44 protein-coding genes and 1 pseudogene (1 of these 45 running past the window's edge) are annotated in these 57,671 nt (G+C 50.9%); 38 read left to right on the top strand and 7 right to left on the bottom strand.

Going from position 1 to position 57,671, the window contains the following annotated elements; translation table 11 throughout:
- On the bottom strand, nucleotides 1–3,386 hold the 5' portion of the coding sequence (gltB, locus tag CSD97_RS07745; RefSeq protein WP_057256481.1) for a glutamate synthase large subunit. 1,165 nt of this gene lie to the left of the window's left edge; only the first 3,386 of its 4,551 coding nucleotides appear in the window; it begins with the start codon at nucleotides 3,384–3,386; its stop codon lies off the left edge, out of view.
- A gap of 368 nt (nucleotides 3,387–3,754) precedes the next feature.
- Between gltB and glmS the strand changes: the two genes are divergently transcribed.
- From glmS to CSD97_RS07720, 5 genes are all read left to right on the top strand, one after another.
- Nucleotides 3,755–5,599 carry a glutamine--fructose-6-phosphate transaminase (isomerizing) gene (glmS, locus tag CSD97_RS07740; RefSeq protein WP_022402368.1) on the top strand — a complete coding sequence of 615 codons (1,845 nt, stop codon included), beginning with the start codon at nucleotides 3,755–3,757 and terminating at the stop codon, nucleotides 5,597–5,599.
- 146 nt (nucleotides 5,600–5,745) lie between these two features.
- Complete coding sequence (locus tag CSD97_RS07735) at nucleotides 5,746–7,629, top strand: amidophosphoribosyltransferase (protein ID WP_005837255.1); 1,884 nt, start codon at nucleotides 5,746–5,748, stop codon at nucleotides 7,627–7,629.
- Nucleotides 7,630–7,637: 8 nt separating this feature from the next.
- The gene (gene carA / locus CSD97_RS07730) at nucleotides 7,638–8,714 is read left to right on the top strand and encodes a glutamine-hydrolyzing carbamoyl-phosphate synthase small subunit (protein WP_055288633.1); all 1,077 of its coding nucleotides are present in this window, start codon (nucleotides 7,638–7,640) and stop codon (nucleotides 8,712–8,714) included.
- Between the two features lie 217 nt (nucleotides 8,715–8,931).
- Nucleotides 8,932–12,168: a carbamoyl-phosphate synthase (glutamine-hydrolyzing) large subunit gene (carB, locus tag CSD97_RS07725; protein WP_098032216.1), complete on the top strand. Its 3,237-nt coding sequence runs from the start codon at nucleotides 8,932–8,934 to the stop codon at nucleotides 12,166–12,168.
- Nucleotides 12,169–12,205: 37 nt separating this feature from the next.
- Entirely contained in the window at nucleotides 12,206–12,754 is a 549-nt protein-coding gene (locus tag CSD97_RS07720; protein ID WP_005827626.1) for a methylated-DNA--[protein]-cysteine S-methyltransferase, read from the top strand.
- A gap of 2 nt (nucleotides 12,755–12,756) precedes the next feature.
- On the opposite strand, the gene CSD97_RS07715 is transcribed toward CSD97_RS07720, so the two are convergent.
- Nucleotides 12,757–13,650 (bottom strand): helix-turn-helix transcriptional regulator, encoded by an 894-nt coding sequence (locus tag CSD97_RS07715; protein ID WP_098032215.1) that lies wholly within the window; start codon nucleotides 13,648–13,650, stop codon nucleotides 12,757–12,759.
- A gap of 363 nt (nucleotides 13,651–14,013) precedes the next feature.
- Here CSD97_RS07715 and CSD97_RS07705 point away from each other — a divergent pair, with 363 nt between their 5' ends.
- Both CSD97_RS07705 and CSD97_RS07700 read left to right on the top strand, forming a co-directional pair.
- Nucleotides 14,014–15,249 carry a site-specific integrase gene (locus CSD97_RS07705; protein WP_004291422.1) on the top strand — a complete coding sequence of 412 codons (1,236 nt, stop codon included), beginning with the start codon at nucleotides 14,014–14,016 and terminating at the stop codon, nucleotides 15,247–15,249.
- A gap of 11 nt (nucleotides 15,250–15,260) precedes the next feature.
- Complete coding sequence (locus CSD97_RS07700; RefSeq protein ID WP_004291423.1) at nucleotides 15,261–15,623, top strand: hypothetical protein; 363 nt, start codon at nucleotides 15,261–15,263, stop codon at nucleotides 15,621–15,623.
- A gap of 77 nt (nucleotides 15,624–15,700) precedes the next feature.
- Here CSD97_RS07700 and CSD97_RS07695 read toward each other — a convergent pair whose 3' ends face one another.
- Together CSD97_RS07695 and CSD97_RS07690 are read right to left on the bottom strand one after the other, a co-directional pair.
- Nucleotides 15,701–16,006, bottom strand: coding sequence for a helix-turn-helix domain-containing protein (locus CSD97_RS07695; protein WP_004291424.1), 306 nt, complete (start codon nucleotides 16,004–16,006; stop codon nucleotides 15,701–15,703).
- Between the two features lie 31 nt (nucleotides 16,007–16,037).
- The gene (locus CSD97_RS07690) at nucleotides 16,038–16,337 is read right to left on the bottom strand and encodes a helix-turn-helix domain-containing protein (RefSeq protein ID WP_004291426.1); all 300 of its coding nucleotides are present in this window, start codon (nucleotides 16,335–16,337) and stop codon (nucleotides 16,038–16,040) included.
- Between the two features lie 201 nt (nucleotides 16,338–16,538).
- On the opposite strand from CSD97_RS07690, the gene CSD97_RS07680 reads away from it, so the two are divergent.
- From CSD97_RS07680 to CSD97_RS07620, 13 genes are all read left to right on the top strand, one after another.
- Entirely contained in the window at nucleotides 16,539–16,901 is a 363-nt protein-coding gene (locus tag CSD97_RS07680; protein ID WP_004304264.1) for a helix-turn-helix domain-containing protein, read from the top strand.
- A 3-nt stretch (nucleotides 16,902–16,904) separates the two neighbouring features.
- Nucleotides 16,905–17,255 (top strand): helix-turn-helix domain-containing protein, encoded by a 351-nt coding sequence (locus CSD97_RS07675; protein ID WP_004291454.1) that lies wholly within the window; start codon nucleotides 16,905–16,907, stop codon nucleotides 17,253–17,255.
- A gap of 20 nt (nucleotides 17,256–17,275) precedes the next feature.
- Nucleotides 17,276–18,847 carry a DUF3945 domain-containing protein gene (locus CSD97_RS07670; RefSeq protein WP_004291455.1) on the top strand — a complete coding sequence of 524 codons (1,572 nt, stop codon included), beginning with the start codon at nucleotides 17,276–17,278 and terminating at the stop codon, nucleotides 18,845–18,847.
- Nucleotides 18,848–18,907: 60 nt separating this feature from the next.
- Complete coding sequence (topB, locus tag CSD97_RS07665; protein ID WP_004291456.1) at nucleotides 18,908–20,995, top strand: type IA DNA topoisomerase; 2,088 nt, start codon at nucleotides 18,908–18,910, stop codon at nucleotides 20,993–20,995.
- A gap of 27 nt (nucleotides 20,996–21,022) precedes the next feature.
- Nucleotides 21,023–21,610 carry a DUF1896 family protein gene (locus tag CSD97_RS07660; RefSeq protein WP_004291461.1) on the top strand — a complete coding sequence of 196 codons (588 nt, stop codon included), beginning with the start codon at nucleotides 21,023–21,025 and terminating at the stop codon, nucleotides 21,608–21,610.
- Nucleotides 21,600–27,416, top strand: coding sequence for an N-6 DNA methylase (locus CSD97_RS07655; RefSeq protein ID WP_004291462.1), 5,817 nt, complete (start codon nucleotides 21,600–21,602; stop codon nucleotides 27,414–27,416). Before CSD97_RS07660 ends, CSD97_RS07655 begins: the two co-directional genes overlap by 11 nt.
- A 657-nt stretch (nucleotides 27,417–28,073) precedes the next feature.
- Nucleotides 28,074–29,999 (top strand): tetracycline resistance ribosomal protection protein Tet(Q), encoded by a 1,926-nt coding sequence (tet(Q), locus tag CSD97_RS07650; RefSeq protein ID WP_004291466.1) that lies wholly within the window; start codon nucleotides 28,074–28,076, stop codon nucleotides 29,997–29,999.
- Nucleotides 29,999–32,317 (top strand): ATP-binding protein, encoded by a 2,319-nt coding sequence (locus CSD97_RS07645; protein ID WP_004291467.1) that lies wholly within the window; start codon nucleotides 29,999–30,001, stop codon nucleotides 32,315–32,317. Before tet(Q) ends, CSD97_RS07645 begins: the two co-directional genes overlap by 1 nt.
- Nucleotides 32,310–33,632, top strand: coding sequence for a sigma-54 dependent transcriptional regulator (locus CSD97_RS07640; RefSeq protein WP_004291471.1), 1,323 nt, complete (start codon nucleotides 32,310–32,312; stop codon nucleotides 33,630–33,632). Before CSD97_RS07645 ends, CSD97_RS07640 begins: the two co-directional genes overlap by 8 nt.
- A 279-nt stretch (nucleotides 33,633–33,911) precedes the next feature.
- Complete coding sequence (locus tag CSD97_RS07635) at nucleotides 33,912–34,334, top strand: dihydrofolate reductase family protein (RefSeq protein WP_004291474.1); 423 nt, start codon at nucleotides 33,912–33,914, stop codon at nucleotides 34,332–34,334.
- A gap of 238 nt (nucleotides 34,335–34,572) precedes the next feature.
- Complete coding sequence (locus tag CSD97_RS07630; RefSeq protein WP_004304269.1) at nucleotides 34,573–35,178, top strand: RteC domain-containing protein; 606 nt, start codon at nucleotides 34,573–34,575, stop codon at nucleotides 35,176–35,178.
- A gap of 301 nt (nucleotides 35,179–35,479) precedes the next feature.
- Nucleotides 35,480–36,610 (top strand): ATP-binding protein, encoded by a 1,131-nt coding sequence (locus CSD97_RS07625; protein WP_004291480.1) that lies wholly within the window; start codon nucleotides 35,480–35,482, stop codon nucleotides 36,608–36,610.
- 16 nt (nucleotides 36,611–36,626) lie between these two features.
- On the top strand, nucleotides 36,627–39,881 hold the full coding sequence (locus CSD97_RS07620; protein WP_004291481.1) for a P-loop NTPase fold protein: 3,255 nt from the start codon (nucleotides 36,627–36,629) through the stop codon (nucleotides 39,879–39,881).
- 131 nt (nucleotides 39,882–40,012) lie between these two features.
- Here CSD97_RS07620 and mobC read toward each other — a convergent pair whose 3' ends face one another.
- From mobC to mobA, 3 genes are read right to left on the bottom strand one after another with little or no spacing between them, the layout of a single operon-like run.
- Nucleotides 40,013–42,031 (bottom strand): conjugal transfer protein MobC, encoded by a 2,019-nt coding sequence (gene mobC, locus CSD97_RS07615; protein ID WP_004291482.1) that lies wholly within the window; start codon nucleotides 42,029–42,031, stop codon nucleotides 40,013–40,015.
- Between the two features lie 30 nt (nucleotides 42,032–42,061).
- Nucleotides 42,062–43,309 carry a conjugal transfer protein MobB gene (mobB, locus tag CSD97_RS07610; protein WP_004291483.1) on the bottom strand — a complete coding sequence of 416 codons (1,248 nt, stop codon included), beginning with the start codon at nucleotides 43,307–43,309 and terminating at the stop codon, nucleotides 42,062–42,064.
- A complete protein-coding gene (gene mobA, locus CSD97_RS07605; protein WP_004291488.1) occupies nucleotides 43,288–43,716 on the bottom strand; it encodes a conjugal transfer protein MobA in 429 nt (142 codons plus the stop codon). The genes mobB and mobA overlap by 22 nt, the downstream gene beginning before the upstream one ends.
- A gap of 421 nt (nucleotides 43,717–44,137) precedes the next feature.
- On the opposite strand from mobA, the gene CSD97_RS07590 reads away from it, so the two are divergent.
- The 18 genes and pseudogenes from CSD97_RS07590 to CSD97_RS07505 form a co-directional block, all read left to right on the top strand.
- The gene (locus tag CSD97_RS07590) at nucleotides 44,138–45,187 is read left to right on the top strand and encodes a ParA family protein (RefSeq protein WP_098032212.1); all 1,050 of its coding nucleotides are present in this window, start codon (nucleotides 44,138–44,140) and stop codon (nucleotides 45,185–45,187) included.
- Between the two features lie 2 nt (nucleotides 45,188–45,189).
- Nucleotides 45,190–45,627, top strand: coding sequence for a DUF3408 domain-containing protein (locus CSD97_RS07585; protein WP_098032211.1), 438 nt, complete (start codon nucleotides 45,190–45,192; stop codon nucleotides 45,625–45,627).
- Nucleotide 45,628: 1 nt separating this feature from the next.
- The gene (locus CSD97_RS07580; protein ID WP_098032210.1) at nucleotides 45,629–45,982 is read left to right on the top strand and encodes a DUF3408 domain-containing protein; all 354 of its coding nucleotides are present in this window, start codon (nucleotides 45,629–45,631) and stop codon (nucleotides 45,980–45,982) included.
- Nucleotides 45,983–45,998: 16 nt separating this feature from the next.
- A complete protein-coding gene (locus CSD97_RS07575; RefSeq protein WP_098032209.1) occupies nucleotides 45,999–46,727 on the top strand; it encodes a conjugal transfer protein TraD in 729 nt (242 codons plus the stop codon).
- 197 nt (nucleotides 46,728–46,924) lie between these two features.
- Nucleotides 46,925–47,242 carry a DUF4134 domain-containing protein gene (locus tag CSD97_RS07570; RefSeq protein ID WP_057317083.1) on the top strand — a complete coding sequence of 106 codons (318 nt, stop codon included), beginning with the start codon at nucleotides 46,925–46,927 and terminating at the stop codon, nucleotides 47,240–47,242.
- A 10-nt stretch (nucleotides 47,243–47,252) separates the two neighbouring features.
- Nucleotides 47,253–47,585, top strand: a complete 333-nt coding sequence (locus CSD97_RS07565; RefSeq protein ID WP_098032208.1) for a DUF4133 domain-containing protein — start codon at nucleotides 47,253–47,255, stop codon at nucleotides 47,583–47,585.
- Nucleotides 47,582–50,086: a TraG family conjugative transposon ATPase gene (locus tag CSD97_RS07560; RefSeq protein ID WP_098032207.1), complete on the top strand. Its 2,505-nt coding sequence runs from the start codon at nucleotides 47,582–47,584 to the stop codon at nucleotides 50,084–50,086. The genes CSD97_RS07565 and CSD97_RS07560 overlap by 4 nt, the downstream gene beginning before the upstream one ends.
- Nucleotides 50,087–50,118: 32 nt before the next feature.
- Nucleotides 50,119–50,499 (top strand): DUF3876 domain-containing protein, encoded by a 381-nt coding sequence (locus CSD97_RS07555; RefSeq protein WP_098032255.1) that lies wholly within the window; start codon nucleotides 50,119–50,121, stop codon nucleotides 50,497–50,499.
- 26 nt (nucleotides 50,500–50,525) lie between these two features.
- Nucleotides 50,526–51,155, top strand: coding sequence for a DUF4141 domain-containing protein (locus CSD97_RS07550; RefSeq protein WP_098032206.1), 630 nt, complete (start codon nucleotides 50,526–50,528; stop codon nucleotides 51,153–51,155).
- Nucleotides 51,156–51,158: 3 nt separating this feature from the next.
- The gene (traJ, locus tag CSD97_RS07545) at nucleotides 51,159–52,163 is read left to right on the top strand and encodes a conjugative transposon protein TraJ (RefSeq protein ID WP_098032205.1); all 1,005 of its coding nucleotides are present in this window, start codon (nucleotides 51,159–51,161) and stop codon (nucleotides 52,161–52,163) included.
- 32 nt (nucleotides 52,164–52,195) lie between these two features.
- A complete protein-coding gene (gene traK, locus CSD97_RS07540) occupies nucleotides 52,196–52,819 on the top strand; it encodes a conjugative transposon protein TraK (RefSeq protein ID WP_098032204.1) in 624 nt (207 codons plus the stop codon).
- Nucleotides 52,820–52,825: 6 nt separating this feature from the next.
- On the top strand, nucleotides 52,826–53,104 hold the full coding sequence (locus CSD97_RS07535) for a TraL conjugative transposon family protein (RefSeq protein WP_098032203.1): 279 nt from the start codon (nucleotides 52,826–52,828) through the stop codon (nucleotides 53,102–53,104).
- Nucleotides 53,085–54,437, top strand: coding sequence for a conjugative transposon protein TraM (traM, locus tag CSD97_RS07530; RefSeq protein WP_098032202.1), 1,353 nt, complete (start codon nucleotides 53,085–53,087; stop codon nucleotides 54,435–54,437). The genes CSD97_RS07535 and traM overlap by 20 nt, the downstream gene beginning before the upstream one ends.
- 46 nt (nucleotides 54,438–54,483) lie before the next feature.
- Entirely contained in the window at nucleotides 54,484–55,473 is a 990-nt protein-coding gene (gene traN, locus CSD97_RS07525; RefSeq protein ID WP_098032201.1) for a conjugative transposon protein TraN, read from the top strand.
- A 2-nt stretch (nucleotides 55,474–55,475) separates the two neighbouring features.
- Nucleotides 55,476–56,051, top strand: a complete 576-nt coding sequence (locus CSD97_RS07520) for a conjugal transfer protein TraO (RefSeq protein WP_098032200.1) — start codon at nucleotides 55,476–55,478, stop codon at nucleotides 56,049–56,051.
- A gap of 4 nt (nucleotides 56,052–56,055) precedes the next feature.
- Nucleotides 56,056–56,475: a hypothetical protein gene (locus CSD97_RS07515; RefSeq protein WP_098032199.1), complete on the top strand. Its 420-nt coding sequence runs from the start codon at nucleotides 56,056–56,058 to the stop codon at nucleotides 56,473–56,475.
- Nucleotides 56,472–57,376, top strand: a pseudogene (locus tag CSD97_RS07510) (toprim domain-containing protein). Before CSD97_RS07515 ends, CSD97_RS07510 begins: the two are co-directional and overlap by 4 nt.
- Nucleotides 57,360–57,671, top strand: a 312-nt coding sequence (locus CSD97_RS07505; RefSeq protein WP_143272415.1) for a TraQ conjugal transfer family protein, incomplete at its 3' end; no start/stop codon positions are given. The pseudogene CSD97_RS07510 and the gene CSD97_RS07505, both read left to right, overlap by 17 nt.

Raw genomic sequence — 57,671 nt, 5'->3', positions numbered from 1 at the left:
ATCAGGGCGCTGGTGGCGAAACCGAATTCTTCGGCTCCGAGCATTGCCATCAGTATGATGTCACGGCCTGTTTTGAGCTGTCCGTCCACTTGCAGCATCACTTGTCCGCGCAGGCCGTTCAGCACCAGTGTCTGCTGCGTTTCGCTCAAACCGAGTTCGGGCGAGATACCTGCATAGCGGATGGATGATGCAGGAGAAGCTCCCGTACCGCCCTCTGCACCCGAGATGACTATCAAATCGGCCTTTGCCTTTGCCACACCGGCGGCAATGGTGCCCACACCGCTTTCTGCCACCAGCTTCACGCTGATTTTTGCCCGTGGGTTCACGTTCTTCAGGTCGAAGATGAGCTGTGCCAGGTCTTCGATGGAGTAAATGTCGTGGTGGGGTGGAGGAGAAATCAGCGAGATGCCCGGAATGGAGTGACGTGTCTTGGCAATCACTTCATCCACTTTGAAGCCCGGCAGCTGCCCGCCTTCGCCCGGCTTGGCGCCTTGGGCAATCTTTATTTGTATTTCGTCCGCATTCACCAGATATTCTGCGGTGACACCGAAACGTCCTGAGGCCACCTGCTTGATGGCGCTGCGCAGACTGGTGCCGTCTTCGCGCGGCATGAAGCGTGCCCGGTCTTCGCCTCCTTCGCCCGTATTGCTCCGGCCATGCAGCTTGTTCATGGCAATAGCCATGGCTTCGTGGGCTTCGCGGCTGATGGAGCCGTAGGACATGGCGCCGGTGACAAAGCGCTGTACGATGTTCTCTACCGGTTCCACCCGGTCTATGCTGATAGGAGCGCGGCGGAAGTCGAGGAAATCGCGCAGGAAGATGGGAGATTCCTTGCTGTCTACCATGGCAGTGAACTCCTTGAATTTCTTATAGCTTCCCAGGCGTGTGGCAAGTTGCAGTGTGCTGATGGTTTCCGGGTTCCAGGCGTGCTTCTCACCATCCTTGCGGAAGGCATACAGTCCGCGGTTCGGCAATAGCTCCGCTTCCCCCTTCTTTTTAAGAACCTCCATCCCTTCCTTGTGGAAGGCGATGGCGTCGCGTGCCACTTCATCCAGGCGTATGCCTCCGATGCGTGAACTCAGTCCGCCAAAGTAGGCATTGCTCAACTCCTCGCTCAGTCCTACGGCCTCGAAAATTTTCGCGCCCCGGTAAGAACGGATGGTGCTGATGCCCATCTTGCTCATAATCTTGAACAAGCCTTTGCAGACGGACTTGATATATTTCTTTTCGGCAGTGGCGTAATCGAGCTGTATTTCCTTTTCGTTCACCAGTTTGTCGATGACGGCAAAAGCCATATACGGATTCAGTGCGCTGGCTCCGAAGCCCAGCAGCAGTGCGGCGTGCATCACTTCGCGGATTTCGCCGCTTTCTACAATCAGTGCCGTCTGCACCCGTTTGCCCACGGAGATAAGATGGTGGTGTACCGCCGACACGGCAAGCAGTGACGGAATGGCGGCATGGGCGGCGTCTACGTCGCGGTCGGAAAGCACGATGTAGTTCACTCCTTCGTTGACGGATTCTTCCGCCTGCTTGCAGAGGGTTGCCAATGCTTGCTGCAATCCCTGGCACCCTTTTGCCACTTCGAAGAGCAGGGGCAGTTTCACGGTCTTGAAGCCTTTGTACCGGATGTTGCAGAGAATATCCAGCTGGGCGTTGTTCAGGATGGGATGGTTCAACCTCACCATCTTGCAATGGTTTTCGCTGGGTGTCAGTATGTTCATGCCTACGGCTCCGATGTATTCGGTCAGCGACATTACCAGTTCTTCGCGTATCGGGTCGATAGGAGGGTTGGTGACTTGGGCAAACTGCTGGCGGAAATAGTTGTACAGTAGTTGCGCCTTGTCCGAGAGTACTGCCAGCGGGGTGTCATTGCCCATGGAGTTGATGGGTTCGGCACCGGTGGTACACATCGGGACAATCAGCCGTTCCACGTCTTCTTTGGAGTAGCCGAAGATGCGCAGCATGCTGTCGTAGTTCTCCACGCTATGGGAGACTTTGCGACCGCTTTTCAGTTCGTCCAGCTCGATGCGGTTGCCGGCCAGCCAAGTGCGGTATGGTTTGGCTTCGGCAAGTTGTTTCTTCAGTTCGCCGTCATAATATATTTCGCCTTTCTCGGTGTCTATAAGCAGTATCTTGCCCGGTTGCAGGCGTCCTTTTTCCTTGATGTCTCCCGGCTCGAAATCCATCACGCCGACTTCGCTGGCCACTACCATCATGCCGCCCTGCGTAATCAGGTAGCGTGCAGGGCGCAGTCCGTTCCTGTCGAGCATGCCGCCTGCATAGCGCCCGTCGCTGAAAAGCAGTGCCGCCGGTCCGTCCCACGGCTCCATCAGGATGGAGTGGTATTCATAGAAAGCTTTCAGGTCTTCGCTGATGGGATTCTTTTCGTTGAAAGATTCCGGCACGAGCATGGCCATGGCGTGCGGCAGGCTCAGGCCCGACATGATGAGAAACTCGAGCACATTGTCCAGCGAGGCACTGTCGCTCATGCCCGGTTGCACGATGGGGCGTATCTCCCGGATGTCTCCCAGGGCGGGAGAGGAGAGTACACTCTCACGGGCTTCCATCCAGCCGCGGTTGCCGCGGATGGTATTGATTTCGCCGTTGTGTGCCAGCAGGCGGAAAGGCTGTGCCAGTCCCCAGGTGGGGAAAGTGTTGGTGCTGAAACGGGAGTGCACCAATGCCAGTCCGCTGGTGAAGTAGCTGTTGGTGAGGTCGGGGAAGTAGTTGCGCAACTGCAAGGAAGAGAGCATGCCCTTGTAGACGATGTTCTTCGTAGAGAGCGAGACGATGTAGAAATCCTCGCGGGTGGGGATGTCCGACTTGCGTATTCTGTTCTCTATCCTTTTCCTTATTATATAGAGTTTGCGGTCGGCGGTTTCGCTTTCCGTAAATCCGGTGATGAAAATTTGCTTGATGTCCGGTTCGTTGGCAAGAGCCGCTTCTCCCAATATTTCGGGGCAAGTGGGCACGTTGCGCAGATGCATCAGGGTCAATCCCTCCTTTTCAATCTCTTCGATAATGACGCTCAAGATGACAGCCTGGTCTTTTCCGTCTTTGGGAAGGAAAAGCAGGCCGGTGCCGTATTTTCCTTTCTCGGGAACGGGAATGCCCTGCAACAGAATGAATTCGTGCGGTATCTGCAGCATGATGCCGGCACCGTCTCCGGTTTTGTTGTCCGCCCCTTCCGCTCCACGGTGGCGCATGTTTTCCAGTACCTTCAATGCCGATTCTACCAGTTCATGTGATTTTCCTCCCTGGATATTGACCAGCATGCCTACTCCGCAGGCATCGTGCTCATGGGATGCCTCATACAAGCCCAACTGTTTGGGCTGTCGCTGGTAATCCTCTGCTTTTGTTTTGTTGTTAAAAAGTTCTTGTTTCATGATTATAAGCTTTCTTTATTGCTGTATAATATTGTTTGTGGTTTCAAAATGTTCGGCAAATATATGGTATTAATTGCAAAATGCTAATATGTATTCCTGCCTTCTTTCTTGCAAAATTCCTGCGATAGAAGATGAAGTTATGAATTGATAGAAAACACCCTCTGTTTTCTTTTAATCCTAAATCAAAATCAGACGGTTTGATTTGGATTTATAAATTAAGCCTTTTGCTTTTAAAATAATACTTTCTTTAACTTTTTGATGTAAAAACAACTTTTTTCTATTCTTTTGATAAATAAATAGTGGAAAGATTAACTTTATGTTCTTAAGAATATGTATATTTGCAACGCAAAATCAAATACTGATACATTATGTGTGGAATAGTAGGCTATATAGGTCAAAGGAAAGCCTACCCCATTCTTATCAAGGGTCTGAAGCGGTTGGAGTACCGTGGATATGATAGTGCGGGGGTAGCATTAATCAGTGATAACCGACAGTTGAACGTGTACAAAGCGAAAGGTAAGGTTTCGGAACTTGAAACTTTCGTTGCTCAAAAAGATATTTCCGGTAGCATTGGTATTGCACATACACGTTGGGCCACTCATGGAGAACCTTGTTCCGTCAATGCCCATCCCCATTATTCCTCTTCCGAACGCCTCGCCCTCATCCATAACGGCATTATTGAAAACTACGCCGTCCTTAAAGAAAAACTTCAAGCCAAAGGTTATGTATTTAAAAGCAGCACTGATACCGAGGTGCTGGTACAGCTCATTGAATACATTCAGGTGACAAACCATATTGACCTGCTGACGGCGGTGCAACTTGCCTTGCAGGAAGTGATTGGGGCGTATGCCATTGCGGTGCTCGACAAGGACAATCCGGATGGGATAATCGCTGCACGCAAGAGCAGTCCGCTGGTGGTGGGCATCGGTGAAGGAGAGTTTTTCCTGGCTTCGGATGCCACGCCGATTGTGGAATACACGGATAAGGTGGTGTATCTGGAAGACGAAGAGATTGCCCTCATCCGTCGGGGAGAGAAGCTGAAGGTTGTTAACCTGAAGAATGTGGAATGTCCGCACGAGGTAAAGACGGTAGCGCTCAATCTCGGCCAGCTGGAGAAGGGCGGTTATCCGCACTTCATGCTGAAGGAAATCTTCGAACAGCCCGGCTGCATTCACGACTGCATGCGCGGGCGTATCAATGTGGAGGGTACGAACGTGGTTCTTTCTGCAGTGATTGATTATAAGAAACGTCTGCTGGCGGCCAAACGCTTCGTCATCGTGGCATGCGGTACGTCATGGCATGCCGCCCTCATCGGCAAGCATTTGATTGAAAGCTTCTGCCGTATTCCGGTGGAGGTGGAGTATGCCAGTGAGTTCCGTTACCGCGACCCGGTGATTGACAGCAACGATGTGGTGATTGCCATCTCGCAAAGCGGTGAAACGGCCGATACGCTGGCTGCCGTGGAGCTTGCCAGAAACCGTGGGGCATTTATATACGGCATCTGCAATGCCGTCGGTTCCAGTATTCCCCGTGCCACGCATACGGGTTCCTATATCCACGTGGGACCGGAAATAGGGGTGGCATCCACCAAAGCCTTCACCGGGCAGGTAACGGTGCTTACCATGCTGGCCCTGACACTTGCCAAAGAGAAAAAGACGATGGACGAAGGGCAATACCTGGCAATTGTCAAGGAATTGGGACATATCCCCGACAAGATGAAGGAGGTCTTGAAACTGAACGACCGTATAGCGGAACTTTCCAAGATATTCACCTATGCACACAACTTTATCTATCTGGGACGCGGATACAGTTATCCCGTAGCCTTGGAAGGCGCCTTGAAGTTGAAGGAGATTTCGTATATCCATGCCGAGGGCTATCCTGCCGCCGAAATGAAGCACGGCCCCATTGCCCTGGTGGATGCCGAAATGCCGGTAGTGGTCATTGCCACCCGGAATGGGCTTTATGAAAAGGTGCTGAGCAATATCCAGGAAATAAAGGCGCGTAAAGGCAGGGTTATCGCCATTGTGACAAAGGGAGATACGGTCATCAGTAAAATAGCCGACACTTGCATCGAGCTTCCCGAAACAATGGAGTGCCTTGATCCGTTAATAACTACGGTACCTCTGCAATTACTTGCCTATCACATTGCCGTGTGCAAGGGAATGGATGTGGACCAGCCGAGGAATCTTGCGAAGTCGGTGACTGTAGAATGAGGACATGTACAATTTACCATTTACAATGTACAATGGGGCTGCGCTTGGGAGGGGTAAATGTAAATGGTAATTGTATGCTATAATAAGGAAAAGAAAATTGTACACTTAAAATTGTACATTGTAAATGGTAAATTGTAAATAGATAGATGGAACAACTGAAGCATGAATGCGGCGTCGCCATGATACGCCTGCTGAAACCGCTGGAGTACTATGAAGAGAAGTACGGAACATGGATGTACGGACTCAACAAGCTCTATCTCCTGATGGAGAAACAACACAACCGTGGGCAGGAAGGTGCCGGACTGGCCTGCGTGAAACTGGAAGCCAGTCCCGGCGAGGAATATATGTTCCGTGAGCGTGCTCTCGGCTCGGGCGCCATTACCGAAATTTTCGGTACGGTGCAGGGTCACTTCAAGGACTTGACCAAGGAACAGCTGCATGATGCGGACTATGCCAAGCGTGTGCTGCCCTTTGCAGGGGAGGTCTATATGGGACACCTGCGTTACTCCACTACCGGAAAGTCCGGCATCTCGTACGTGCACCCGTTCCTCCGGAGAAACAACTGGCGTGCCAAGAATCTTGCCCTCTGCGGCAACTTCAACATGACGAATGTGGATGAAATCTTCGCACGCATTACCGCCATCGGCCAGCATCCGCGCAAATATGCCGATACCTACATCATGCTGGAGCAGTTGGGACATCGCCTCGACCGCGAAGTGGAGCGCCTCTTCAACCTTGCCGAAGCGGAAGGGCTGGCAGGCATGGACATCACCCGTTATATAGAAAACCACATCGACCTTGCCAACGTGCTGCGCACTTCGAGCAAGGAGTGGGACGGGGGATACGTGATGTGCGGACTTACCGGCAGCGGAGAGACTTTTGCCGTACGCGACCCATGGGGCATCCGTACAGCCTTCTGGTATCAGGACGACGAGATAGCGGTGCTTGCCAGCGAACGTCCCGTGATACAGACAGCCCTTAATGTTCCTGTCGAATCCATCAAGGAGCTGCAACCCGGACAAGCCATGTTTATCAACAAGGCCGGCAAGGTGCGCACCGTGCAAATCAACAAGCCGCGCGAGGTGAAACCTTGTTCCTTCGAGCGCATCTACTTCAGCCGGGGCAGTGATGTGGACATTTACCGGGAACGTAAACTGCTGGGTGAGAAACTTGTACCCAACATATTGAAAGCCATCGACAACGATGTGGACCATACCGTCTTTTCCTTCATCCCCAATACGGCAGAAGTTGCTTTTTACGGAATGCTGCAAGGATTGGACGACTACCTCAACGAGGAGAAGGTGCAGCAGATTGCCGCCTTGGGGCATAGTCCCAGCCACGACGAACTGGAGCATATCTTGTCGCGGCGCATACGGAGCGAGAAGGTGGCAATCAAGGACATCAAGCTGCGTACCTTCATAGCCGAAGGAAACAGCCGGAACGACCTTGCCGCCCATGTGTACGACATCACTTACGGAAGCCTTGTCCCGGGAGTGGATAATCTGGTCATCATCGACGACTCGATAGTGCGTGGAACCACCCTGAAGCAGAGCATCATCGGCATCCTTGACCGTCTGGAGCCAAAGAAGATAGTCATTGTAAGCTCTTCACCGCAGGTACGCTATCCCGACTACTACGGCATCGATATGGCTAAGATGAGCGAATTCATCGCCTTCAAGGCTGCTGTGGAACTGCTGAAGGAGCGTGAGATGCGCGATGTGATTGCCGCCGCCTACCGCAAGTCCAAGGAGCAGGTAGGCCTGCCCAAAGAACAGATGGTGAATTACGTGAAGGAGATTTATGCTCCTTTCACTGATGAGGAAATCTCTGCCAAGATGGTGGAGCTTCTTACTCCGAAAGGGACGAAAGCCAAAGTGCAGATTGTCTACCAGCCTCTCGAGGGGCTGCATGAAGCCTGCCCCAAGCATCCGGGTGACTGGTACTTCAGCGGCGATTATCCTACGCCGGGCGGTGTGAAGCTGCTGAATAAGGCATTTATTGATTATATAGAACAAGTTTATCAATTTTAATTGAATCAATGAGAAATGTAACTCTAATCCTCGACGACGGGAGCCGCTTCCACGGCAAGTCGTTCGGCTTTGAAAAACCGGTAGCGGGAGAGGTGGTCTTCAACACAGCCATGACGGGTTATCCCGAAAGCCTGACCGACCCTTCGTATGCCGGACAGCTGATGACGCTCACCTATCCGTTGGTGGGCAATTACGGTGTGCCGCCTTTTACTCTCGAACCGAATGGGCTTGCCACTTTTATGGAGAGCGAGCATATCCATGCCGAAGCCATTATTGTAAGCGATTATAGCGAAAATTATAGCCATTGGAATGCGGTGGAAAGCCTCGGTGACTGGCTGAAACGCGAACAGATTCCGGGCATCACGGGCATCGATACCCGCGAACTGACAAAGGTGCTTCGCGAGCATGGGGTGATGATGGGACGTATCGCCTTTGATGATGAATCGGATGAAATGCCTGAGGCCTCTTATGCCGATGTGAATTATGTGGATAAAGTTAGCTGCAAGGAGGTTATCCGTTACAACGAAGGAACCGGTAAGAAGAAAGTGCTCCTTGTGGATTGCGGCGTCAAGCATAACATCATCCGCTGCCTGCTGAAACGTGACGTGGAAGTGATTCGCGTTCCCTGGGACTATGATTATACTGGGATGGAGTTCGACGGGCTGTTCATCTCCAACGGCCCTGGTGACCCCGATACCTGCGATGCTGCCGTGCAGAATATCCGCAAGGCAATGCAGAACGAGAAACTGCCCATCTTCGGCATCTGTATGGGAAACCAGCTGCTTTCCAAGGCTGGGGGCGCCAAGATATACAAATTGAAATACGGTCACCGCAGCCATAACCAACCGGTGCGTATGGTGGGTACGGAACGTTGCTTCATCACCTCACAGAATCATGGGTATGCCGTAGACAACAACACGCTGACAGAAGACTGGGAACCGCTTTTCATCAATATGAACGATGGTTCTAATGAAGGAATCCGCCACAAATGCAATCCCTGGTTCTCCGCACAGTTTCATCCCGAAGCTGCCAGCGGGCCGACGGATACGGAGTTTCTTTTTGATGACTTTGTGAAGTTGCTTTAGTAAGAGAATTTTATCAAGAATGGTTGCGTTCGTAATCTCTTGATAATCAGTATGTAAAAGACGGTATAATGAGTCCCATACTGAATGTCATTCAGTCCCAGAGTGAATACCTTTCAGTCCTATACTGAATGCCATTCAATTAGTGACTGATTGTGTAAGGTAAGAGAAAGATAAGGTTTTATTACTACTATTACATTTTTAATAAACAGATATGCAAATGAAAGAAAACAATATAAAGAAAGTCCTGCTGCTCGGTTCCGGTGCACTGAAAATCGGTGAGGCAGGAGAATTTGACTACTCCGGTTCGCAGGCGCTCAAGGCATTGAAGGAGGAAGGTATCTGCACGGTTCTCATCAATCCGAACATTGCCACGGTACAGACCTCGGAAGGAGTTGCCGACCAGATTTACTTCCTGCCCGTCACGCCCTATTTCGTGGAGAAGGTGATAGAGAAGGAGCGCCCGGACGGCATCATGCTTGCTTTTGGTGGGCAGACGGCACTGAACTGCGGTGTTTCCCTCTATAAAGACAAGATTTTCGAGAAGTACGGTGTGACGGTTCTCGGCACTCCCGTGCAGGCCATCATTGACACGGAGGACCGTGAAATCTTTGTGCAGAAACTGAATGAGATTGATGTAAAGACCATCAAGAGCGAAGCTGTGGAGAATGCGGCAGATGCCCGTCGCGCAGCCCGGGAACTGGGATATCCGGTCATTGTCCGTGCCGCATACGCGCTTGGCGGACTGGGTTCGGGCTTCTGCGACAATGAAGAAGAGCTGAATGTGCTGGTGGAGAAAGCCTTCTCCTTCTCCCCGCAGGTGTTGGTGGAAAAATCGCTGAAGGGATGGAAGGAAGTGGAATACGAGGTGGTGCGCGACCGCTTCGACAACTGCATCACGGTCTGCAACATGGAGAACTTCGACCCCCTGGGCATCCATACGGGTGAGTCCATCGTTATTGCCCCGTCACAGACGTTGAGCAATACGGACTATCATAAATTGCGTGAACTCGCTATCCGCATTATCCGTCACATCGGCATTGTGGGAGAGTGTAACGTGCAGTATGCCTACGACCCGATGAGCGAGGACTACCGGGTAATCGAGGTAAATGCACGCTTGAGCCGTTCGTCTGCACTTGCCTCTAAAGCAACGGGTTATCCGTTGGCGTTTGTAGCGGCAAAACTCGGCTTGGGCTATGGCTTGTTCGACTTGAACAACTCTGTGACAAAGACTACAAGCGCTTTCTTCGAACCCGCCCTGGACTATGTGGTCTGCAAGATACCGCGTTGGGATTTGGGCAAGTTCCACGGGGTGGACAAAGAGCTGGGTTCGAGCATGAAGTCGGTAGGCGAGGTGATGGCTATCGGCCGTACTTTCGAGGAAGCCATCCAGAAGGGGCTTCGCATGATAGGCCAGGGCATGCACGGCTTCGTAGAGAACAAGGAACTGGTGATTGCCGATTTGGACAAGGCTCTGCGCGAACCGACGGACAAGCGTATCTTTGTCATCTCCAAAGCCTTCCGTGCCGGGTATACGGTGGACCAGGTGCACGAATTGACCAAGATAGACCGTTGGTTCCTGGAGAAGTTGATGAACATCATGGATACCAGCAGGGAACTGCACTCTTTTATGGCTGATGGAGAGTTGCCAATGATTCCCGTGGACTTATTGCGTAAAGCCAAAGTACAAGGCTTCTCTGATTTCCAGATAGCCCGTGCCCTCGGCTTGGAACAAGCAATGGACGGCGAAGAAGCCATCCTTGCCGTCCGCAATTTCCGCAAGAGTGCAGGCATTCTGCCCGTAGTGAAGCAGATAGATACCCTTGCCGCCGAATATCCCGCACAGACCAACTATCTCTACCTGACGTATAGCGGCACGGCAAATGATGTCCGTTACCTCGGCGACCGCAAGTCCATTGTCGTATTGGGCTCCGGCGCCTACCGCATCGGTTCTTCCGTAGAGTTCGACTGGTGCGGCGTGCAGGCCCTGAACACCATCCGCCAGGAAGGCTACCGCAGTGTCATGATAAACTACAACCCCGAAACCGTGTCTACGGACTATGACATGTGCGACCGTCTTTACTTCGACGAGCTCACCTTCGAGCGCGTGATGGATATTCTCGAACTGGAGAATCCCCACGGGGTGATTGTCTCTACCGGTGGTCAGATACCGAATAACCTTGCCCTGCGCCTCGATGCGCAGAAGGTACCTATTCTCGGCACAAGCGCCAGGAGCATCGACAATGCCGAGGACCGTGACAAGTTCTCCGCCATGCTCGACCGCATTGGTGTAGACCAACCCGAATGGCGGGCGCTGACCTCCCTGGAGGACATCAACGCCTTTGTGGATAAGGTGGGCTTCCCGGTATTGGTCCGTCCTTCCTACGTATTGTCCGGCGCTGCGATGAACGTCTGTTCCAACCGGGAGGAGCTGGAACGCTTCCTGAAGCTGGCGGCGAATGTCAGCAAGAAACATCCCGTAGTGGTGAGCCAGTTCATTGAGCATGCCAAGGAGGTGGAGATGGATGCTGTGGCGCAAGATGGAGAGATTATCGCATATGCCATCAGCGAGCATATCGAGTTTGCCGGAGTGCATTCCGGTGACGCCACTATCCAGTTCCCGCCACAAAAGTTGTATGTGGAGACGGTGCGCCGCATCAAGCGCATCAGCCGCGAGATTACCCGTGAGCTGAACATCTCCGGTCCGTTCAATATCCAGTATCTGGCACGCGAGAACGACATCAAGGTGATTGAGTGCAACCTCCGTGCCAGCCGTTCGTTCCCGTTTGTCAGCAAGGTGCTGAAGATAAACCTTATTGAACTTGCCACGAAGGTGATGCTCGGCATTCCGGTACAGAAGCCGGACAAGAATCTGTTCGATTTGGATTACGTAGGCATCAAGGCGAGCCAGTTCTCCTTCAACCGTCTGCAGAAGGCCGACCCGGTACTGGGTGTGGATATGGCAAGCACGGGCGAGGTGGGTTGCATCGGCAGCGATACTTCCTGCGCCATTCTCAAGGCGATGCTCTCCGTGGGATATCGTATTCCAGAGAAAAATATCCTGCTTTCTACCGGTACTCCGAAGCAGAAAGTGGACATGCTTTCTGCCGCGCGTATGCTTCAGAAGAAGGGGTATAAGATATTTGCCACGGGTGGTTCCAGCAACTTCCTTACGGAGAACGGTGTGGAGAATACGCGCGTCTACTGGCCCAGCGAACCCGAACGCCAGCCGCAGGCACTCGACATGCTGCACCGCAAGGAGATAGACATGGTGGTCAATATTCCGAAGAACCTCACCGCAGGCGAGTTGGATAACGGCTACAAGATACGCCGTGCCGCCATCGACCTCAATATTCCGTTGATAACGAATGCCCGTCTGGCAAGTGCGTTCATCAATGCATTCTGCACGATGACGCCGGATGATTTGGCTATCAAGTCGTGGGCGGAGTACAAATGATAATTTAATTTGCTATCTTTGCTGAAAACTAAGTTCGATGGAAACAATTTTGACCCAATACTATCAATCTCCTTATGGCGAGTTGCTCCTCGGCTCTTTCGGCGATAAACTCTGCCTATGCGACTGGATGCTGAACGAGAAACGTAGAGTAACCGTTGATAAGCGCATACGGCAGGCGCTGCATGCCGATTATGAGGAAGGCACTTCGGAAGTGATTGCAAGGGCAATCATTCAGTTGGATGAGTATTTTGCCTGTAAGCGGACCATATTCGATGTTCCACTGCTTGCAGTCGGAACAGAATTCCAGCGGACGGTGTGGCAGGAGTTGCAGAACATCCCTTACGGAAAAACAGTGTCCTACGGCGAGCTTTCACGAAAGCTGGGCAATCCGAAAGCCGTACGTGCGGTGGCGGCTGCCAATGGGGCAAATGCCCTCTCCATACTCATCCCCTGCCATCGTGTGGTGGGCAGCAACCATACGCTGATAGGCTATGCCGGTGGACTGGCAGCCAAACAAGGGATGCTGGCATTGGAAGCGGACTCTTGCGACGGACCGTCAGGCTCCCGTATAGGACAGCTGTTTTGAGGTCAGGTTTGTTTCTGGTATTCCGCCGGTGTCATCCCCGTCATACGTTTGAAGAACTTCGAGAAGAACGACGGATTGGGAAAGTTCAGTTCGTCTGATATTTGAAACACCAGTAGATTACTGTGTTTCAGCAATACTTTGGCTTCGAGGATAACTGCTTGATTAATCCATTGCATCACGGTTTGTCCGCTTGTTTCACGTATCACCGAGCTCAGATAGTGCGGTGTCAGGCATAGTTTGTCGGCATAGAAGTTGACGCTGCGTTCGTGCTTGCTGTGTTGGTTCACCAAAGCGATGAAGCGGCGGAATAGCTCTTCCTGGCGTGAAAGGCGTGACGGAGTTGACTTGCATGTGTGCTCGTGGATATACTTAAGGTTATAGAGAAGTGAGACAATCAAGTGCTGTACAGCTCCGCGGCGGTAGGGCAAACAATGTAGTATATTCCACAATAAAGAGAAGAAGCTGCTGATGTGTGCCCATTCCTCGTTGTTGCATGAAAGGCGGATTCCGTTTCGTGTATAAGCTTCCGAAAGAATGGAATTCTGTAGTACGGGCAGAAAATTGGCAGTGGGCATGATGACTTGGAATTCGTAGTCGGGACTGACTTCCGATATTTCTATCAGCGAATTGTCAGGGATGATAATAATATCGTGGGCTGTAGCTTCATATTCGATAAGATTGATGGAGATTCGGCCCTTACCTTGCATGATGCGTACAATCCTTCCTTCTTTGGCACGATAAGGTTGCTGGGTGCGGAATAGCTTGAATCCCATTGCTTGAAAACTGATGACCATTCCCAAATCGTCGTTTATAAATCTGTATTCGGAATGTTCTATAAAATCCGGATTGTTGCGGATGTCCTCGAATGCGACGCTTATCGGTTTGTTCTTTTCCATATCTTTCCCTTTATGAATAATGTATATTTTGTCTGCAAAGTTACTACAAAAAAGTGAAATGCGGAAAGATATAGTGATAGAATTGAGTTACAAGGGTTTTGGTTGAAGTGGCGATAATCCGTGAAGCCATTACAATCCCTGCCGAAGCCAAATCCTGACGCCGCTACGTTACTTGTTCGTAACCATGCCCGAAAATGCGACAAACGGGTACGAATAGCGAAACAAGGCTCTAAGGAATAGTGAGTTATCCATAACTCATGCGAAAAATCAGGTTACGGAAAAAGATTGCGCCGTTCCTCCCCGTTTTGCGTACCAACACCGGACTCTTCACCAACTAATTTTGAAACCCAAAAATTAAGGACAATGAAGAGTACATTTTCAGTAATCTACTACCTCAAGCGTCAGGTAGTGAAAAAGGACGGGACAGTTCCCGTCATGGGACGCATCACGGTGGACGGCAGCCAGACACAGTTCAGCTGCAAACTGACTGTCGATCCGAAACTGTGGGACACCAAAGGTGGACGTGTCACGGGCAGAAGCACGGCGGCACTCGAAACGAACCGTATGCTTGACAAGATGCGGGTACGCATCAACAGGCATTATCAGGAAATCATGGAGCGTGACAACTTCGTCACGGCGGAGAAGGTGAAGAACGCCTTTCTCGGACTGGAACACCGCTACCACACGCTGATGCAGGTGTTCCGCCAGCACAACGAGGACTACGAGAAGCAGGTGGAGGCAGGCATGAAAGCCAAAGGCACGCTGCTGAAGTACCGCACCGTTTACAAGCACATGCAAGAGTTCCTCGACATCCGCTACCATGTGAAGGACATCGCCCTAAAAGAGCTTACCCCGGCTTTCATCTCCGACTTCGAGATGTTCCTGCGCACGGACAAGCACTGCTGCACCAATACCGTGTGGCTGTACGTCTGCCCGTTACGGACGATGGTATTCATCGCCATCAACAACGAGTGGCTGACGCGCGACCCGTTCCGCGAGTATGAAATCAAGAAGGAGGAAACAACACGCAGTTTCCTGACCAAAGATGAGATCCGCCTGCTGATGGAGGGGAAACTGAAAAACGCCAAACAGGAATTGTACCGCGACCTCTACCTGTTCTGCGCCTTCACGGGGCTGTCGTTCGCGGATATGCGCAACCTTACGGAAGAGAATATCCGCACCTACTTCGACGAACACGAGTGGATAAACATCAACCGCCAGAAAACGGGCGTGGTGTCCAACATCCGCCTGCTCGACATCGCCAACCGCATAATCGGCAAATACCGGGGACTGTGCGGGGACGGCAGGATATTTCCCGTTCCGCATTATAACACGTGCCTTGCCGGTATCCGTGCCGTCGCCAAGCGTTGCGGCATCACCAAGCATATCACGTGGCATCAGAGCCGCCACACGGCAGCCACGACGATATTCCTCTCCAACGGTGTTCCCATCGAAACGGTCAGCTCCATGCTCGGACACAAGAGCATAAAGACGACGCAGATTTACGCAAAGATAACCAAAGAGAAGCTCAATCAGGACATGGAGAACCTTGCCGCAAGATTGAACGGCGTCGAGGAATTTGCAGGTTGCACCATCTAAAAAGAAAAGCCATGAAACGTGACACAATCATCATCGAGGACAAGGCAGTCAGCGTAACCGGTAACGACGTGTGGATGACCGCCACCGAAATAGCCGGATTGTTCCATACGACCGTCCCGGCAGTGAACGCCGCCATCAGAGCCGTCCGCAAGTCGGACGTGCTGAACGACTACGAGGTGTGCCGCTACATGCAGCTTGAAAACGGGCTGCACGCGGACGTGTACGCCCTTGAAATCATCATCCCGGTCGCTTTCAGGGTGAATACCTACAACACCCACCTGTTCCGCACATGGCTGGTGGGAAAGGCACTCTCACAAGAGAAACGGCAGACATACGTGATGTTCATACAGAACGGAAAAGCCGGGTATTGCTGATTGCACATACCCCATAAGACAAGTAAACGGGTAGCACCACAAAAGGTGTCACCCGTTTACTTTTTCATGAAACCGCCTCACTCCAGCGGCTTGCGGTAGTTCGCTTCCAGTACCCCGCGCAGCCCCGTTTCCGGGTAAAGCACCTTCCCTCCCAAAAGTATGAAGGGCAACACGCGGTTGTTGCGGTATTCCTGCAAGGTGCGCCGGCTCACACGGAGCAGTTCCGACACCTCGCCGTCCGTCAGGTAACGTTCCCCGTCCAGCGGAGGACGGTAGCTTTCCAGAAATGCGGACAGCCATTTCGAGCCTTTGCGCATATCCTGCACCACAGAGGCTATCGGCTCGTCTTCCATCGTAAAAACATCGTTGTTCTCGTTCATCATAACTTCGGATTCAGTGGGTGAATAAATCAAATCATCTGCCGTGCGGATAGAGCGTGCCGACAAGCGGTATCAGCCGCTTCACCTCCTCTGGCTTGTAATAGAACCTGCGGTTTATCTGCGAGTAGCCGATAAGCCGCCTGTCACGCAGCGTCTGCAACGTGCGCGGGCTTATTCTCAACTGCCCGCAGACCTCCTCGCCCGTGAGCCATCTTTCCATGCGCCCCGTGTCGCTTTTGCGCCTCAGGGCGGCGACCTTCTCCGAGAGTGCGCCGAATGCCGCCACCATCATCTCGAAAGTCTTTTTCTCGATAGATACTATTTCCATATTCATGTCATTTAGAGTTTGCCGCAAAGGTAACGAAACGGCATACAAGACGTATCGTTTTCCGCTGAAAGGCTGCCTGTTGCGCCGTTTGACCGGGTTACGGAGCCATCTTCCGCAAAAATCTTACGTGAGTCACGTAGTGAGTTGTTAAAGCCCCTTTTGTTTATTGCCGAATTTTGTCGCAGAAACAAAAAGAAAGGACTGAACATGAAAGTGATAACAATGGAAAGTTCCGCCTACAAGGAGATGATGGCGCAGATTGCGAACATCGCAGGGTACATCCGCGAGGCAAGGGACGAGAAGAAACGGAAGCGGGAAACCGAAGACAAGCTGCTTGACACGGCACAGGCGGCGAAGATGCTCAACGTGAGCAAGCGCACCATGCAGCGTATGCGCACCGACCACCGTATCGAGTATGTGGTGGTACGCGGAAGCTGCCGCTACCGCCTTTCCGAGATACTGCGGCTATTGGAGGACAACACAGTAAGGAACGAGGAAGGGACAATAGACACCCTGTTCCACAACCACACGCTGCGCACGGGCGGCAAACCAAAAGGAAGGAGGACATAGGTCATGGAACTGCTCACACGAAACAACTTCGAGGGCTGGATGCAGAAGCTGATGGAACGGCTCGACCGTCAGGACGAACTGCTGCTGGCGATGAAGGCTGAGGGGAAACAGCCCACTATCACGGAAAGCATCCGCCTTTTCGACAATCAGGATTTGTGCATGTTGCTCCAGATAAGCAAACGCACCCTCCAACGCTACCGCAGCGTAGGCGCATTGCCCTACAAGACGCTGGGCAAGAAGACCTATTACAGCGAGGAGGACGTGCTGACATTCCTTTCCAACCATATCAAGGACTTCAAAAAGGAAGATATAGCCTTCTACAAGGCTCGTATCCATAATTTCTTTCATAAATAACCCATTAAAACATTTTTCAGATGGCAAAGAAAAAAGACGAAAAGGACGTGCTGGTAGTCCGTGACGAGAAGACAGGCGAGATCAGCGTGGTAGCCGGGCTGAACGCGGACGGCACACCCAAGCGCACCCCCGCAAAAGCGGAGAACGCGCAGAGTTTCCTGCAATTCGACCGACATGGCGACGTGCTGGACAACTTCTTCAAGAACTTCTTCCGGCAGTGCAAGGAACCCAGCCGCTTCGGTTTCTACCGCATTGCGGCAGACCAAGCTGAAAATCTCTTAGAGGTGATGAAGCAACTGCTGAAAGACCCCGAAGCGAACAAGGAGCTGCTCGCCCCTCACAAGGTGGACACCTCCGACTATGAGAAGAAGGTGCAGGAAGAGATGGCAGCACAACAGACAGAGAAACAAGAACCTCAAAAACAGGAGAACATGGAACAACGGAAAGAACAGCAACAGGACAAATCCGAACAGATGCAGGGCAAACGTGGCTACCAGCCCATCGACGAGAGTAAAATCAACTGGCAGGAGCTGGAGGACAGATGGGGCGTAAAGCGGGACAACCTTGAAAAGTCCGGCGACCTTACGAAGATGCTCAACTATGGCAAGTCCGACTTGGTAAAGGTCAAACCGACCTTCGGCGGCGAATCATTCGAGCTGGACGCCCGCCTCTCCTTCAAGAAGGACGGTGAGGGAAACATCAGCCTCGTGCCGCACTTCATCCGCAAGGAGCAGAAGCTGGATGAGTACAAGGAACACAAATTCTCCGACAATGACCGGAAGAACCTCCGCGAAACGGGCAATCTCGGTAGGGTCGTGGACATTGTGGACAGGGAAACGGGCGAGATCATCCCCTCCTACATCAGCATCGACCGCAAGACGAATGAAATCACGGACATTCCAGCAAGCAGGGTGCGCATCCCGGAGCGCATCGGCAAGACGGAAATCACCACGCAGGAGCGGGACATGCTCCGCGCCGGACTGCCCGTACGCGACAAGCTCATCGAGCGCAACGACGGCAGAAAGTTCGTCACCACCCTGCAAGTGAACGTGGAGCAGCGCGGCGTGGAGTTCGTGCCGGGAACCGGCAAGTCGCCCCGTACCGCACAGACACAGGAAACCAAAGGCGACACATCGAAAAGTCAGGCGCAGGGCGGGGAAAATGCCGCACAGACCAAGAAGGAGCAACGCCGCAACACGTGGACGAACGAGGACGGCAGCATCCGCCCCATCAGCAAATGGAGCGGCGTGAGCTTCACCGACCAGCAGAAAGCCGACTATGTGGCGGGTAAAGCCGTGAAGCTGGAGAACGTGACCGACAAGCAGGGCTTCCATGCCACGATGTATATCAAGTTCAACCCGGAGAAGGGACGCCCGTACCGCTACGACACGAACCCTGACAATGCACAGCAGGTTGCTCCGTCCAACGAGAGCCGCACGCAGGTGGCGGTGAACAACGATGGCAAGACCAACGAGGCTACAAAGAATCTGAGAGAGCCGTTGCAGAAAGGTCAGACCAACCCGAAGGACGCCCGCCAGCAACAGCAGCAGGAGAAGCCGCAGAAGAAAACGGGCAAGGGCATGAAAATGTAATCCCGTGTCCGCCACTGAATCCAAAATAAAATCCAAAGTATCAACAAAAAAGAAGAAGACATGAAGACAATCATTGCAGAAAAGCCCTCCGTGGCACGTGAAATCGCCCGCATCGTGGGCGCGACAAAGAGAGAGGAAGGATATTTCGAGGGAGGCGGTTATGCCGTGACATGGGCATTCGGACACCTCGTTCAGCTTGCCATGCCCGACGGCTACGGCGTGCGCGGATTTGTCCGTGACAACCTCCCGATTATTCCCGACACATTCACGCTCGTCCCCCGTCAGGTCAGGACGGAGAAAGGTTACAAGCCCGACAGCGGCGTGGTGTCGCAGATAAAAGTCATCAAAAGACTGTTCGACACAAGCGAACATATCATCGTGGCGACCGATGCCGGACGCGAGGGAGAGCTTATCTTCCGCTACCTCTACCACTATACGGGTTGCACCACTCCTTTCGTGCGCCTGTGGATCAGCTCTCTCACCGACAAAGCTATCCGCGAGGGACTGCGGAAACTCGAAGACGGCAGCAAATACGACAACCTCTACCTCGCCGCCAAAGCGCGGAGCGAATCCGACTGGCTCGTGGGCATCAACGGCACACAGGCGTTATCCATCGCCGCCGGACACGGCACGTATTCCGTGGGGCGGGTGCAGACACCAACGTTGGCTATGGTATGTGAACGCTACTGGGAGAACCGCCGCTTTACGTCCGAAGCATTCTGGCAGCTCCATATCGCAACGGACGGTTGCGACGGCGAAGTCGTGAAATTCTCATCCTCCGAGAAATGGAAAGAGAAAGAACCGGCGATGGAACTATATAATAAGGTAAAGGCGGCAGGTTGCGCCACTGTCACGAAAGCCGAGCGCAAGGAGAAGACGGAGGAAACTCCCTTGCTCTACGACCTGACCACGCTCCAGAAAGAAGCCAACGCCAAGCACGGCTTCACGGCGGAACAGACGCTTGAAATCGCGCAGAAACTCTACGAAAAGAAGTTGATAACCTATCCGAGAACGGGAAGCCGCTACATCCCCGAAGACGTGTTTGCCGAAATTCCCAAACTGCTCGCTTTCATCGGCACACAGCCCGAATGGAAAGACAAGGTGCGGGCAAAAGCCGCCCCGACACGCCGCAGCGTGGACGACGGCAAGGTGACAGACCACCATGCCCTGCTCGTCACGGGTGAGAAACCGCTCTTCCTCTCCAAAGAGGACAATACCATCTATCAGATGATTGCCGGGCGCATGGTCGAGGCATTCTCTGAGAAATGCGTCAAGGATGTGACCACTGTCACGGCGGAATGTGCCGGAGTGGAGTTTACCGTAAAAGGCAGCGTCGTGAAGCAAACCGGATGGCGTGCCGTCTATGGCGAGGAAAAAGAGGAAATTACCATCCCCGGCTGGCAGGAAGGCGACACGCTGACACCGAAAGGCTCGTCCATTACCGAAGGAAAGACCAAACCCAAGCCGCTGCATACCGAAGCCACCCTGCTCTCGGCAATGGAAACGGCGGGCAAGGAAATTGAGGACGACGCACTGCGGCAGGCGATGAAGGACTGTGGCATCGGTACTCCCGCCACACGCGCCTCCATCATCGAAACGCTTTTCAAGCGCGGTTACATGGAACGCTGCAAGAAGTCGCTTGTTCCCACCGAAAAAGGACTTGCCCTCAATTCCGTCGTCAAGACGATGCGCATCGCCGATGTTGCCATGACGGGCGAATGGGAAAAGGAGCTGGCGCGTATCGAGCGCGGGGAACTGTCCGACGACACCTTCCGCAAGGAGATAGAGGCGTACACACGTGAGATAACCTCCGAACTGATCTCGTGCGACAAGCTCTTCGGCAGCCGTGACTCCGGCTGCGCGTGTCCCAAGTGTGGCACGGGCAGGATGCGGTTCTACGGCAAGGTGGTACGCTGCGACAACACGGAGTGCGGACTGCCCGTGTTCCGGCTGAAAGCGGGACGCACCCTGTCCGACGATGAAATCAAAGACCTGCTCACCGAAGGGCATACCAAGCTGCTCAAAGGGTTCAAGAGCAAACAGGGCAAGAGTTTCGATGCTGTTGTCGCCTTTGACGGGGAATATAACACGACTTTTGTGTTCCCGGAGGCTAAAAAGGACAAGAAATTTTCAGGACGGAAGAAATAGTATTAACTTTGCCACTTGTTCAGAGTAATGAATTGTTCTTCGATACCGGATTACACTCATACTTTGGATTTAGTGGTGGCACTCGGAGGGATACCGAGTGCCTTTTTCTTCCTTTTTCCAACCGATTATCCCGTTAATTATCAATCCGCTAAATCCAAAGTAATGAACAACAAGAAGAAAAACGAGGGTCAGACCGACTTTTCCTATTACGGTCTGTACCTGCTGGACTATCTCCGCACGAACAAGTTTGAACAGGCTGACGACACCGCTTTCATACGGGAACGGGCCGACCGTGCCGCCGAAACGTATGAGAGGGCACGGCTTGAAGGCTATCCCGCCGATGGTGCGCAGGAACTGGCGATGGACACGCTGCTGCGCGGGCTGCATTATTCCCGTTACGCCATCCTCCGCGAAGTCGTGGAAAACGAGTTTGCCGATGAAGTGCCGGAAGAGAAGCGTGAAGCCTTTGTCCTGAAACTGCTGCCGCTTGTCGGCAACGTGTTCTCCGTCTATGACCTCTCGGATGACAATTTCGCCCTGTCTTCCGATTACGACCTGCTCTACACGGAGCTGACGGGAGCAACCGTCCTTTACTTAGACGAATATGGCGTTTAACCGCAAACAGAAACTGCGGGACAACATCGAGGCGATACGGACGGCATTCATCCTTGACAGGGAAAATAGGACAGCGACAACCGAAGAGCGTGCCATACTTCAAAGGTACTGCGGTTTCGGCGGTCTGAAATGTATCCTCAACCCTGCAAAGGAACTGACGGATGCCGTCCGGTGGGCGAAATCCGACCTCGAACTGTTCGCCCCGACGGTGGAGCTGCACAGGCTTATCCGTGAGAACAGCAAGGACGAAACAGAGTACAAGCGGTTTGTGGATTCGCTGAAAGCGTCCGTGCTGACCGCTTTCTACACCCCCAAAGAGATAACCGACACCATCGCGGACGTGCTGGCAGATTACAGCGTCCGCCCCGCCCGTATGCTCGAACCGTCGGCAGGTGTCGGCGTGTTCGTGGATTCCATGCTGCGGCACAGCCCCAATGCGGATGTGATGGCTTTCGAGAAGGATCTGCTCACGGGTACAATCTTGAGGCATCTCTATCCCGACCAGAAAATGCGCACCTGCGGTTTTGAGAAAATCGAAAGACCGTTCAACAATTATTTCGACTTGGCGGTGTCCAACATTCCGTTCGGTGACATTGCCGTGTTCGACGCGGAGTTTCAGCGGAGCGACTCTTTCGGCAGACGCTCCGCCCAGAAAACCATCCACAACTATTTCTTTCTCAAAGGACTGGATGCCGTGCGTGACGGCGGTATCGTGGCGTTCATCACCTCGCAAGGGGTATTGAATAGCACCAAGACCTCCGTGCGTAACGAGCTGTTCAGTCAGGCCAATCTGGTATCCGCGATACGCCTGCCCAACAACCTGTTCACGGACAACGCGGGCACGGAGGTGGGCAGTGACCTGATTGTCCTGCAAAAGAACCTCAGCAAGAAGGAAATGTCGCAGGACGAGCGGCTGATGACCGTGATACAGACGGACACGAAAACCGCCCTGACCGACAACGCCTATTTCATCCACCACCCGGAACGCATCGTGCATACGATGGCGAAACTTGACACAGACCCCTACGGGAAGCCCGCTATGGTTTATCTGCACGAGGGCAAGGCAGCAGGCATCGCCGGGGATTTGCGCCGTATGCTCGACGAGGATTTCCATTACAGGCTTGCCATGCGCTTGTATTCGGGTTCAATCCGGCAGGCAGGAACGGAAGAAAAAGTTGCCGTTCAAAATAAAGTAGAGCGTCCTGCCATAAAATTGGAAACAGTATCCTCGGCGCAGACGGTGGAAACTCCGACAGAAAAGCCGCAACCCGCAGATGAAAAGCCGGAGATAGAACCGCGCCCGCAATATTCCGCAGGCGTGCAGCTCACCCTGCTTGACCTCTGGGGGATGACGGAAGAGGTCAGCCAACCGAAAACCTCCAAAAAGAAAAAGACGGTGAAAAAGGCAGTTACGGCAAAGTCCACTCCGCCCAAACCGAAAGTCACGGTTACACCGACAGCTCCAACTGCAAAACCCGCAATGGAGAATAAGGAGGTGAAAGCGGAGAACACCGCCAAGCCTGCCGACCCGGACGACATCTATGCCACACTGGACTGGGATACCAATCCTCCCATCAACGGTTTCTATGAAATGATGATGGGTTTGACGCCGGAGCGTAGGAAAGAACTTCGGGAACTGGCAAGGCAGCATAACGAGAAACAAGTGGCGGAAAAGACGGAAGTGAAAGCCGTGCCGGAAACTTCCCGTGAGCAGCCACGACAGGAGGAAACACAGCCGGAGGCAGTCGCCGCACCTGCCGTTACAGATACCCCATCGGAAGCGGTGGGGACTTTCCTTTTCCCCGACATCGAAGCGGAAAAGCCGAAGGAGGAAGTCGTGGACCTTTCTCCGCGTGCCTACCACCGCACGCCGGAGATGCACCTGCGCGAAGGGTCGCTGGTGGCTGACCGGGGGCGTCATAACATCGGCTACCTGAAAGACATCACGCCATACGGGGCGACATTCCAGCCGCTCGACCTGAAAGGATACCAGAAGGAAAAGGCGTTGTTGTATGTGTCGCTGCGTGACGCCTACGAGCGTCTGTACCGTTATGAATCGCTCCGGCGCGAGGCAAATGTTCCGTGGCGAGAGCATCTGAATACCTGTTACGATGAGTTTGTCATGCGCTACGGCAACCTCAACGCCAAGCAGAACGTGAAGTTAGTGATGATGGATGCGGGCGGGCGCGACATCCTTTCGCTGGAACGGATGGAAAACGGAAAGTTCGTCAAGGCGGACATCTTCGAGCATCCTGTTTCCTTCGCGGTGGAGAGCCATGCCAACGTAGGCTCTCCCGAAGAAGCCCTGTCTGCGTCGCTCAACAAATATGGTACGGTCAATCTCGACTATATGCGGGAGATAACCGACAGCACGGCGGAGGATTTGCTCACTGCCCTGCAAGGGCGCATCTACTACAATCCGCTCGTGACCGGTTACGAAATCAAAGACCGTTTCATCGCCGGAAATGTCATAGAGAAAGCGGAACGCATAGAGGCATGGATGGGTGACAATCCCGAAAATGAGCGTATGCCGGAGGTGAAGCAGGCGTTGGAGGCTCTGAAAGATGCCGAGCCGCAGCGCATCGCCTTCGAGGATCTGGACTTCAATTTCGGGGAACGCTGGATTCCGACGGGTGTCTATGCCGCCTACATGAGCCGGCTGTTCGACACGGAGGTGAAAATCGCCTATTCCGCAAGCATGGACGAGTTTTCGGTGGTGTGCGGCTACCGCACCATGAAAATCACGGACGAGTTTCTGGTGAAGGGGTATTACCGGAACTATGACGGTATGCACCTCCTAAAACACGCCCTGCACAACACCTGCCCTGACATGATGAAGTCCATCGGCAAGGACGAGCATGGCAACGACATCAAGATGCGCGACAGCGAGGGAATACAACTCGCCAACGCCAAGATTGACGAGATACGAAACGGCTTCTCCGAATGGCTCGAAGAGCAGTCGCCGCAGTTCAAGGAGCGGCTTGTGACGATGTATAACCGCAAGTTCAACTGTTTCGTGCGCCCGCGCTACGACGGCTCCCATCAGACCTTTCCCGACCTCAACCTGAAAGGGCTGGCAAGCCGGGGTATCAAGAGCGTCTATCCCTCACAGATGGATTGCGTCTGGATGTTGAAACAGAACGGCGGCGGAATTTGCGACCACGAGGTGGGAACCGGTAAGACGCTGATAATGTGCATCGCCGCGCATGAGATGAAGCGTCTGAATTTGGCACACAAGCCGATGATTATCGGGCTGAAAGCCAACGTTGCGGAGATTGCAGCCACCTATCAGGCGGCATATCCCAACGCACGTATTCTGTACGCTTCGGAGAAGGACTTTTCGACCGCCAACCGTGTGCGCTTCTTCAATAATATAAAGAACAACGACTACGATTGCGTCATCATGTCGCACGACCAGTTCGGCAAGATACCGCAGTCGCCGGAATTGCAGCAGCGCATCCTGCAAGCAGAGCTTGACACGGTGGAGGAAAACCTCGAAGTGCTACGGCAGCAGGGAAAGAACGTGTCGCGGGCGATGCTGAAAGGATTGGAGAAGCGCAAGCACAACCTTGAAGCGAAGCTGGAGAAGGTGGAACACGCCATAAAGTCACGCACGGACGACGTGGTGGATTTCAAGCAGATGGGCATCGACCACATCTTCATAGATGAGAGCCACCAGTTCAAGAATCTGACTTTCAACACGCGCCACGACCGTGTGGCGGGATTGGGAAACAGCGAGGGAAGCCAGAAGGCACTTAACATGCTCTTTGCCATACGCACCATACAGGAGCGCACAGGAAAAGACTTGGGTGCGACCTTCCTCTCCGGCACGACTATCAGCAACTCACTGACTGAATTGTACCTGCTGTTCAAGTACCTGCGCCCGAAGGAGCTGGAACGGCAGGACATAAGGTGTTTCGACGCTTGGGCGGCGATATTTGCCAAGAAGACGACGGATTTTGAATTTAACGTGACGAACAATGTGGTCCAGAAGGAGCGTTTCCGCTACTTCATCAAAGTGCCGGAGCTTGCCGCCTTCTATAATGAAATCACGGACTACCGCACGGCGGAGGATGTGGGCGTTGACCGTCCTGCCAAGAACGAGATACTGCACCATATACCGCCCACGCCGGAACAGGAGGACTTCATACAGAAACTGATGCAGTTCGCCAAGACGGGCGATGCCACCTTGTTGGGCAGGCTGCCGCTTTCGGAAACGGAAGAAAAGGCGAAGATGCTCATCGCCACGGACTATGCCCGGAAAATGGCACTCGACATGCGCATGATAGACCCGAATTACGAAGATCATCCCGACAACAAAGCGAGTCACTGTGCCAAGATGATCGCGGAGTATTATCAAAAATACGACGCCCAGAAAGGCACGCAGTTCGTTTTCTCTGATTTGGGGACATACCAGCCGGGCGACGGGTGGAACGTCTATTCGGAAATCAAGCGCAAACTGACGGAGGACTACGGTATACCGCCAAGCGAGGTGCGCTTCATTCAGGAGTGCAAGACCGACAAGGCGCGGAAGGCGGTGATAGACGCCATGAACGCCGGGACGGTGCGTGTGCTGTTCGGCTCTACCTCTATGCTCGGAACGGGTGTGAACGCCCAGAAACGGTGTGTGGCTATCCATCATCTCGATACGCCGTGGCGACCGTCCGACTTGCAACAGCGTGACGGACGCGGAGTTAGGGCAGGTAATGAGATTGCCAAACATTTCGCCGGGAACAACGTGGATGTAATCATCTACGCGGTGGAGAAGTCACTGGACAGCTACAAGTTCAACCTCCTGCACTGCAAGCAGACTTTCATAAGCCAGCTCAAAAGCGGTGCGATGGGTGCGCGTACCATCGACGAGGGGGCAATGGACGAAAAATCGGGCATGAATTTCTCGGAATACATGGCGTTGCTCTCCGGCAATACCGACCTGTTGGACAAGGCGAAACTGGAAAAGCGGATCGCATCGCTCGAAGGGGAACGCAAGTCGTTCAACAAGGGCAAGCGTGATTCGGAGTTCAAGCTGGAGTCAAAGACCGGCGAGTTGCGCAACAACACGGCTTTCATAGATGCCATGACGGAGGACTGGAACCGCTTCCTGTCGGTGGTGCAGACCGACAAGGAGGGCAACCGCCTTAATATAATAAAGGTGGACGGAGTGGATTCCGCCGATGAGAAGGTCATCGGAAAGCGTTTGCAGGAGATAGCCAAGAATGCCACGACCGGAGGGTTGTACACGCAGGTCGGTGAACTTTACGGTTTTCCGATAAAGGTGGTGAGCGAAAGGATACTCAAAGAGGGATTGGAGTTCACCGACAACCGCTTCGTGGTCGAGGGGAACTACAAGTACACCTACAACAACGGGCATCTGGCGATGGCTGACCCGTTGGCCGCCGCCCGCAACTTCCTCAACGCGATGGAGAGGATACCCTCCATCATCGACCAGTACAAGGCGAAGAACGAGGTGCTGGAGATGGAGATACCGCAGTTACAGGAGATAGCGGGTAAGGTGTGGAAGAAGGAGGACGAGCTGAAGCAGTTGAAGTCCGAACTTGCCGCCCTTGACCGAAAAATTCAGCTGGAGCTTGCGCCACCCACGCCCGAAGTCGCAGAAAAGGAGAATGAAGGGCAACAGCTCAAGCCGGAAGCGGAAGATGTGAGGAACAGGCAGGCGCAATATCCCGAAAATGCACCGCCGCAGATACGCAGTCCGGCGGATAGTATCGTTGCCAACCATGTCATAATCGGGCGTCCGGGACTGTATGCCAAGGAGGAAACCCGGTCCAAAGGATTGAAAATATAACCTAAGGAATTTTATCTGAAGTATTAATAAGGGCTATCCCAAAAGGTCTAAAAGTAAATTTTATCCTTTCTGCAAGTATCTATAGGATGGCAACTGCATTTTTTTCTTTTTGGGCAGCCCTTATTAAAATTTATTCTTATTTTAGGTTATATACATTCATGTCCATTTATGTAAAAAATTCCTGCTGACCTTGTTTATGTCTTGTCAGTCACCATTTGCAAAACCATATTTGACCCTCAAAGAGGCTGAATTTGATAAGTAACTTGCTACATACTCATAATAAGGAGCTAAATAGAACACGAATGGGAAATACACAAATGCTAAACTAAAGAAGATATTGGCCAAAATAAACGCTATACCGAGAGAGAAACTTGATTTTTCAACTTCCTAAAACGGTGTTGTTCAAACATTTCTACTTATTTGTACTTGCCAGTTGAACCTACGCTTCCCTAATAAAATGTCTATGGTAAAAAGTTAAAAAATCCTCCCACTTTTGTTAGATATATTTTTTTGTGTAATTTTGTAATCGTTATGCGGCAGTAATAATATACATATTAATACGAGTTAGTAATCCTGTAGTTCTCATATGCTACGAGGAGGTATTAAAAGGTGCGTTTCGACAATGCATCTACTGTAGTATATTATTGCTTAATCCAAATGAATATTATAAATTTAGGAATTCTTGCTCACATTGATGCAGGAAAAACTTCCGTAACCGAGAATCTGCTGTTTGCCAGTGGAGCAACGGAAAAGTGCGGCCGTGTGGATAATGGTGACACCATAACGGACTCTATGGATATAGAGAAACGTAGAGGAATTACTGTCCGGGCTTCTACGACATCTATTATCTGGAATGGAGTGAAATGCAATATCATTGACACTCCGGGACACATGGATTTTATTGCGGAAGTGGAGCGGACATTCAAAATGCTTGATGGAGCAGTCCTCATCTTATCCGCAAAGGAAGGCATACAAGCGCAGACAAAGTTGCTGTTCAGTACTTTACAAAAGCTGCAAATCCCGACAATTATATTTATCAATAAGATTGACCGTGCCGGTGTGAATTTGGAGCGTTTGTATATGGATATAAAAACAAATCTGTCGCAAGATGTCCTGTTTATGCAAACTGTTGTCGATGGATCGGTTTATCCGGTTTGCTCCCAAACATATATAAAGGAAGAATACAAAGAATTTGTATGCAACCATGACGACGATATATTAGAACGATATTTGGCGGATAGCGAAATTTCACCGGCTGATTATTGGAATACGATAATCGCTCTTGTGGCAAAAGCCAAAGTCTATCCGGTGCTACATGGATCAGCAATGTTCAATATCGGTATCAATGAGTTGTTGGACGCCATTTCTTCTTTTATACTTCCTCCGGCATCAGTCTCAAACAGACTTTCAGCTTATCTCTATAAGATAGAGCATGACCCCAAAGGGCATAAAAGAAGTTTTCTTAAAATAATTGACGGAAGTCTGAGACTTCGAGACGTTGTAAGAATCAACGATTCGGAAAAATTCATCAAGATTAAAAATCTAAAGACTATTTATCAGGGCAGAGAGATAAATGTTGATGAAGTGGGTGCCAATGATATCGCGATTGTAGAAGATATAGAAGATTTTCGAATCGGAGATTATTTAGGTGCTAAACCTTGTTTGATTCAAGGATTATCTCATCAGCATCCCGCTCTCAAATCCTCCGTCCGGCCAAATAAGCCCGAAGAGAGAAGCAAGGTGATATCCGCTCTGAATACATTGTGGATTGAAGACCCGTCTTTGTCCTTTTCCATAAACTCATATAGTGATGAATTGGAAATCTCGTTATATGGTTTGACCCAAAAGGAAATCATACAGACATTGCTGGAAGAACGATTTTCCGTAAAGGTCCATTTTGATGAGATCAAGACTATCTACAAAGAACGACCTATAAAAAAGGTCAATAAGATTATTCAGATCGAAGTACCACCCAACCCTTACTGGGCCACAATAGGGCTGACTCTTGAACCCTTACCGTTAGGGGCAGGGTTGCAAATCGAAAGTGACATCTCCTATGGTTATCTGAACCATTCTTTTCAAAATGCCGTTTTTGAAGGGATTCGTATGTCTTGCCAATCTGGTTTACATGGATGGGAAGTGACAGATCTGAAAGTAACTTTTACTCAAGCCGAGTATTATAGCCCGGTAAGTACACCTGCTGATTTCAGACAGCTGACCCCTTATGTCTTCAGGCTGGCTTTGCAACAGTCAGGTGTGGACATTCTCGAACCGATGCTCTGTTTTGAGTTGCAGATACCCCAAGTAGCGAGTTCCAAAGCTATTACAGATTTGCAAAAACTGATGTCTGAGATTGAAGACATCAGTTGTAATAATGAGTGGTGTCATATTAAAGGGAAAGTTCCATTAAATACAAGTAAAGACTATGCCTCAGAAGTAAGTTCGTACACTAAGGGCTTAGGCATTTTTATGGTTAAGCCATGTGGGTATCAAATAACAAAAGACGGTTATTCTGATAATATCCGCATGAACGAAAAAGATAAACTTTTATTCATGTTCCAAAAATCAATGTCATTAAAATAATGGAGCGGTCAGGAAATTTCTATAAGGCAATACGGTTGGGATATATACTTATCTCCATTCTTATCGGATGTATGGCATATAATAGCCTCTATGAATGGCAGGAGATAGAAGCATTAGAACTTGGCAATAAAAAAATAGACGAGCTCCGAAAAGAAATAAACAATATCAATATTCAAATGATAAAATTTTCTCTATTGGGTGAAACAATACTGGAATGGAACGATAAAGATATCGAGCATTACCATGCACGGCGTATGGCAATGGACAGTATGCTCTGCCGTTTCAAGGCCACCTATCCAGCAGAGCGCATCGATAGTGTGCGCAGTCTTTTAGAGGATAAGGAACGACAGATGTTCCAGATAGTCCGGTTAATGGATGAACAACAATCTATTAACAAGAAGATAGCCAATCAAATTCCGGTTATTGTACAGAAAAGTGTGCAGGAACAGTCCAAAAAGCCAAAACGAAAAGGTTTCTTAGGCATATTCGGCAAAAAAAAGGAAGTAACTCCAGCAGTATCAACCACTATCCTTCATTCGGTCAATAGAAACGTAATCAGCGAACAGAAAGTGCAGGATCGCCAATTGTCGGAACAAGCCGACAGCCTTGCAGCTCGTAATGCAGAACTTAACAGACAACTGCAAGAATTGATTTGCCAAATAGAAGAAAAGGTACAAACCGAACTGCAAAGCCGGGAAAACGAAATAGTTGCCATGCGTGAAAAGTCATTTATGCAAGTAGGCGGTTTAATGGGATTCGTTCTTCTATTGTTGTTAATTTCCTACATCATCATACATCGTGATGCAAAAAGCATTAAACAATACAAGCACAAGACAACTGATTTGATAAGGCAACTGGAACAATCCGTACAACGGAACGAGGCACTGATAACGTCAAGGAAGAAGGCGGTACATACTATCACCCATGAACTGCGCACACCGCTGACAGCAATAACAGGCTATGCCGGACTGATACGGAAAGAACAGTGTGAGGATAAGTCCGGGCAGTATATCCAAAACATACTGCAATCCTCCGACCGTATGCGGGATATGCTTAACACTTTGCTTGACTTCTTCCGCCTGGACAACGGCAAGGAACAGCCCCGTCTGTCACCCTGCCGGATTTCAGCAATCACGCACACACTTGAAACGGAGTTCATGCCTGTTGCCGTGAACAAAGGGCTGTCCTTGTCCGTGAAGACTGGACACGATGCCATTGTATTGACCGACAAAGAGCGAATAATACAAATCGGGAATAACCTGCTGTCAAACGCTGTCAAGTTCACAGAAGAAGGCGGTGTTTCTTTGATTACTGAATATGATAATGGAGTTCTGACACTGGTCGTTGAAGATACAGGTACAGGCATGACAGAAGAGGAACAGAAACAAGCGTTCGGTGCGTTTGAACGTCTATCAAATGCCGCCGCAAAGGAGGGTTTCGGGCTTGGGCTTGCCATAATGCGTAATATTGTGTCGATGCTTGGCGGAACAATCCGTTTAGACAGCAAGAAAGGGAAAGGCAGTCGTTTCACAGTTGAAATTTCTATGCAGGAAGCTGAAGAACAGCTTGGATATACAAGCAATACACCTGTTTATCATAACAATAAATTCCATGATGTTGTCGCCATTGACAATGATGAGGTATTACTTCTGATGCTGAAAGAGATGTATTCCCAAGAAGGAATACACTGCGACACTTGCACCGATGCTGCGGCACTGATGGAAATGATACGCCAGAAAGAATACAGCCTGTTGCTGACAGACTTGAATATGCCCGATATAAACGGTTTCGAATTGCTGGAACTGTTGCGTTCGTCCAACGTGGGCAATTCACCAACAATCCCGGTGGTTGTGGCAACCGCTTCGGGCAGTTGTAACAAAGGGGAACTATTGGCAAAAGGCTTTGCCGGATGCCTGTTCAAACCGTTCTCCATATCGGAACTGATGGAGGTTTCCGACAGGTGTGCCATAAAAGCGACACCGGACGGGAAACCGGACTTTTCCGCCTTATTGTCCTATGGCAATGAAGCCGTCATGCTGGAAAAGTTGATAACTGAAACAGAAAAGGAAATGCAGGCGGTACGGGATGCAGCAAAAGAAAAAGACCTGCAAAAGCTGGATTCCCTGATCCACCACCTGCGCAGTTCGTGGGAGGTGCTCCGTGCCGACCAACCGCTGAATGTACTTTACGGATTGCTTCGTGGCGATGCTCTCCCGGATGGTGAAGCGTTAAGCCATGCCGTGACTGCCGTGCTGGATAAGGGAGTGGAAATAATACGGTTGGCAGAAGAGGAAAGGAGAAAATACGAAGATGAATAAGACAAAAATAATTGTGGTGGAAGACAACATCGTGTATTGCGAATATGTCTGCAATATGCTGTCACGGGAGGGCTACCGCAATATGAAGGCTTACCACCTCTCAACCGCGAAGAAACATCTGCAACAGGCAACAGATAATGATATCGTGGTTGCCGACCTGCGTCTGCCTGACGGCAGTGGCATAGACCTTTTGTGCTGGATGCGAAAGGAGGGAAAGATGCAGCCCTTCATCATTATGACCGACTACGCCGAAGTTAATACCGCCGTGGAAAGCATGAAACTCGGCTCGATAGACTATATTCCCAAACAGCTTGTGGAGGATAAACTTGTCCCCCTGATCCGTTCCATACTGAAAGAACGTCAGGCAGGACAACGCCGTATGCCTATATTCGCCCGTGAAGGTTCCGCCTTTCAGAAAATCATGCACCGCATAAGGCTGGTAGCCGCCACCGATATGAGCGTGATGATATTTGGTGAGAACGGCACGGGCAAGGAGCATATTGCCCACCTGTTGCATGACAAGAGCAAACGTGCAGGCAAGCCATTTGTGGCGGTGGACTGCGGTTCACTCTCCAAAGAGCTTGCACCGTCGGCTTTCTTCGGACACGTCAAAGGTGCATTTACAGGTGCGGACAATGCCAAGAAAGGATATTTCCATGAGGCGGAAGGCGGCACGTTGTTTCTGGACGAGGTAGGAAACCTCGCGTTGGAAACCCAACAGATGTTGCTCCGTGCCATACAGGAGAGGCGGTATCGCCCGGTCGGAGACAAGGCAGACCGGAATTTCAATGTCCGCATCATCGCTGCTACCAATGAAGATTTGGAGGTATCGGTGAATGAAAAGCGTTTTCGGCAGGATCTTCTGTACCGCCTGCACGACTTCGGGATAACCGTTCCTCCGTTGCGTGACTGTCAAGAAGACATTATGCCGCTGGCAGAGTTCTTCCGTGATATGGCAAACAGAGAGCTGGAGTGTAGCGTGAGCGGGTTCAGTTCCGAAGCACGTAAAGCGTTGCTGACACACGCATGGCCGGGCAACGTGCGGGAACTTCGGCAGAAAGTTATGGGTGCTGTATTGCAGGCGCAGGAAGGTGTTGTCATGAAAGAGCATCTGGAACTTGCCGTGACGAAACCGACCTCTACTGTCAGCTTCGCCTTGCGCAATGACGCGGAGGATAAGGAGCGGATATTGCGTGCGTTGAAACAGGCAAACGGCAACCGGAGTGTCGCCGCAGAACTGCTCGGCATAGGCAGGACAACACTATACAGCAAACTTGAAGAGTATGGACTTAAATATAAATTCAAGCAATCATAGCCCGTAATTCACTGAATTTGGCTATCTTTGCATAACATTTGAGAAAAACGGCGATTGGCAGGAGCTTTTCGCCGCCAACATATAGGATAAGACCGCAAGGCGTTTCAAGCGAAAATCTGGTAAATTGGAACTACGGAGACGATTGCGTGATGCTTATGCTATGCTTACGCATAGCGTGCATTCACGTACTCTCCGTAAAGGCTTTACCAGAGCCATCGCTTGAAGGTAGTGTGAATTGCACGCTACTTTTTTACCCTTGCCTAACGAAAGGAAACGATTATGGGTAAAGTTCAGATTCTCGCCGTACTGACGATGGACGGATGTCTTTCTTCAGAGTTATATGATAAAGCACATCAGGATTTGTGCCTTGACCGTTGCGGTCTTGATGAAATCAGGAAGAAAGCCTTTTACCGTGTGACACCGGACTATTCCATTTCAATGCTGCACGAATGGAGAAAAGACTGCACAAACATCCGTTACCTCGCGGAAGCCACACCGGACACGGCAGACTATATAAACGGACTGCTGCGGATGCACGCTGTGGATGAAATCATACTATACACCGTTCCTTTCATATCCGGAAGCGGACGACATTTTTTTAAGTCGGCTCTGCCAGAGCAACACTGGACGCTTTCCTCTTTGAAAAGCTATCCCAACGGTGTATGTCGCATTATCTATATCCTTGATAAAAAAGCAAGATAGCCAAAATGTGCGGCAAGCATACATTTCTATTTTCAGGAATAGAATAAATGTTCCGATTACAAACAATTTAAGTCGGAGATAATTTGTCCTTGTGAAAAAATACTGAATTTTATACCTCTGAAATCCAGCACTTTGTAAAATTGAGTGTTGGATTTTTTATTTTCTGCCGCGTTTTTTGCCAATTATATTCATGTGCGCACGCAGAAAACAAAGTGTAATTTTCAAAATTGACAGAACCATGAATTATTTCTTGCTGGCGGAAACCGACTTTTTCCGCCTGATAAACGAAGCCGGCGACTGCAATATGGAAACGGCATACACGGCTTTCGCCACCCAAGTGATCGAACTGTGCAACGGCGGCATGGACATGAACCTTACCGTCATCGCGCTTGCCTACATCGAAATCGAGTTGCAGCACCATCCCGTACGTAATCTGTCAGAAGAAAAAAGAGAGATTGCCGCCTACGTCAGCAAGGCTCTGTCTTTCGTAAGAAAGATGCAGAAATTCCTTGCCACGCCCCAAGTGCCACCACTAATATCCGCCAACAACGCAACAGAAACCACCGCCAGCCTTCTTCAATGGACGGGCAATGCCATCGACCTCGTGGAACTTATCTACGGCATAGACGTGATGGGCTGCATCAACAACGGCAATATGCCGCTCAAACAGCTCGCCCCACTTCTCTATAAGATATTCGGGGTTGATTCTAAAGACTGCTACCGCTTCTACACTGATATCAAACGCCGGAAGAACGAAAGCCGCACCTATTTCATTGACAGGATGCAGGAAAAACTGAACGAGAGAATGTTGCGTGATGAGGAGTTGGAGCGGATGAGAAAATAAAAAAATATCCATTACATATGAGAAGACAGGAATACTCGTATCCTGTCTTTTTATTTTCATTTAATTATATATTAATTAGCACAATATATGTGAGTTTTTCATTCCTATAAGGACAAATTTCAGAAACGTATGTCTGGTAAATTATTGAGTCATCATAGTATGAACATATATCATTACTAAAAACAATGAAACAACTTCCATAAGATTGTGGTTGTAAAAATCGCCATTTAATAGCCCGTTTTTTTTGTAAAATTCGCCAATTAAAAAAATATGATTATCTTTGCATTATATTTTATAAGGTATGGAAACAGTAAATAGAATACTTCAAGAGAAGATTACAGCACGAATCGCGCCCAATAAAGCAGTACTGATTTTTGGTGCTCGCCGTGTTGGTAAAACGGTAATGATGCGTAAAATTGTGGACAACTATTCAGGTAGGACGATGATGCTCAACGGCGAAGACTACGACACATTAGCACTATTGGAGAATCGCTCAATAGCCAATTATCGGCATTTATTGGATGGTATTGATTTGCTGGCTATTGATGAGGCACAGAACATACCACAAATCGGTAGTATTCTGAAGTTGATAGTTGATGAAATACCGGGAATAAGTGTCTTGGCAAGTGGTTCTTCGTCATTCGATTTGCTGAATAAGACTGGTGAACCGTTGGTCGGCCGCAGTACGCAATTTCTCCTTACACCATTCTCGCAACGGGAAATCGCACAGACGGAAACGGCACTTGAAACCCGCCAGAACCTCGAAGCGCGCTTGATTTACGGTTCCTATCCCGAAGTAGTAATGATGGAGAACTATGAACGTAAAACAGACTACCTACGTGATATTGTCGGTGCATACCTGCTTAAAGATATCTTAGCAATTGACGGCTTAAAAAATTCGAGCAAGATGCGCGATCTACTGCGATTGATAGCTTTTCAGTTGGGCAGCGAAGTTTCTTACGAAGAGTTAGGTAAACAACTCGGCATGAGCAAGACGACCGTTGAAAAATACCTCGACCTATTGGAAAAGGTCTTCGTTATCTATCGTCTGGGGGCTTATTCGCGTAACCTACGCAAGGAGGTTACAAAAGCTGGCAAGTGGTACTTCTACGACAACGGCATTCGCAATGCCATTATCGGGGCTTTCTCACCGCTGGCCATTCGGCAGGATGTCGGTGCGCTGTGGGAGAACTACATCATCGGAGAGCGGCGCAAAGCGAACTTCAATGAGGGACTGCACAGGGAGTTCTATTTCTGGCGCACCTACGACAAACAGGAAATCGACCTGATTGAGGAGAGTGCCGACAGTCTTACCGCCTTGGAGTTCAAGTGGGGAAATAAAATGCCGGCCGCACCGAAAGCCTTCCAAGAAGCCTATCCCTATGCCGAGTTTCATGTGGTAAATCGGGAGAATTATTTGGAGTTCGTATAATCAATAAATTACGTATATGGAAACAAAACTACAATCCAAACAGCAATATCCGCGGTTTATCCAAAATAAACCGTGTGGTATTGACAAATTCGATGGAGGTTCGCAAGAAAGGTTGGCAAAAACTATTGCTCGCCATTTTTGTCAGAATGATTCATTGGATGAGGAATGTACTTTACCTCGAATTATCGGCATCGAAGGTATTTGGGGATCTGGAAAATCCAACGTGGTTAAAATGTTGGAACGTGAATTATCAGACGACTATTACTTTTTTGAGTATGACGCATGGGGACATCAAGAGGACTTGCAACGCCGCTCTATATTGGAATTGCTTACAAGCAAACTTATTGATGATGGTATCCTATCTGGAAATGCAACAATAAAAGTCAAAGGTGGAGGTACGAAAACCGTATCATGGTCTGAAAAGCTGAAATATTTATTAGCCCGTAAAACGGAGACCGTAACCGAAAAATATCCCCTTATCAGTAATGGTATGGTTGCGGCATTTTTGGTTGCAGTTTTAACTCCGATATTTACATTTATTGCGTATGCAGTAAAACCTACACCCACAACATGGTGGTTTTCTTTATTGTCTATTATCATAGCTGCACTGCCAGTTCTTATTGCATTGTGCGTTTGGAAATGGGCATATAGCAAAGATCATAAATATGGATGGAGTTATATGTTAGCTATTTATCAAGATAAAGTCGAAAAGGACGTTTGCTATGAGACTTTGAGCGAAGACGAACCAACGGTTTACGAGTTCAAAACATGGATGCAAGACATTTCTGATTTTATCAAGGAAAAAGGACAACGTAAATTAGTCCTTGTTTTTGACAACATGGATCGTCTCCCCGCTGAAAAAGTAAAAGAATTATGGTCTTCTATCCATACGTTCTTCGCCGATAGCGGTTTTGAAAATGTTTGGGCTGTTATTCCTTTCGATGAAACACATTTAGCTTGTGCATTCGGAGATGAGACCGACGAACAAACGAAACAACTGACCAAGTATTTTATCAATAAAACTTTCCCTATTGTTTATCGTGTTGCTCCTCCTGTTATTACCGACTATCGAAGTATATTCAACAAACTGTTTGTTGAAGCATTTGGAGAAACAGAAAATGAAGCGAAAGAAACTATAAATCGGATATTCAGATTGGTAAATCCTAATGCCAATGTTAGGGAAATTATATCATATATCAATGAGATGGTCGCTCTTAAACAAGAGTGGTGTAACGAAATTTTGATGATAAACATAGCATTGTTCTGTTTGAAGAAGACGGATATTCTGGCAAATCCAGTAGAACAAATATTGTCCGGCGACTATCTGAATGGCATTCAAACAATAATTAACAATGATCTGCAAACACAACGCGAAATTGCAGCTTTGGTATATGGTGTCGATGTTGAAGATGCTCGACAAATTCCATTGAAAAAATATATTGAAGGCTGCATCAACGGAGAAGAAGACCACGACATAAATCAATATGCAGAGACTAATAAACAATTTGACACTGTATTAGAAGAAGTTATACAATGTATGGACAATGCGCTTATCGATAAGATTATACATTGTTTGCATAAATTAACTCGAAAGAGCGATGTTATTCTGCGTGTATGGCAAAGAATAGCACAATTGAAATTAAAAGAATCCATAGAGAAGCAGGTGTTCCCTGTCGAATACCAAGAACTGCTGTTGCATTTAGACACGGAAAGCCAAAACCATGTGATTGCTCAATTATATAAGAAGATAGTTCGGTTCAATGACTTCAATGGCGGCGACTATTTCAAAACGTTAGATGCAATAGACAGGTTTATTGCGCAAAATAAGTTGGCGTGCGATTTTACGTCATTGATTGAAGCAAAAACAGTCAAGCCAAATACATTTATCGATTATATTCAAGCTGCAAATGCAACAGATGCTGCCTATCGGGATAACGCGACAACTAAAGCATATAAATATTATCAAGTAGCAACAAATTCGGAGGCGCTCGATAATTATTTGGCAAACTTACTACCCGATAATTTCGACCATGCAGATATTGTAAAAACGTTAAAAGATAATTCTACCTATACGTTTCCAACGCTTTTGCAAGCGATCACGAATTGCATTGATGAACAGAATGTAAATAAAGATAATATAGGGGCTATATTTACAACCTATCGTTTATTGGCATCTGACGAAGAAAGACCTTTACCTGTAACGTTAGATTCAACCTACATAAATCAGTTGCATTCTGAATTAGAAACTGATGGCCGAAACATTAAAGAGTCTGGATATTACGATTTAGTCGCCATGCAATTGGCACATGGTCATTCCGTTTCCTTAATAGAGGGTGGAGATATAAAATATGTTGCAGAACTCATGGACTATTATGTGGATCATGGAGACTTATTAGTAAATAGTGTGGGATGGAATATACCGCTATTAAATGAAACACTACAATACATGGTAAATCATAAACTTGGCTATAAATTATTGCTCTCAGACATATTGCCCCAATTTGAAGATATTAAGAACAGAATAGGTGTAACGGATGAGGTATTTATCGAGCATTTAGCAGAGTGGAATACCGATTTGGATAAGTATATCACTAAGAACAATATTAAAGATGTAATTCCTGACGCATCTTTTTACGATTTGACCACTAAAATAAGCAATGTCCTGACCGATCATATCAATAAAATAGCGTTCGAAGCGTTGTCTGAAATAAGTGTTGATACATTATACGCCCAAAGAACAGCACATACATCATATTATTGGTTTGTCGCAATAAAACATTTACTGGCTAAAATCAAATCCTTGCCAGATAACTTGACTGAATTTGGCAAAAAGATTCTGATGGATATTGCTTCTGGAACTCAAAGTTTGAATCCTTTCCCTAATTGTTTCAAGAATATAGTTGAAAGATTGGATAAACGAAAAATTAAATCGACAGTTACCGATATAAGAAATGATTTCTGCATCGGTAAAAAGACTATCAATGCAATAAAGTTTCAATTTTTCGAAACATGGCTTAGATCGCATGGTAATTTGAAAAGTCAAGCTGGAGACGTTATTGATAAAATAGTGAAACCTGTAATTTCCGATGGGGCATGCCGTTCATTGATTCTGCAAAACAAAGATTTTTATATGGATTTAATAAATACAGCAGGGGATGATGCTTATGAATTGAAAAAGAGTCTCCGAAACCTCATACAAAAAGATTCAGATCCGCAATTGGTTAAATTTGTCAATTCGATAGATTCAGTACCTGAGGTTGAAACCGCGTAAGTATTTGTCTAACAAGTCCGAATTTTACGATTTTACCCGTCAGAACTGAAGTGCCCCCCAAAAAAATTGTATCCAACTTTTGGGGGGCACTTCAAACTTCGATAGGGATAATTTTCAATTTTGGGGACTTGTTAGACAGTCTCATTATCTGGTAGCAGTTTACACAGCACCGGATCGTTTTTGATACGCTCCAGTTCCTCCTGCACAATCTGCTTCACCTCTTCCTTGATGCGCCGGTAGTTCGCCTGCACCGTTTCCTTCATGCGGTCGTTGCCGTCCTCGTCCGTGAAGTTTGTAATGACGGGAATTTTCTTGTAGGCACTTTCTTCCCGTTTCACCTTTTCGGCATCCACCACAATCTCGCAATGAAAAATCTTCTGCTCGATACGCTCGTTGAAGTTGTCGGATACAGAACCGACAAACATTCCCTGCGTAAGCCCGGAAATCTTACTCGGTGGAATGAGCGCGTCCATCTGCGTGTTGATGGAGGTGGAAACATCCTGCCGGTTGATGGAGATGGACTGCCGTTTCTGCAACACCTTACCGAACCGCTCGGAGAGCGTCTTGGCTGTTTCCCCCACCACCTGACCGGAGAAAATATTGCCGACAGTGTTCATCACCACTTTCGCCTCTTTGTCCCCGTAGTCACGCACTAACTGGCTGAAATCCTGAAAGCCCAGACACACGGCAACCTTGTTGCTTCGGGCGGTAGCTATAAGATTGTCCAACCCTTTGAAGTATATTGTGGGCAACTCGTCGATGATGACCGATGACTTCAGCATCCCCTTCTTGTTGATGAGCTTCACGATACGGGAATTATACAGACCGAGTGCCGCACCGTAGATATTCTGACGGTCGGGATTGTTACCCACGCAGAGGATTTTCGGCTCTTCGGGATTGTTGATGTCCAGCGTAAACTCGCTGTCTGACATCACCCAGTAGAGCTGCGGTGAAATCATCCTCGAAAGCGGGATTTTTGCCGACGCTATCTGACCCATGAGCTGCTCCGCAGCCCCTCCAAGCCACGCATCCATGAACGGCGAAAGGTAGTTCTCCAGCTCCGGATAAGAGGTCAGTATCGGAAATATATCCTCGTAACGGCGGTTCAGAAACTCGATAGCATGGGGAAACGTGCAAAACTTCCCGTTCTGATAGATTTTGAGATACCAGATAATACTGGCAAACAGAATGATAGGTGACTCCACGAAGAAGTCGCCCTGCTTTTGCACCCACGTTTTATTGAGGTTGAGCATTATTGTGTAGGCACTCTCATAGGCATCCGTAATATCTTCCATAAAATCCGGGTGAATGGGATTGCACCGATGAGAGCGTCGCGGGTCGTCGAAGTTGATCACATAGAACTTCGGCTTTACCTTGTAGCCGTCCGGGTGGTTCAGCAAATGGTTGTAGGCAATAGTAGATAGGTCGGGATACTTGAAATCGTAGATGTATTGACTAAAGCCCTTTTCAATCTGTTGCTTGATAAAATTGTTTACCACGGCATAGGACTTGCCGCTGCCCGGCGTACCCAACACGATGGACGCACGGAAGGGATTAACTACATTGATCCAACCGTTGTTCCAGCGTTTCCTGTAATAGAAACGTGTCGGCAGATTGACCGAATACTCGCTTTCGATAAGCCTCGTTTCCTGCATGAAACTCTCGTTCTCGTTGTTGAAAACATCCTCCATCAAATTGTGTTTCAACAGGCGGCTCATCCACAGACCACCCATCAACAGGCAGACATAGCCCGTTCCAATGGTAAGGACATACAGTCCCGTCACCGCTTCAAGCGGCAGCGGCAGGGGCAGCAACCACCAGTTCAGGAAAAACAGCACGAACCCGACGGCAAATGCTGTCCAGATTCTCCCCCAAGTGATTTTCTCACCCTTGACACCCTTCGTACCCAGACAGGACAAGGCAAGCAAAAGGACGGAAAACAGCTTCGTGTAGAGAATGGAATGGAACAGCCCCGCCGTGCGGTCGAAGTTCAGAAGGATTTTGTCCACCACGCCGATGTTCACGCCCCACAGCCGGATGGCTTCGTAGCAGAACCAGTACACGTTCATGACCACTAAAATGATACTCACGGCACGCAGAAAATCCATGATTTTCGCCAATGCCCTCAAATCGTCTTCTTGTTGTGACATACATTGATTTTTTAATTGTTGATACTCTGATTACATACCCAAGCCCTTGCGTTTTTTCTTCTTTTTGCGCTTCATCGCCCGGATGAAAGCCTCTTCCTCGGCATCTACCGCCGGACCTTCGGGAGTGAGCAAGCCCATACCGCCCGATATATCTTCACTGTCGTAGGCGGTCTGCCCGTGTGCCTTGTCCGCAGCATCCACAGGGATGGATAGCGGTATCGGCGGTTGTCCGGCGTATGGCAGGGTGAAGTGTTCCTGCAAGGCATTCGCCGAAAGCTCCTTACCCATGCGCGAACCGTTCAGCACGCATCCCGTGCGGTGGTCGATGAAGGTAGCCCCATAGATGCGCCCTTCCTCTGTGTAGCGCAGTACGGTGTCGATGCCCTTCTCTTTGAGTTGGGATACAAATTTGTCCTTGTCATAAGTGCCTTGCAGCACGGAAAGGACGGTGCGTTTCGTCATGTCTGCCAGTTTCCTATCCTTGATTTCCGATTTGGAACGGACAAACTTCTTCTGTACGGCTTCATAGCCTGCGGACTTCCCGAAAAGCGAGGATTTGAACGGGTTGCCCACCTTGTTACCCTTGTCGTCCGTGACGGAATAGACCAGCCCGTGATACTCCCGTCCGCGCACGTTGCCCCTCGCTTCCTCCACCGTCATATTATATAAGGAAAGGAGCGCACGGTATTCGCCCATCGTCTGGAAACGGTACTGCCCATTCAGAGCCTTCACGGTGTTGCCTACCTGCTTCTTCACATCACCTGCCGATGCGGCCACCTTGCGCAACGGATTATCCAATCTCTGATTTTTACGTTCTGCCGGATGCAATCCGTACTTCTGTTCCAGTTCCCTGCGGATACGGTCGCTGCGGCGGTAGAGAAAATCCCGGTTGAGCCTTTTCCCGTTCTCGTCCACGTTGACCGTCACGATGTGCAGGTGGTGGCGGTCGATGTCCTCGTGCTTGAATACAAGATAAGGCTGGTTTCCGAAACCGAGTTTTTCCAGATACTCGCGGGCGATATTCTGCAACTCAATATCGGTCAGCACATCCTCCGGGTGCGGGTTGAGAGAGATATGCACCACCGGCTTCTCGATCTTCATCTGCGGTGGCAGGAAGGTGAGAAAACCCTCCATCGCCTTGCCTATGTCCACCGTTCCCGAACCGTCATTGTAGATGCGGTTGGTGGTGAGAAGCCGCCCCTGCGCCTCGTTAATCTTCTCCCCGTTGTAGGCAATCGCGCCGTACAACGAACTTCCTACACTGATTTTTGCGACCATTTTGCCTCCATTTCCCTTGAAAGTTCCACAATCCGGCGGCTCAGTTTCACGAGTTCGACGGTGTGTTGCTCTAATTTGTAGAGCAACGCCATCGCCTTTTTCTCTGAAAAATGCAGCCTCAGTTCCTTCACGACTTGGTTGTAATTCGTACCCACGGCACGGAATTGTGCATGAAAATCCGACAGTTTGGTGTAATAGTCCACCAACGTCTTGTCCACCTTCAGCACCTTGAACGGTTGCCCGAAGAAGTGCGCTTTGAGGAAAACAGACCGTGCATAGACACCCGATTTTCCGAACATGGCGAGGAAACGGTTGTGTTCCTCCTCGTTGAAACGGACGGTGTACCGGTACACCGCCGGATCAAGTTTGGGATTTCTCCCTGATTTGCTTTTCCTTTTCTCTTTCATATTACTTTGGATTTAGCGGATTGACGGCATAAGCCGCCGCTTCGGATTACAGCACCGCAGTTCTGAAAGGCTTCCCGACTTCGGAGGGAAAGCCCGCCCCCTGCAAGGGCAAGTGCTTTTCGTGGCTGCTCAAAATATTTTGAGCGGCTGAAAAGACATCTTGCTATGTTCAGGTGAACATAAAAATCCGTCAGGGGACGGATGGAAAAGATACCTTTCAGGACTCCGGCTGCGCCACTATCGGCGAACCCTGCTGTCCGGGGGCAAAGTTACACCCTTAACGCGGTATCGGACAGATGCTTGACTCGGTCAATGACTGCCAACCAGCGCAACGTGCTGCCACTTGCCGGAGAAGTGATACAAGTTCCAGAATATACTTGTTTATTTGCAGCATGATTCAAGAAACGAACGATTTGAAGATATGAGAAAAGGAACCTTAAAATACCCGGAAACCCGCTTCTGCGGATACTTGCCGAAGCGGATGTCCGAACCGTCGGAAACCCGGTTCTCCGACAATTCGGTGACGTATGGATTCAATGACTTCATGACGCAATGTCGTCATTCATCACTTGTCCGCCGCACCGCTTCACCACAGAACCGGATACGCGACGACCCGCCTGCGCGTGTAGTCAAGGAAGCGGATGGTGCGACAGCCAAATCCGCATGGAAACAGAAAAACAAATCATCAACAAATAAAATGTATAGAACTATGAGTAAGGAAATCTTCGTTGCATTCGCAACACAGAAAGGTGGTATCGGCAAATCCACCGTCACGGCACTTGCCGCCAGCTACCTGCACAACGTGAAAGGCTACAATGTCGCCGTCGTGGACTGCGACGACCCCCAGCACAGCATCCACGGGCTGCGTGAACACGAAACGGGGCTGATTGACAGCAGCACCTACTTCAAGGCTCTTGCCTGCGACCATTTCCGCAAAATCAAGAAGAACGCCTACACCATCGTCAAGAGCAACGCGGTGGACGCCCTCGACGATGCCGAGAGGATGATCGCCACCGAAGATGTGAAACCCGATGTGGTGTTCTTCGATATGCCCGGCACACTCCGAAGCAACGGCGTGATAAAGACGCTCTCGCAGATGGACTACATCTTCACTCCGCTGAGTGCCGACCGCTTTGTCGTGGAGAGTACCCTGAAATTCGTCACGATGTTCCGCGACAGGCTGATGACGACCGGACAGGCGAAAACAAAGGGGTTTTATCTGTTCTGGACGATGGTGGACGGCAGGGAGAGGAACGACCTGTACGGCATCTACGAGGAAGTGATCGCCGAAATGGGCTTCCCGGTGCTTTCCACCCGTCTGCCCGACAGCAAGAAGTTCCGCCGCGACCTTTCGGAAGAGCGCAGGAGCGTGTTCCGCTCCACCATCTTCCCGATGGACACGGCACTGTTGAAAGGGAGCGGCATCCGTGAGTTTTCCGAAGAGATAAGCGACATCATCAGACCGCAGTGAGCATGGGCAGCAGGAAAGTGAACACGGAAGGCATCGACGAGGAACTGTTGTTAGCCTCCATCGGGCGACGCACTCAGGAGGTGGCACGCCCCACGCAGGAAGTCCCCGCAGCCGTACCGACCGAAGAAAGCACCGCCGCACCGGAACCGCCTCCTGCGCAACCCGCCACACGGGAAAAAGCGCAGAGGGAAGGCAACCGCCGGAAAAGGCAGGACGAGGACTATAACGAGCTGTTCCTGCGCCGCAACGAGATAAAGACCCGCCAGTGTGTCTATATCAGCCGCGATGTCCACGGCAAAATCCTCAGAATCGTGAACGACATCGCCGGAGGTGAAATCTCGGTAGGCGGCTATGTGGATACCGTGCTGCGTCAGCATCTGGAGCAGCACAAGGAGAGAATTAACGAACTGTATAAAAAACAACGGGAAGATTTAATCTGACATGAAAAAGGAAAAGAACAAAAAAAGAAGAGTGCCGCAGCAAGACGGCAAGGGCATGGTTGCCCAAATGCAGACGAGCGTGGAAATCATATCGCTTGCCACGGAAATCTGCAAATGCAGTGAGAAAGACTATGAGCGTCTGTTCATCCGTGAACCCGAAGTGAAGGCGCGAGCGGGAAAGATGGCGTATGTGCGCCCGGAGTACCACGACCGCATCATGCGCATCATCCGCGTAATCGGGCATGACAGGCTCACCCTGTCCGCCTACATCGACCATGTGCTGACCCAGCATTTCGACCAGTGCGAGGATGCCATAAGAAGCCTTTACGCCAAGAATTACAACCCGGTATTTTAACCCAGACAGGAAGCGTATGAATGAAACAATAAGCATAACAGACATTCTGCTGACGGTATCGGTCGGCTGCAACCTGTGGTTCCTGTTCCTGCTCCTTTACGAGCGCATCATGGACACGCGGATTGTCCGCTTCTTCAAGGGCATCGCCGGATTGTGGCGGTCGTCGGGCAGCACGGAGATAAAGCAGGAAACAGCGCAAGAGGAAGCCCCTGCGGAAAATGCGGACATCATCGGCAAGAGCCGTTTCAGGATGGCTTCAACCCGGACAACCGCTGCCATACCGACGCAACAAGCCGCCACTTCGGAAAAAGGCATTGAGTTGTCGGCGGAAGACACTACTTTTGACGACGGAAACACGGAAACCGCCTCACCGACAGCGCAAGTCCCGGAGGAAAAACTCGATGAAACATTCACGAGCATACCGCCGGAGGAACTGGAGTTCGGCGAGGATGAACCGGAGGAGGACGCTTCGGATACACCACAGGCTTCGGGCAACAGCTTTGACGAGATTGACGATGCCTGCAAGACCGCCAAGAACCCGGACGCGACACAGGCGGAACGTGAAAAGGCGGCAAAGGTGTTCACCGACATGGAAGGCACGGAACTGTACGATAAAATGATGGAAGGCTCTTCGGAGATAGGCATCCGTATCAGGGGGCTTATCGAAATACGGATGAAAAAGCCTAAAAAGGTGTTCGTCGTGCCGGACAACATCGAGGAGTTCGACATCCGCAACTATGTGTGACGACAGAAAAAGGAAAGGACATGAAAGAATGACATCAACCCACGCGGCGAGGAAGCGCAAGGCGCATCCGGTCTGCAACGGACAGCCCAAGTCCGTGGAAACAAACGGGCGACCACTAAACCAAAGTAAAGTAACAGAGTATCAACCGCCCGACAAAGGACCATCCACCCTTTCGACGGCACAAAAAAGAACAGTTTATGAACAAGAACATTTTGAAAAACAGAAAAGCAATCCTCTCTGCGGCACTCATCATCGCCGCAACCGCCTCCGCCTTCGCGCAGGGAAACGGCATCGCGGGCATCAACGAAGCCACCTCTATGGTGAGTTCCTATTTCGACCCCGGCACGAAACTGATATACGCCATCGGCGCGGTCGTCGGGCTTATCGGGGGCGTGAAAGTCTATGGCAAGTTTTCATCGGGCGACCCCGACACCAGCAAGACAGCCGCCTCGTGGTTCGGCGCGTGCATCTTCCTGATTGTTGCCGCCACCATCCTGCGCTCATTCTTCCTTTAATAAACAACGTATGGCTGAATACCCGGTAAACAAGGGTATCGGCCGTCCGGTAGAGTTCAAGGGCTTGAAGGCTCAGTACCTCTTCATCTTCTGCGGAGGTCTGCTTGCTCTCTTCGTCCTGTTCATCATCCTCTATATGGTCGGTATCGACCAATGGATATGTATCGGCTTCGGCGCGGCATCGTCCTCCCTCCTTGTGTGGCAGACCTTCGCGCTGAACGCCCGGTACGGCGAACACGGGCTGATGAAACTGGGAGCGGCACGGAGCCATCCCCGATACCTTATCAACCGGCGGCGGATAACCCGACTGTTCAAACGACAACGAAAGGAAGAAAGACAATGAGGAATACATCGAAAATGACAACACTGGAAAACAAGTTCCCCCTGCTTGCGGTGGAGCATGGCTGCATCATCTCAAAGGACGCCGACATCACGGTGGCTTTCGAGGTGGAACTGCCGGAGCTTTACACCGTGACGGGCGCAGAGTACGAGGCTGTCCACGGCTACTGGTGCAAGGCGATCAAGGTGCTGCCGGACTACTCCGTCGTCCACAAGCAGGACTGGTTCATCAAGGAGAAGTACATGCCGGAACTGCAAAAGGACGGCATGAGCTTTTTAAGCCGTTCCTTCGAGCGTCACTTCAACGAGCGTCCGTACCTGAAACACACCTGCTACCTCTATCTGACCAAGACGACGAAGGAGCGTAACCGGATGCAGAGTAACTTCAGCACGCTGTGCCGCGGGCATATCATCCCGAAGGAGCTGGACAAGGAAACCACGACCAAGTTCTTGGAAGCCTGCGAACAGTTCGAGCGCATCATGAACGACAGCGGGCTTGTCCGCCTGCGCCGCCTATCCACCGACGAGATTGTGGGAACGGAAAAGTCCGTCGGACTGATTGAGCGTTACTTCTCGCTCATGCCGGAGGGCGACACCACCTTGCAGGACATCGAACTTTCGGCAAGGGATATGCGCATCGGCGACAACCGCCTGTGCCTGCACACCCTCTCCGATGCGGAAGACCTGCCGGGCAAGGTGGCAACCGATACCCGTTACGAGAAACTCTCCACCGACCGGAGCGACTGCCGCCTGTCATTCGCCTCTCCCGTGGGGCTGCTGCTCTCCTGCAACCACATCTACAACCAGTATGTGCTGATAGACAACAGCGAGGAAGCCTTGCAGAAGTTCGAGAAGTCCGCCCGCAATATGCAGTCGCTGTCCCGCTACTCAAGGAGCAACAGCATCAACCGCGAGTGGATAGACCAATACCTGAACGAAGCCCATTCCTACGGGCTGACCTCAGTACGGGCGCACTTCAATGTCATGGCGTGGAGCGACGACGCGGAAGAGCTGAAGCACATAAGGAACGACGTGGGAAGCCAGCTGGCGAGCATGGAGTGCGTGCCGCGCCACAACACCATCGACTGCCCGACACTCTACTGGGCGGCGATACCCGGCAACGCGGCTGACTTTCCGGCGGAAGAGAGTTTCCACACCTTCATCGAACAGGCGGTGTGCCTGTTCACGGAGGAAACCAACTACCGCAGTTCGCTATCACCCTTCGGCATCAAGATGGTGGACAGGCTCACGGGGAAGCCGCTGCACCTTGACATCAGCGACCTGCCGATGAAGCGGGGTATCACGACCAACCGCAACAAGTTCGTGTTAGGACCGTCAGGCAGCGGCAAATCTTTCTTTATGAATCACTTAGTTCGCCAATACTACGAACAAGGCACGCACGTCGTGTTGGTCGATACAGGAAACTCCTATCAGGGATTGTGCGGGATGATACAGCGCAAGACGGGCGGCGAGGACGGGGTGTATTTCACCTACACGGAAGAAAAGCCCATCAGCTTCAACCCGTTCTACACCGACGATTACGTCTTCGACGTGGAGAAGAAAGACAGCATCAAGACCTTGCTGCTGACGCTCTGGAAGTCGGAGGACGACAAGGTGACGAAGACCGAGAGCGGAGAGCTGGGCAGTGCCGTGAGTGCCTACATCGAGCGCATCAAGACCGACCGTAGCATCGTGCCGTCGTTCAACACCTTCTACGAGTATATGCGTGACGACTACCGCCGTGAGCTGGCTGAGCGTGACATCAAGGTGGAGAAGTCCGACTTCAACATCGACAATATGCTTACCACCATGCGGCAGTATTACCGGGGCGGACGTTACGACTTCCTGCTCAACTCCACGGAGAACATCGACCTGCTGAACAAGCGGTTCATTGTCTTCGAGATTGATTCCATCCGCGATAACAAGGAGTTATTCCCCATCGTGACAATCATCATCATGGAGGCTTTCATCAACAAGATGCGACGGCTGAAAGGGGTGCGGAAACAGCTCATCGTGGAAGAGGCTTGGAAGGCTCTCTCTTCAGCGAACATGGCTGAGTATCTGCGCTATATGTATAAGACCGTCAGGAAGTATTACGGCGAGGCGATCGTGGTGACGCAGGAGGTGGACGACATCATTTCCTCTCCCGTGGTCAAGGAGAGCATCATCAACAACTCCGACTGCAAGATACTTCTCGACCAGCGCAAGTACATGAACAAGTTTGACCAGATACAGGCGTTGCTCGGACTGACGGAAAAGGAGAAGGGGCAGATACTCTCCATCAACATGGCGAACAACCCTTCACGGCTCTACAAGGAGGTGTGGATAGGCTTGGGCGGCACACAGTCGGCGGTCTATGCCACAGAGGTCAGTGCTGAAGAGTATCTGGCGTACACCACCGAGGAAACGGAGAAAGTGGAGGTTTACCGTCTGGCGGAGAAGTTGGGCGGCGACATCGAAGCCGCCATCCGGCAGCTTGCCGAAAGGCGGAGAAACAACAGTTAATCATTAATCACCAACTAAAAACAAAAATGCGTATGAGTTTATCAAAAGTGAAAATGCTGCAAGTCAGCAAATGTCTGATCGGATTGGCGGTCGTGATGCTGCAATCCTGTGACGTGGAGGAAAACCGCCGCGATATGTTGTGCGGGAACTGGGAGAGCGTGGAGGGGAAGCCCGACGTGCTTATCTACAAGGAGGGCGAAGCCTACAAGGTGACGGTGTTCCGCCGGAGCGGTCTGCGCCGCAAGCTGAAACCGGAAACCTATCTCTTGCAGGAAGAGAACGGCAACCTGTTCATGAACACAGGCTTCCGCATCGACGTATCCTACAACGAGGCTACCGACGTGCTGACCTTCTCGCCCAACGGGGACTATGTACGGGTGAAGCCACAGCCGGAAAACCCGATTGAAGAATAACAACAACCACTAAAATCCAAAGTAACATGAGAACAAGAACAACAATGATTGTCTTCCTGTGCCTGCTTCTCGCAGGCAGGGCAAGCGCACAGTGGGCGGTGATAGACCCGTCCAACATCGCGCAGAGCATCGTGAACACCTCCAAGAACGTGGTGCATACCTCTACGACGGCTCAGAACATGGTGAAGAACTTTCAGGAAACCGTAAAGATTTATGAGCAGGGCAAGAAGTATTACGACGCTCTGAAATCGGTGAACAACCTTGTCCGGGATGCCCGCAAGGTGCAGCAGACCATCCTGATGGTGGGCGACATCACCGACATCTATGTGACCAACTTCCAGCGGATGATGCGTGACGACAACTTCACGGTGGAGGAATTAGGAGCCATCGCCTTCGGCTACACGAAGCTGTTGGAAGAGAGTAACGATGTGCTGACCGAACTGAAAAACGTGGTGAACATCACCACGCTCTCCATGACCGACAAGGAGCGCATGGACGTGGTGGAACGCTGCCACTCGAAGATGCGGCGATACCGAAACTTGGTATCGTACTACACCAACAAGAACATATCGGTGAGCTACCTCCGCGCGAAGAAGAAAAACGACCTCGACCGCATCATGGGGCTGTACGGGAACATGAACGAAAGATACTGGTAGCCTATGGAGTTCGACAACCTTCACCAGATACTCCGCTCGCTCTATGAGCAGATGATGCCGCTGTGCGAGGACATGGCGGGCGTGGCGAAAGGCATCGCCGGGCTGGGCGCGTTGTTCTACGTCGCCTACCGTGTATGGCAGTCGCTGGCGAGAGCCGAACCGATAGACGTGTTCCCGATGCTCCGTCCTTTTGCAATAGGTCTTTGCATCATGTTCTTCCCCACGGTGGTGCTTGGCACGATAAACAGCATCCTCTCGCCCGTGGTGCAAGGCACGGCGAAGATGCTGGAGGCGGAAACGCTCGACATGAACACCTACCGGCAGCAGAAGGACAAACTGGAATACGAGGCGATGATGCGCAACCCCGAAACCGCCTACCTTGTGTCCAACGAGGAGTTTGACAAACAGCTGGAGGAACTCGGCTGGTCGCCCGCCGACATGGTGACGATGGCGGGGATGTATATCGACCGTGGTATGTACAGCATGAAGAAGGGCATCCGCGACTTCTTCCGCGAGATACTGGAGCTGCTGTTCCAAGCCGCCGCCCTCGTGATAGACACCGTCCGCACCTTCTTCCTCGTGGTGCTGGCGATACTCGGTCCGATAGCCTTCGCCATATCGGTGTGGGACGGCTTCCAAAGCACGCTCACGCAGTGGATATGCCGCTACATACAGGTCTATCTGTGGCTTCCGGTATCGGATATGTTCAGCACCATACTGGCTAAGATACAGGTGCTGATGCTGCAAAGCGACATTGAGCGGATGCAGGCTGACCCGAACTTCTCGCTGGATTCGAGCGACGGGGTGTATATCGTGTTCCTCTGCATCGGCATCATCGGCTACTTCACCATCCCCACCGTGGCGGGCTGGATCATCCAAGCCGGAGGCATGGGCAGCTACAACCGCACCATGAACCAGATGGCGGGACGCGCCGGGGGCATGGCGGGCGGAGTCGCCGGGGCAACGGCAGGAAACGCGGTCGGTCGCATCGGCAAGCTGCTGAAATAACCAATGTGTAATCATAAAACGGAAAAAGTAAAATGGAATTCAAATCACTCAGAAACATCGAATCGTCGTTCAGGCAGATACGCCTGTTTGGTATCGTCTTCCTCTCGTTGTGCGCCGTGGTGACGGTGTGGAGCGTATGGAGTTCCTACCGCTTCGCCGAGAAGCAACGGGAGAAGATCTATGTGCTGGACAACGGCAAGTCGCTGATGCTCGCGCTGTCGCAGGACCTGTCGCAGAACCGTCCGGCGGAGGCACGGGAGCATATACGCCGCTTCCACGAGCTGTTCTTCACGCTCTCGCCCGAAAAGAGCGCGATTGAACACAACGTGAAGCGTGCGTTGCTGCTGGCGGACAAGAGCGTGTACCACTATTATTCGGACTTCGCCGAGAAGGGGTACTACAACCGCGTCATCGCCGGGAACATCAACCAAGTGCTGAAGGTGGACAGCGTGGTGTGCGACTTCAACGCCTATCCCTACCGCGCCGTGACCTACGCCACGCAGAAAATCATCCGGCAGAGCAACGTCACCGAGCGCAGCCTCGTGACCACCTGTCGCCTGCTGAACGCCTCACGGTCGGACGACAACCCCAACGGCTTCACCATCGAGGGGTTCACCATCATCGAGAACAAAGATTTACAGACAATCAAAAGGTAACGGATTATGAAACGGAAACTTCAAGACAAGAGAAAACAAATCGTGGCAAAAGTCAAAGGCTATCTTGACGGTTTGCCGCCGGAAACACGCCGCCGCATCGTGCTGGGGATGCTTGCCGCCTTCGCGGTGCTTGCCCTCTACACCTTCGGCAGAGCCGTCTATGACATCGGCAGAAACGACGGCTCACGCATGGAAACGGGACACGCCGGACAGGTGGAACTGCCGACCCCGGCAGAAACAGACAATCACTTAATACCTTATTTATATGGAACAGAAGAAGAATGAACCGACGAAAGAGAACAAAGCCGCTCCCGATGCTGGAAAACCGAAAAAGGAGCGCGAACCGCTGACCGAGGCGCAACGGCTGAAACGGCAGAAGATGATAGTCCTGCCTGCTATGGTGCTGGTGTTCATCGGGGCGATGTGGCTGATATTCGCCCCGTCCACCGGTAAGGAACAGAAACCGGGAACGGACGGCTACAACACCGAGATGCCCGATGCTGACAAGGAGAACAGGCTGATTATCGGCGACAAGCTGAAAGCCTACGAGCATGGGGAGATGGAAGAGCGGTTGGAGAGCCGCAACCGTGCCATCGGGCAGTTGGGCGATATGTTCGACCGTGAGGTGGCGCAGATGGAGGACGGAAAGGACTTCGACCTCGCCAATCCGGGCGGCAAGGAGGAAACGGCACAGCCAGCCACGCCGCAGACCATCCGATCCTCCGCTGCCGCCTACCGTGACCTGAACGCCACACTCGGCAACTTCTATGAACAGCCGAAGGAGGACAACTTCGAGATGGAAGAACTGTTGGAGCGCATCACCTCGCTGGAATCGGAACTTGAGAGCGAGAAAGGCAAGGCAAATGCCGTGGACGACCAAGTGGCACTTATGGAAAAGTCCTACGAACTGGCTGCAAAGTATATGGGCGGTCAGAACGGCAGACAACCATCAGCGGAACAGTCGGCAGAGCCTGCCACCGTACAGAAAGGAAAGAAGAACACGGCAATGCCTATCAAAAAGGTGGAGCATCAAGTGGTTTCCTCACTATCACAGCCCATGAGCAACGCGGAGTTTGTCGCCACCTTCTCGCAGGAGCGCAACCGGAATTTCAACACGGCTGTCGGCACGGCGGAGGTATCGGACAGGAACACCATCCCGGCGTGTGTGCATGGAGCGCAGAGCGTGACGGACGGGCAGACGGTAAGGCTCCGCCTGCTGGAACCGATGGCGGTGGCGGGCAGGACAATCCCCCGCAATGCGGTGGTGGTCGGCACGGGAAAGATACAGGGAGAGCGGCTCGACATCGGGATCACCTCGCTGGAATACGACGGCACGATTATCCCCGTGGAACTTGCGGTCTATGACACAGACGGACAGTCCGGCATCTTCATCCCGAACTCGATGGAGATGAACGCCGTCAGGGAGGTCGCCGCCAACATGGGCGGCTCGTTAGGGAGCAGCATCAACATCTCCACCAACGCCGGGGCGCAACTCGCCTCCGACTTGGGCAAGGGGCTGATACAAGGCACGAGCCAGTATATCGCCAAGAAGATGCGAACCGTCAAGGTGCATCTGAAAGCCGGATACAGGGTCATGCTCTATCAGGAAAAGGACTGAAAACAACAATCAATCAAAAAATATTTACCACTAAAATCCAAAAGTAATGAGAAAAGTAATCATCATGTTTGCCCTCGCTATGGGCATCGCATCTGCCAACGCGCAGGAGAATGTAACCGTTGAACAGAACAACGGAAGTAATGAACAGCCGACCTTGACAAAAGAGGTCTATCCGCAGAAGGAGGCGGACGGCGACCTGTATCACGGTCTGTCGCGCAAGCTGACCTTCGACCGCATGATACCGCCGCACGGTCTGGAAGTGACCTACGACAAGACCGTCCACGTCATTTTTCCGGCGGAGGTGCGCTACGTCGATTTAGGCTCGCCCGACCTGATTGCCGGAAAAGCCGATGGAGCCGAGAACATCATTCGCGTGAAGGCTACCGTGCGGAATTTCCCCAACGAAACCAATATGTCCGTAATCACCGAGGACGGAAGTTTCTACACCTTCAACGTGAAGTATGCCGCCGAACCGCTGTTGCTCAACGTGGAGATGTGCGACTTCATCCATGACGGCAGCACGGTGAACCGTCCGAACAACGCGCAGGAAATCTATCTGAAAGAATTAGGCAGCGAAAGCCCGATGCTGGTACGCCTTATCATGAAGTCCATCCACAAGCAGAACAAGCGCGAGGTGAAGCATATCGGCTGCAAGCGTTTCGGCATCCAGTACCTTTTGAAAGGCATCTACACGCACAACGACTTGCTCTACTTCCACACGGAGATAAAGAACCAGAGTAACGTGCCTTTCGATGTGGACTACATCACTTGGAAAATCGTGGACAAGAAGGTGGCGAAGCGTATCGCCGTGCAGGAGCAGATCATCCTGCCGCTCCGTGCGCAGAACTACGCCACACTCGTGCCGGGCAAGAAGAGTGAGCGCACGGTCTTCACGATGGCGAAGTTCACCATCCCCGACGACAAGTGCCTCGTGGTGGAGTTGAACGAGAAGAACGGCGGCCGTCACCAATCCTTCGTGATTGAGAACGAGGATTTGGTACGCGCCAATACCATCAACGAACTTCAAGTGCGCTGACCATGAGAAAGTACATCGCAACAATCATCGCGTCGCTTGCCCTTTTCACGGGGCAGGCGCACGCCCAGCGATGCCTGCCGAAGATGCAGGGCATCGAGGTAAGGGCGAACATGGCGGACGGCTTCAATCCCGGTGGCAAGAACGGCGGGTACAGCTTCGGGGCGGCACTCTCCACCTACACAAAGAAAGGGAACAAGTGGGTGTTCGGTGGCGAATACCTACTGAAGAACAACCCCTACAAGGACACCAAGATACCCGTGGCGCAGTTCACGGCGGAGGGCGGCTATTACTTCAAGATACTGTCGGATGCCCGAAAAATCGTGTTTGTCTATGCCGGGGCTTCGGCTCTCGCCGGATATGAATCGGTGAATTGGGGTAAAAAAGTGCTGCATGACGGCTCCACGCTGCACGACCGGGACGCCTTCATCTACGGCGGTGCGCTGACGCTCGATGTGGAGTGCTATGTGGCAGACCGTATATCCTTGCTTGCCAACCTGCGTGAGCGTTGCCTGTGGGGTGGCGACACGAGGAAGTTCCACACGCAGTTAGGGTTCGGTGTAAAATTCATAATCGGATGAGCCTATGGGACTGACTGTGATTGACCTTGACATCAAAAATCTTTCCCTTGAAGATTTTATGAGGGCTATGGGCTATGAGCCTGTCGATAGAAACGCCAACCTGCTGATATACGAGTCGCCGTATTCGACAAAAGGCAATATCATCGTGGATACCGGCATAAACTGCTGGTATGACAAGGAGAAACCCGATAAGACCTATGGAGGGATTTACGACCTCGCCCATGAAATTACCGGAAGTGCCAACCGCTCGGAACTCAACCTGTTCATCGCATCCGAAATGAAAAAGGTGCGTGAGGTGAAGATGTACGGCGTCACTGCAAACGGCAAGGAGGCTGACGGAAACATTGTCGTGGCTTCACCCGTAAGGAACGCCAACCAGCCGAAGCCGGAACCACCCAAAAGGAAACGGGGGATGCGCCTATGAACATTGACGAACTCCGAAAAATCCCGCTGGCGGACTTCCTTGCACGGTTGGGGCATGAGCCAGTCAGAAGGAGCGGAAACGAGTTGTGGTATCTCGCCCCGTACAGGGGCGAGCGCACACCCTCTTTCCGTGTGAACGTGGCGAAACAGCTCTGGTACGACTTCGGGCTTGGCAAGGGCGGCGACATATTCACGCTTGCCTGTGAGTTTCTGCAAAGCGATGACTTTATGGCGCAGGCGAGGTTCATAGCGGAAGCCGCCAATATGACGGTTGCCGGATGGGAAAAGCCCACCTATCTCCCTAAGCCGGCCGAACCCGTCTTTGAGGATGTGGAGGTCGCCCCGTTGCTCAGCTCTCCGCTGACGGAGTATCTTGCGGAACGGTGCATCCCTTACGCCACCGCATCCCGCCACTGCTGCCGCCTAAATTACGGTGTGCGTGGGAAACGGTATTTTGCCATCGGTTTCCCGAACATGGCAGGGGGCTATGAAGCCCGAAGCCGCTTTTTCAAAGGGTGCATCCCGCCAAAAGATGTGTCTTTGGTAAAGGCGAGGGAAATCCCGGCTGGCGAGTGCCTCGTGTTCGAGGGCTTCATGGACTTCCTTTCGGCTGAAACGCTCCAAGTAACCGGTAACGCGGACTGCCTTGTGCTGAACTCCGTCGCCAACGTGAAGAAGGCGGTGGAACTGCTGGACGGCTACGGGCGTATCGGCTGCTTCCTCGACCGTGACGAAGCTGGACAGCGGACGCTTGCCACACTAACCGGACAATACGGGGAACGTGTCACCGACCGTTCCGTCCTCTATGACGGTTGCAAGGACTTGAACGAGTATCTGCAACAGACAACAAAAAAAGAAAAAACAACCATCTAAAAATCGAAGAATATGAATATACTGAATAACAGAAACAAGAGAACATCAATCTTCAAGGCGGTGGCGTTGTGCCTGATAGCCGCCGTGTCATTCACTCTCGTGTCGTGCGACGACGACATGGACATCCAACAGTCTTATCCCTTTACGGTGGAGGTGATGCCCGTGCCTAACAAGGTGACGAAGGGGCAGACGGTGGAAATCCGCTGTGAACTGAAAAAGGAGGGCGACTTCGCCAATACGCTCTACACCATCCGCTATTTTCAGTTCGAGGGGTGGAAAATCCAGTGTAAGCTGCCCCCTAAAACCAAGCGATTCTGCCCCCTT

It is taken from the genome of Bacteroides sp. AR29, assembly GCF_900217715.1.
Classification (GTDB): domain Bacteria; phylum Bacteroidota; class Bacteroidia; order Bacteroidales; family Bacteroidaceae; genus Bacteroides; species Bacteroides uniformis.
Note: the sequence above shows the minus strand (reverse complement) of the source record. Positions and strands in the feature narration are given on the sequence as shown.

Bases quoted from the DNA above. Each gene is read 5' to 3' on its own strand.
- CSD97_RS07735 (WP_005837255.1), top strand. From the start codon at position 5,746: ATGGAACAACTGAAGCATGAATGCGGCGTCGCCATGATACGCCTGCTG.
- CSD97_RS07585 (WP_098032211.1), top strand. From the start codon at position 45,190: ATGGGCAGCAGGAAAGTGAACACGGAAGGCATCGACGAGGAACTGTTG.
- CSD97_RS07565 (WP_098032208.1), top strand. From the start codon at position 47,253: ATGGCTGAATACCCGGTAAACAAGGGTATCGGCCGTCCGGTAGAGTTC.
- traK (WP_098032204.1), top strand. From the start codon at position 52,196: ATGGAATTCAAATCACTCAGAAACATCGAATCGTCGTTCAGGCAGATA.
- CSD97_RS07625 (WP_004291480.1), top strand. From the start codon at position 35,480: ATGGAAACAGTAAATAGAATACTTCAAGAGAAGATTACAGCACGAATC.
- CSD97_RS07660 (WP_004291461.1), top strand. From the start codon at position 21,023: ATGAATTGTTCTTCGATACCGGATTACACTCATACTTTGGATTTAGTG.
- traN (WP_098032201.1), top strand. From the start codon at position 54,484: ATGAGAAAAGTAATCATCATGTTTGCCCTCGCTATGGGCATCGCATCT.
- CSD97_RS07655 (WP_004291462.1), top strand. From the start codon at position 21,600: ATGGCGTTTAACCGCAAACAGAAACTGCGGGACAACATCGAGGCGATA.
- CSD97_RS07575 (WP_098032209.1), top strand. From the start codon at position 45,999: ATGAATGAAACAATAAGCATAACAGACATTCTGCTGACGGTATCGGTC.
- CSD97_RS07515 (WP_098032199.1), top strand. From the start codon at position 56,056: ATGGGACTGACTGTGATTGACCTTGACATCAAAAATCTTTCCCTTGAA.
- CSD97_RS07620 (WP_004291481.1), top strand. From the start codon at position 36,627: ATGGAAACAAAACTACAATCCAAACAGCAATATCCGCGGTTTATCCAA.
- CSD97_RS07690 (WP_004291426.1), bottom strand. From the start codon at position 16,337: ATGAATATGGAAATAGTATCTATCGAGAAAAAGACTTTCGAGATGATG.
- mobB (WP_004291483.1), bottom strand. From the start codon at position 43,309: ATGGTCGCAAAAATCAGTGTAGGAAGTTCGTTGTACGGCGCGATTGCC.
- topB (WP_004291456.1), top strand. From the start codon at position 18,908: ATGAAGACAATCATTGCAGAAAAGCCCTCCGTGGCACGTGAAATCGCC.
- traJ (WP_098032205.1), top strand. From the start codon at position 51,159: ATGGAGTTCGACAACCTTCACCAGATACTCCGCTCGCTCTATGAGCAG.
- CSD97_RS07560 (WP_098032207.1), top strand. From the start codon at position 47,582: ATGAGGAATACATCGAAAATGACAACACTGGAAAACAAGTTCCCCCTG.
- CSD97_RS07555 (WP_098032255.1), top strand. From the start codon at position 50,119: ATGAGTTTATCAAAAGTGAAAATGCTGCAAGTCAGCAAATGTCTGATC.
- CSD97_RS07630 (WP_004304269.1), top strand. From the start codon at position 34,573: ATGAATTATTTCTTGCTGGCGGAAACCGACTTTTTCCGCCTGATAAAC.
- CSD97_RS07670 (WP_004291455.1), top strand. From the start codon at position 17,276: ATGGCAAAGAAAAAAGACGAAAAGGACGTGCTGGTAGTCCGTGACGAG.
- CSD97_RS07520 (WP_098032200.1), top strand. From the start codon at position 55,476: ATGAGAAAGTACATCGCAACAATCATCGCGTCGCTTGCCCTTTTCACG.
- CSD97_RS07700 (WP_004291423.1), top strand. From the start codon at position 15,261: ATGAAACGTGACACAATCATCATCGAGGACAAGGCAGTCAGCGTAACC.
- glmS (WP_022402368.1), top strand. From the start codon at position 3,755: ATGTGTGGAATAGTAGGCTATATAGGTCAAAGGAAAGCCTACCCCATT.
- traM (WP_098032202.1), top strand. From the start codon at position 53,085: ATGGAACAGAAGAAGAATGAACCGACGAAAGAGAACAAAGCCGCTCCC.
- CSD97_RS07570 (WP_057317083.1), top strand. From the start codon at position 46,925: ATGAACAAGAACATTTTGAAAAACAGAAAAGCAATCCTCTCTGCGGCA.
- CSD97_RS07695 (WP_004291424.1), bottom strand. From the start codon at position 16,006: ATGATGAACGAGAACAACGATGTTTTTACGATGGAAGACGAGCCGATA.
- carB (WP_098032216.1), top strand. From the start codon at position 8,932: ATGAAAGAAAACAATATAAAGAAAGTCCTGCTGCTCGGTTCCGGTGCA.
- CSD97_RS07550 (WP_098032206.1), top strand. From the start codon at position 50,526: ATGAGAACAAGAACAACAATGATTGTCTTCCTGTGCCTGCTTCTCGCA.
- CSD97_RS07675 (WP_004291454.1), top strand. From the start codon at position 16,905: ATGGAACTGCTCACACGAAACAACTTCGAGGGCTGGATGCAGAAGCTG.
- CSD97_RS07590 (WP_098032212.1), top strand. From the start codon at position 44,138: ATGAGAAAAGGAACCTTAAAATACCCGGAAACCCGCTTCTGCGGATAC.
- mobC (WP_004291482.1), bottom strand. From the start codon at position 42,031: ATGTCACAACAAGAAGACGATTTGAGGGCATTGGCGAAAATCATGGAT.
- mobA (WP_004291488.1), bottom strand. From the start codon at position 43,716: ATGAAAGAGAAAAGGAAAAGCAAATCAGGGAGAAATCCCAAACTTGAT.
- CSD97_RS07720 (WP_005827626.1), top strand. From the start codon at position 12,206: ATGGAAACAATTTTGACCCAATACTATCAATCTCCTTATGGCGAGTTG.
- CSD97_RS07580 (WP_098032210.1), top strand. From the start codon at position 45,629: ATGAAAAAGGAAAAGAACAAAAAAAGAAGAGTGCCGCAGCAAGACGGC.
- carA (WP_055288633.1), top strand. From the start codon at position 7,638: ATGAGAAATGTAACTCTAATCCTCGACGACGGGAGCCGCTTCCACGGC.
- CSD97_RS07535 (WP_098032203.1), top strand. From the start codon at position 52,826: ATGAAACGGAAACTTCAAGACAAGAGAAAACAAATCGTGGCAAAAGTC.
- CSD97_RS07640 (WP_004291471.1), top strand. From the start codon at position 32,310: ATGAATAAGACAAAAATAATTGTGGTGGAAGACAACATCGTGTATTGC.
- CSD97_RS07715 (WP_098032215.1), bottom strand. From the start codon at position 13,650: ATGGAAAAGAACAAACCGATAAGCGTCGCATTCGAGGACATCCGCAAC.
- CSD97_RS07645 (WP_004291467.1), top strand. From the start codon at position 29,999: ATGGAGCGGTCAGGAAATTTCTATAAGGCAATACGGTTGGGATATATA.
- CSD97_RS07705 (WP_004291422.1), top strand. From the start codon at position 14,014: ATGAAGAGTACATTTTCAGTAATCTACTACCTCAAGCGTCAGGTAGTG.
- CSD97_RS07635 (WP_004291474.1), top strand. From the start codon at position 33,912: ATGGGTAAAGTTCAGATTCTCGCCGTACTGACGATGGACGGATGTCTT.
- CSD97_RS07680 (WP_004304264.1), top strand. From the start codon at position 16,539: ATGAAAGTGATAACAATGGAAAGTTCCGCCTACAAGGAGATGATGGCG.